Annotated in this window: 52 protein-coding genes (2 of these 52 cut by a window edge); 32 read left to right on the top strand and 20 right to left on the bottom strand. The window is 66.7% G+C overall.

The features are described 5' to 3' along the window. The 4 genes from API01S_RS07440 to API01S_RS07425 all read left to right on the top strand — a co-directional run. Positions 1-811 carry the final stretch of an acyl-CoA dehydrogenase family protein gene (locus API01S_RS07440; RefSeq protein WP_061304034.1) on the top strand. It extends 890 nt beyond the left edge of the window, so 811 of the gene's 1,701 nt are visible here — the last part of the coding sequence; its start codon lies beyond the left edge, outside the window; it ends in the stop codon at positions 809-811. Between the two features lie 50 nt (positions 812-861). Continuing rightward, entirely contained in the window at positions 862-1,845 is a 984-nt protein-coding gene (locus API01S_RS07435) for a Bug family tripartite tricarboxylate transporter substrate binding protein (RefSeq protein ID WP_006217601.1), read from the top strand. Between the two features lie 12 nt (positions 1,846-1,857). Continuing rightward, entirely contained in the window at positions 1,858-2,991 is a 1,134-nt protein-coding gene (locus API01S_RS07430) for a CaiB/BaiF CoA transferase family protein (protein ID WP_006217600.1), read from the top strand. A 94-nt stretch (positions 2,992-3,085) separates the two neighbouring features. Continuing rightward, entirely contained in the window at positions 3,086-4,492 is a 1,407-nt protein-coding gene (locus API01S_RS07425; protein ID WP_050728053.1) for an APC family permease, read from the top strand. A 70-nt stretch (positions 4,493-4,562) separates the two neighbouring features. On the opposite strand, the gene ggt is transcribed toward API01S_RS07425, so the two are convergent. Then, positions 4,563-6,320 (bottom strand): gamma-glutamyltransferase, encoded by a 1,758-nt coding sequence (gene ggt, locus API01S_RS07420; protein WP_061304618.1) that lies wholly within the window; start codon positions 6,318-6,320, stop codon positions 4,563-4,565. A 119-nt stretch (positions 6,321-6,439) separates the two neighbouring features. On the opposite strand from ggt, the gene API01S_RS07415 reads away from it, so the two are divergent. Then, positions 6,440-7,342, top strand: coding sequence for a LysR family transcriptional regulator (locus tag API01S_RS07415; RefSeq protein WP_061304032.1), 903 nt, complete (start codon positions 6,440-6,442; stop codon positions 7,340-7,342). 173 nt (positions 7,343-7,515) lie between these two features. Here the strand turns inward: API01S_RS07415 and API01S_RS07410 are convergent, their stop codons facing one another. Then, positions 7,516-8,508 (bottom strand): tripartite tricarboxylate transporter substrate binding protein BugE, encoded by a 993-nt coding sequence (locus API01S_RS07410; RefSeq protein ID WP_006217596.1) that lies wholly within the window; start codon positions 8,506-8,508, stop codon positions 7,516-7,518. A gap of 245 nt (positions 8,509-8,753) precedes the next feature. On the opposite strand from API01S_RS07410, the gene API01S_RS07405 reads away from it, so the two are divergent. Next, on the top strand, positions 8,754-9,653 hold the full coding sequence (locus API01S_RS07405) for an AEC family transporter (RefSeq protein ID WP_050728055.1): 900 nt from the start codon (positions 8,754-8,756) through the stop codon (positions 9,651-9,653). Between the two features lie 60 nt (positions 9,654-9,713). Here API01S_RS07405 and fumC read toward each other — a convergent pair whose 3' ends face one another. After that, positions 9,714-11,108: a class II fumarate hydratase gene (gene fumC, locus API01S_RS07400; protein ID WP_061304030.1), complete on the bottom strand. Its 1,395-nt coding sequence runs from the start codon at positions 11,106-11,108 to the stop codon at positions 9,714-9,716. Between the two features lie 162 nt (positions 11,109-11,270). Between fumC and API01S_RS07395 the strand changes: the two genes are divergently transcribed. Then, the gene (locus API01S_RS07395) at positions 11,271-11,810 is read left to right on the top strand and encodes a bifunctional alanine racemase/tRNA (adenosine(37)-N6)-threonylcarbamoyltransferase complex ATPase subunit type 1 TsaE (RefSeq protein ID WP_006217593.1); all 540 of its coding nucleotides are present in this window, start codon (positions 11,271-11,273) and stop codon (positions 11,808-11,810) included. Continuing rightward, positions 11,738-13,120: an N-acetylmuramoyl-L-alanine amidase gene (locus API01S_RS07390; RefSeq protein ID WP_006217592.1), complete on the top strand. Its 1,383-nt coding sequence runs from the start codon at positions 11,738-11,740 to the stop codon at positions 13,118-13,120. Before API01S_RS07395 ends, API01S_RS07390 begins: the two co-directional genes overlap by 73 nt. A 74-nt stretch (positions 13,121-13,194) precedes the next feature. Here the strand turns inward: API01S_RS07390 and API01S_RS07385 are convergent, their stop codons facing one another. Next, entirely contained in the window at positions 13,195-13,830 is a 636-nt protein-coding gene (locus API01S_RS07385) for a VTT domain-containing protein (protein ID WP_082305951.1), read from the bottom strand. 103 nt (positions 13,831-13,933) lie between these two features. On the opposite strand from API01S_RS07385, the gene mutL reads away from it, so the two are divergent. Together mutL and miaA are read left to right on the top strand one after the other, a co-directional pair. After that, a complete protein-coding gene (gene mutL, locus API01S_RS07380) occupies positions 13,934-15,946 on the top strand; it encodes a DNA mismatch repair endonuclease MutL (RefSeq protein WP_061304028.1) in 2,013 nt (670 codons plus the stop codon). 2 nt (positions 15,947-15,948) lie between these two features. Next, positions 15,949-16,914, top strand: a complete 966-nt coding sequence (miaA, locus tag API01S_RS07375; RefSeq protein ID WP_174544668.1) for a tRNA (adenosine(37)-N6)-dimethylallyltransferase MiaA — start codon at positions 15,949-15,951, stop codon at positions 16,912-16,914. Between the two features lie 66 nt (positions 16,915-16,980). Here miaA and bioD read toward each other — a convergent pair whose 3' ends face one another. From bioD to API01S_RS07360, 3 genes are read right to left on the bottom strand one after another with little or no spacing between them, the layout of a single operon-like run. Beyond that, positions 16,981-18,417, bottom strand: coding sequence for a dethiobiotin synthase (bioD, locus tag API01S_RS07370; RefSeq protein WP_061304027.1), 1,437 nt, complete (start codon positions 18,415-18,417; stop codon positions 16,981-16,983). Further along, positions 18,417-19,109: an alpha/beta fold hydrolase gene (locus API01S_RS07365; RefSeq protein WP_061304024.1), complete on the bottom strand. Its 693-nt coding sequence runs from the start codon at positions 19,107-19,109 to the stop codon at positions 18,417-18,419. Before API01S_RS07365 ends, bioD begins: the two co-directional genes overlap by 1 nt. Beyond that, entirely contained in the window at positions 19,106-20,293 is a 1,188-nt protein-coding gene (locus API01S_RS07360; RefSeq protein ID WP_061304022.1) for an aminotransferase class I/II-fold pyridoxal phosphate-dependent enzyme, read from the bottom strand. Before API01S_RS07360 ends, API01S_RS07365 begins: the two co-directional genes overlap by 4 nt. 149 nt (positions 20,294-20,442) lie before the next feature. Between API01S_RS07360 and API01S_RS07355 the strand changes: the two genes are divergently transcribed. Next, positions 20,443-21,711: an adenosylmethionine--8-amino-7-oxononanoate transaminase gene (locus tag API01S_RS07355; RefSeq protein WP_061304020.1), complete on the top strand. Its 1,269-nt coding sequence runs from the start codon at positions 20,443-20,445 to the stop codon at positions 21,709-21,711. 135 nt (positions 21,712-21,846) lie between these two features. Here the strand turns inward: API01S_RS07355 and purM are convergent, their stop codons facing one another. Further along, entirely contained in the window at positions 21,847-22,896 is a 1,050-nt protein-coding gene (purM, locus tag API01S_RS07350; protein WP_006217584.1) for a phosphoribosylformylglycinamidine cyclo-ligase, read from the bottom strand. Positions 22,897-23,289: 393 nt separating this feature from the next. Between purM and hda the strand changes: the two genes are divergently transcribed. Genes hda through API01S_RS07330 form a run of 4 tightly spaced genes read left to right on the top strand, consistent with a single transcriptional unit; the run spans position 23,290 to position 26,562 of the window. Next, complete coding sequence (hda, locus tag API01S_RS07345) at positions 23,290-23,991, top strand: DnaA regulatory inactivator Hda (protein WP_006217582.1); 702 nt, start codon at positions 23,290-23,292, stop codon at positions 23,989-23,991. Beyond that, a complete protein-coding gene (locus tag API01S_RS07340) occupies positions 23,988-24,686 on the top strand; it encodes an HAD family hydrolase (RefSeq protein ID WP_006217581.1) in 699 nt (232 codons plus the stop codon). Before hda ends, API01S_RS07340 begins: the two co-directional genes overlap by 4 nt. Further along, positions 24,687-26,069 carry a polynucleotide adenylyltransferase PcnB gene (gene pcnB / locus API01S_RS07335; RefSeq protein ID WP_006217580.1) on the top strand — a complete coding sequence of 461 codons (1,383 nt, stop codon included), beginning with the start codon at positions 24,687-24,689 and terminating at the stop codon, positions 26,067-26,069. Between the two features lie 4 nt (positions 26,070-26,073). After that, a complete protein-coding gene (locus API01S_RS07330) occupies positions 26,074-26,562 on the top strand; it encodes a 2-amino-4-hydroxy-6-hydroxymethyldihydropteridine diphosphokinase (RefSeq protein ID WP_061304018.1) in 489 nt (162 codons plus the stop codon). 20 nt (positions 26,563-26,582) lie between these two features. Here the strand turns inward: API01S_RS07330 and API01S_RS07325 are convergent, their stop codons facing one another. Genes API01S_RS07325 through API01S_RS07310 form a run of 4 tightly spaced genes read right to left on the bottom strand, consistent with a single transcriptional unit; the run spans position 26,583 to position 30,326 of the window. Beyond that, complete coding sequence (locus API01S_RS07325) at positions 26,583-27,479, bottom strand: sugar kinase (RefSeq protein WP_061304016.1); 897 nt, start codon at positions 27,477-27,479, stop codon at positions 26,583-26,585. After that, on the bottom strand, positions 27,476-28,309 hold the full coding sequence (locus API01S_RS07320; RefSeq protein ID WP_061304014.1) for an HpcH/HpaI aldolase/citrate lyase family protein: 834 nt from the start codon (positions 28,307-28,309) through the stop codon (positions 27,476-27,478). The genes API01S_RS07325 and API01S_RS07320 overlap by 4 nt, the downstream gene beginning before the upstream one ends. Beyond that, positions 28,306-29,499 carry a CaiB/BaiF CoA transferase family protein gene (locus API01S_RS07315; protein WP_061304012.1) on the bottom strand — a complete coding sequence of 398 codons (1,194 nt, stop codon included), beginning with the start codon at positions 29,497-29,499 and terminating at the stop codon, positions 28,306-28,308. The genes API01S_RS07320 and API01S_RS07315 overlap by 4 nt, the downstream gene beginning before the upstream one ends. Then, entirely contained in the window at positions 29,496-30,326 is an 831-nt protein-coding gene (locus tag API01S_RS07310; RefSeq protein ID WP_061304010.1) for an HTD2 family dehydratase, read from the bottom strand. The genes API01S_RS07315 and API01S_RS07310 overlap by 4 nt, the downstream gene beginning before the upstream one ends. Positions 30,327-30,479: 153 nt before the next feature. On the opposite strand from API01S_RS07310, the gene API01S_RS07305 reads away from it, so the two are divergent. Then, positions 30,480-31,373, top strand: coding sequence for a LysR family transcriptional regulator (locus tag API01S_RS07305; protein ID WP_050728066.1), 894 nt, complete (start codon positions 30,480-30,482; stop codon positions 31,371-31,373). Positions 31,374-31,497: 124 nt separating this feature from the next. Here API01S_RS07305 and paaG read toward each other — a convergent pair whose 3' ends face one another. Genes paaG through API01S_RS07290 form a run of 3 tightly spaced genes read right to left on the bottom strand, consistent with a single transcriptional unit; the run spans position 31,498 to position 34,650 of the window. After that, the gene (gene paaG / locus API01S_RS07300) at positions 31,498-32,301 is read right to left on the bottom strand and encodes a 2-(1,2-epoxy-1,2-dihydrophenyl)acetyl-CoA isomerase PaaG (RefSeq protein ID WP_061304009.1); all 804 of its coding nucleotides are present in this window, start codon (positions 32,299-32,301) and stop codon (positions 31,498-31,500) included. Further along, the gene (locus tag API01S_RS07295) at positions 32,298-33,428 is read right to left on the bottom strand and encodes an acyl-CoA dehydrogenase family protein (protein ID WP_061304007.1); all 1,131 of its coding nucleotides are present in this window, start codon (positions 33,426-33,428) and stop codon (positions 32,298-32,300) included. The genes paaG and API01S_RS07295 overlap by 4 nt, the downstream gene beginning before the upstream one ends. A gap of 31 nt (positions 33,429-33,459) precedes the next feature. After that, positions 33,460-34,650: an acyl-CoA dehydrogenase family protein gene (locus tag API01S_RS07290; protein WP_061304005.1), complete on the bottom strand. Its 1,191-nt coding sequence runs from the start codon at positions 34,648-34,650 to the stop codon at positions 33,460-33,462. 210 nt (positions 34,651-34,860) lie between these two features. Between API01S_RS07290 and API01S_RS07285 the strand changes: the two genes are divergently transcribed. From API01S_RS07285 to API01S_RS07265, 5 genes are read left to right on the top strand one after another with little or no spacing between them, the layout of a single operon-like run. Beyond that, complete coding sequence (locus tag API01S_RS07285; protein ID WP_061304003.1) at positions 34,861-35,265, top strand: Zn-ribbon domain-containing OB-fold protein; 405 nt, start codon at positions 34,861-34,863, stop codon at positions 35,263-35,265. Beyond that, the gene (locus API01S_RS07280) at positions 35,262-36,434 is read left to right on the top strand and encodes a thiolase (RefSeq protein WP_061304001.1); all 1,173 of its coding nucleotides are present in this window, start codon (positions 35,262-35,264) and stop codon (positions 36,432-36,434) included. The genes API01S_RS07285 and API01S_RS07280 overlap by 4 nt, the downstream gene beginning before the upstream one ends. Positions 36,435-36,451: 17 nt before the next feature. After that, positions 36,452-37,972 carry a class I adenylate-forming enzyme family protein gene (locus API01S_RS07275; RefSeq protein ID WP_061303999.1) on the top strand — a complete coding sequence of 507 codons (1,521 nt, stop codon included), beginning with the start codon at positions 36,452-36,454 and terminating at the stop codon, positions 37,970-37,972. A gap of 57 nt (positions 37,973-38,029) precedes the next feature. After that, positions 38,030-39,004: a Bug family tripartite tricarboxylate transporter substrate binding protein gene (locus API01S_RS07270; protein WP_061303997.1), complete on the top strand. Its 975-nt coding sequence runs from the start codon at positions 38,030-38,032 to the stop codon at positions 39,002-39,004. A gap of 19 nt (positions 39,005-39,023) precedes the next feature. Next, a complete protein-coding gene (locus API01S_RS07265) occupies positions 39,024-39,992 on the top strand; it encodes an NAD(P)H-dependent flavin oxidoreductase (protein ID WP_006217566.1) in 969 nt (322 codons plus the stop codon). 196 nt (positions 39,993-40,188) lie between these two features. On the opposite strand, the gene API01S_RS07260 is transcribed toward API01S_RS07265, so the two are convergent. Continuing rightward, complete coding sequence (locus API01S_RS07260; protein WP_061303995.1) at positions 40,189-41,184, bottom strand: Bug family tripartite tricarboxylate transporter substrate binding protein; 996 nt, start codon at positions 41,182-41,184, stop codon at positions 40,189-40,191. A 325-nt stretch (positions 41,185-41,509) separates the two neighbouring features. After that, positions 41,510-42,409, bottom strand: a complete 900-nt coding sequence (locus tag API01S_RS07255) for a LysR substrate-binding domain-containing protein (protein ID WP_006217564.1) — start codon at positions 42,407-42,409, stop codon at positions 41,510-41,512. Between the two features lie 150 nt (positions 42,410-42,559). Here API01S_RS07255 and API01S_RS07250 point away from each other — a divergent pair, with 150 nt between their 5' ends. Genes API01S_RS07250 through API01S_RS07240 form a run of 3 tightly spaced genes read left to right on the top strand, consistent with a single transcriptional unit; the run spans position 42,560 to position 45,562 of the window. Further along, positions 42,560-43,474, top strand: coding sequence for an SDR family NAD(P)-dependent oxidoreductase (locus API01S_RS07250; protein ID WP_006217563.1), 915 nt, complete (start codon positions 42,560-42,562; stop codon positions 43,472-43,474). A gap of 7 nt (positions 43,475-43,481) precedes the next feature. Further along, complete coding sequence (locus tag API01S_RS07245; protein WP_006217562.1) at positions 43,482-44,342, top strand: MaoC/PaaZ C-terminal domain-containing protein; 861 nt, start codon at positions 43,482-43,484, stop codon at positions 44,340-44,342. Continuing rightward, on the top strand, positions 44,339-45,562 hold the full coding sequence (locus API01S_RS07240; protein ID WP_061303993.1) for a CaiB/BaiF CoA transferase family protein: 1,224 nt from the start codon (positions 44,339-44,341) through the stop codon (positions 45,560-45,562). Before API01S_RS07245 ends, API01S_RS07240 begins: the two co-directional genes overlap by 4 nt. A gap of 68 nt (positions 45,563-45,630) precedes the next feature. Here API01S_RS07240 and API01S_RS07235 read toward each other — a convergent pair whose 3' ends face one another. Then, on the bottom strand, positions 45,631-47,154 hold the full coding sequence (locus API01S_RS07235; RefSeq protein ID WP_006217560.1) for a fumarate hydratase: 1,524 nt from the start codon (positions 47,152-47,154) through the stop codon (positions 45,631-45,633). A gap of 76 nt (positions 47,155-47,230) precedes the next feature. Continuing rightward, on the bottom strand, positions 47,231-47,998 hold the full coding sequence (locus API01S_RS07230) for a crotonase/enoyl-CoA hydratase family protein (protein ID WP_061303991.1): 768 nt from the start codon (positions 47,996-47,998) through the stop codon (positions 47,231-47,233). Between the two features lie 277 nt (positions 47,999-48,275). Between API01S_RS07230 and glyQ the strand changes: the two genes are divergently transcribed. Genes glyQ through def form a run of 8 tightly spaced genes read left to right on the top strand, consistent with a single transcriptional unit; the run spans position 48,276 to position 55,808 of the window. Then, positions 48,276-49,187 (top strand): glycine--tRNA ligase subunit alpha, encoded by a 912-nt coding sequence (gene glyQ / locus API01S_RS07225; RefSeq protein WP_006217557.1) that lies wholly within the window; start codon positions 48,276-48,278, stop codon positions 49,185-49,187. Continuing rightward, on the top strand, positions 49,188-51,326 hold the full coding sequence (glyS, locus tag API01S_RS07220) for a glycine--tRNA ligase subunit beta (RefSeq protein ID WP_061303989.1): 2,139 nt from the start codon (positions 49,188-49,190) through the stop codon (positions 51,324-51,326). Next, entirely contained in the window at positions 51,323-51,862 is a 540-nt protein-coding gene (gene gmhB / locus API01S_RS07215; protein ID WP_006217555.1) for a D-glycero-beta-D-manno-heptose 1,7-bisphosphate 7-phosphatase, read from the top strand. Before glyS ends, gmhB begins: the two co-directional genes overlap by 4 nt. A gap of 4 nt (positions 51,863-51,866) precedes the next feature. Next, positions 51,867-52,595, top strand: a complete 729-nt coding sequence (locus tag API01S_RS07210; protein WP_006217554.1) for a lysophospholipid acyltransferase family protein — start codon at positions 51,867-51,869, stop codon at positions 52,593-52,595. Then, positions 52,582-53,694: a M48 family metallopeptidase gene (locus tag API01S_RS07205; protein WP_156487088.1), complete on the top strand. Its 1,113-nt coding sequence runs from the start codon at positions 52,582-52,584 to the stop codon at positions 53,692-53,694. The genes API01S_RS07210 and API01S_RS07205 overlap by 14 nt, the downstream gene beginning before the upstream one ends. A gap of 19 nt (positions 53,695-53,713) precedes the next feature. Beyond that, positions 53,714-54,856: a 2-aminoethylphosphonate--pyruvate transaminase gene (locus API01S_RS07200; RefSeq protein WP_006217552.1), complete on the top strand. Its 1,143-nt coding sequence runs from the start codon at positions 53,714-53,716 to the stop codon at positions 54,854-54,856. Positions 54,857-54,867: 11 nt separating this feature from the next. Next, positions 54,868-55,263, top strand: a complete 396-nt coding sequence (gene gloA / locus API01S_RS07195) for a lactoylglutathione lyase (RefSeq protein WP_006217551.1) — start codon at positions 54,868-54,870, stop codon at positions 55,261-55,263. Positions 55,264-55,274: 11 nt separating this feature from the next. Further along, positions 55,275-55,808, top strand: coding sequence for a peptide deformylase (def, locus tag API01S_RS07190; RefSeq protein WP_050728078.1), 534 nt, complete (start codon positions 55,275-55,277; stop codon positions 55,806-55,808). On the opposite strand, the gene API01S_RS07185 is transcribed toward def, so the two are convergent. Continuing rightward, positions 55,805-56,171 carry the 3' end of an acyl-CoA dehydrogenase gene (locus API01S_RS07185; RefSeq protein WP_061303987.1) on the bottom strand. Its footprint extends 1,979 nt past the window's final position, so only the last 367 of its 2,346 coding nucleotides appear in the window; the start codon falls outside the window, past its right edge; the stop codon is at positions 55,805-55,807. The two genes, def and API01S_RS07185, sit on opposite strands and share 4 nt — an antisense overlap.

Genomic DNA, 56,171 nt, shown 5'->3' with positions numbered 1-56,171 from the left:
GCACATGGCCGACATGATCAACAATTCGCGCCTGTCCAACGGCATGCGGGCGGCCGGTCTGATGCGCCGCGCGGTGACCGAGGCGGTCTTCGTATCGCAGCATCGCCGCGCCTTTGGCAAGCGCCTGATCGACATGCCGCTGATGCAGCGCCAGCTGGTGAAGATGACGGTGTGGGCCGAGCAGGCGCGCACCCTCATGTTCCAGACGGCGCGTGCTCTGGCCGACGCCGACCAGGGCGTGGCCGACCCGGCGCTGGCGCGCATCCTGACCCCGCTGATCAAGTTCCGCGCCTGCCGCGACGCGCGCAAGGTGACGGGCGATGCGATGGAAGTGCGCGGCGGCTGCGGCTACATCGAAGAGTGGACCGAACCGCGCCTGGTGCGCGATGCGCATCTGGGCTCCATCTGGGAAGGCACCAGCAACATCGTCGCGCTGGACGTCCTGCGCGCCATCAAGAAGGAAAATTCGCTGCCCGCATTGCGCGCCCACATCGACCGCCTGCTGGCCGACGGAGTCCCCTGCCCGCCCGCGCTGGCCGCCTTGCAGGCCGAGGCGCTGGACAAGAGTTTCGCGCTGGCCGAGCACGCCGCCATGGGCGACCACGCCGAACTGGCGCGCCAGGCGGCATCGCTGCTGTACCACGCCGTGTCCATGGCCGCGCTGCGCTGGGAAGCCGCCAGCGCCGGCCTGGAAACGCGCGCGCAACTGGCCGACCAGGTCTTGCTGCATCGCCTGGCCGCGCGTGACCCCTACGCCATTCCCCCCAACGAAAGCGCGGCCTGCCAGGCCATCCTGCAATACGCGCTGTAATCCGACGCCGGCGGCACAGCCGGCGCGCCCCCTTCACAGGAGACACCACCATGAAACGCCTATTCGCCCCCTTGCTGCTGGCCGTAGCCACCGCCGTGGCCCCGTCCAGCGCGGCGCTGGCGGCCGACGCCTATCCCAGCGCCCGCCCCATCACGCTGATCGTGCCGTTCCCGCCTGGCGGCCCCACCGACGCCATGGCGCGCCGTCTGGCCGAGAAGTTGCGCGAACCGCTCAAGCAGAACGTCATCGTCGAAAACCGCAGCGGTGCGGGCGGCAACATCGGCTCGGAATATGTGGCCTCGGCCAAGCCCGATGGCTACACGATCCTGTTCGGCACGTCGGGGCCGCTGGCCATCAACGTCAGCCTGTATAAAAAGCAGGGCTACAACCCCGAGACCAGCTTCGCGCCGATCATCCGCCTGGGCCATCTGCCCAACATCCTGGTCGTGAATCCGTCCGTGCCCGCTAACAACGCGCAGGAGCTCATCGCCTACGCCAAGCAGAATCCGGACAAACTCAGCTACGCCTCGTCGGGCAACGGCGCGTCCTCGCATCTGGCCGGCATCCTGTTCAACCAGATGGCCGGCACCAAGATCATGCACATCCCGTACAAAGGCACGGGACCGGCGCTGAACGATCTGCTGGGCGGCCAGGTCTCGATGTCGTTCACCGACATCCTGACAGCGCTGCCCTACATCAAGGCCGGCAAGCTGCGCGCCATCGGCCTGGCCAGCGCGCAGCGCTCCGACGCGCTGCCGGACCTGCCCACCCTGTCCGAGCAAGGGCTCAAGGGCTATGACGTCAGCGTCTTCTTCGGCATCGTTGCACCCAAGGGCACGCCGGCCGACGTGGTCGACACGCTGAACAGCGCGTTCAAGACCGCGCTGTCGGACCCCGCGATCGAACAGACTCTGCGTTCGCAAGGCATCGTCGCGGCAAAGGACCAGACGCCGCAAGGGCTGGCCACCTTCATCACCTCCGAAGTCCCCAAGTGGCGCGAGCTCATCAAGAGCGCCAACGTTTCCATCGACTGAAGCAGGCATTCCATGGCCCCTACCCTACCGAACGCCGGCGCGCTTGCCGGTTGCAAAGTGATCGACCTGTCGCGCGTGCTGGGCGGTCCGTACTGCACGCAGATCCTGGCCGATCATGGCGCCGACGTACTGAAGATCGAACCGCCCGGCGGCGATGAAACGCGCGGCTGGGGGCCGCCCTTCCTGGGCGATACGGCGTCCTACTTCATCGGCGTGAACCGCAACAAGGAAGGCATGACGCTGGACCTGTCGCAGCCAGCGGGCCAGGAACTGCTGCGTCATCTGTTGGCGGACGCCGACGTGCTGGTCGAGAACTTCAAGCCCGGCACGCTGGAGAAGTGGGGCCTGGGCTTCGAGTCCTTGAGCCAGCAGTTTCCCCGCCTGGTGCATTGCCGCGTCAGCGGCTTCGGCGCCGACGGCCCCTTGGGCGGGCTGCCCGGCTATGACGCCTGCGCGCAGGCGATGTGCGGCCTGATGAGCGTGAACGGTGAAGCCAGCGGCGAGGCCACGCGCGTGGGCCTGCCGGTGGTGGACATGGTGACCGGCTTGAACGCGGCGGTGGCGATCCTGCTGGCGCTCAACGAACGCCATCGCAGCGGCCTGGGCCAGTTCCTGGACATCACACTGTACGACTGCGCCTTGTCGCTGCTGCACCCGCACGCCGCCAACTACTTCTACAGCGGCAACGTGCCCAAGCGCAGCGGCAACGCGCATCCGAACATCGCGCCCTACGAAACGCTGCCCACCGCCAGCGGCCCGATCTTCCTGGCCGTGGGCAACAACCGCCAATTCGCGTTGATGGCGCAGGTGCTGGAAGCGCCCGGGCTGGCCGCCGATGCGCGCTACGCCACCAACGCCGACCGTTTGCAAAACCGGCAGGCGCTGCGCGATGAACTGTCTGTCTTGCTGGCCGATCAGAACGCCGCGCAACTGGCTGACCGCCTGCTGCGCGCCGGCGTGCCGGCCGCTGCGGTGCAGACGGTCGACGAGGCCCTTGCGCATCCGCACACGCGCCATCGCGGCATGGTGATGGAACACGGCGACTACAAGGGAGTGGGCTCGCCGATCAAACTGTCGCGCACGCCAGCCACGTTGCGCAAGCTGCCGCCCGCGCTTGCGCCGCTGCCAACGAATCCCAACAACTAAGACATTTCGTTGCACCGCTGTAGCATCGGCTGCTACTTCCTCCCCTTAGACTTTTCGGGTCGCCTTGCCGCGAGTCCAAGAGGAGAAAAAGAAGATGGCTACGAATGATGTGAAGGCCCCAACCGCCCAAGAAAACGCGCCGCTCAAGCGCGTGATGGGCCCCAAGCTGCTGTTGCTGTTCATTGTTGGCGACATCCTGGGTACGGGCGTATATGCGTTGACGGGCCAGGTGGCCGCCGAAGTTGGCGGCGCCGCCTGGCTACCGTTTCTGGTGGCCTTCGCGGTGGCCTTGCTGACCGCGCTGTCCTACCTGGAACTGGTCACCAAGTACCCCAAGGCCGCGGGCGCCGCGCTCTACGTGCATAAAGCCTTCGGCGTGCACTTCCTGACGTTCATCGTCTGCTTCACCGTCATGTGTTCGGGCCTGACATCGGCCGCCACGGCGTCGCAGGCCTTCGCCGCCAACCTGTTCGCGGCGTTCGGCATCCAGGCCGAAAAGTCGTGGATCACCTTTGGCGCGCTGGGCTTCATGCTGCTGGTGATGCTGGTGAACCTGCGCGGCGCGGCCGAAAGCGTGAAGGCCAACGTGGTCCTCACGCTGATCGAACTCACGGGCCTGCTGATGGTGATCCTGCTGGGCTTTTACGCCATCGCAGGCGGACAGGCGGACTTCTCGCGCGTGATCGCGTTCGACACGCCCGAGGACAAAAGCGTATTCCTGGCGGTGACCTCGGCCACCGCGCTGGCCTTCTTCGCGATGGTCGGCTTCGAGGACTCGGTCAACATGGCCGAAGAGACGCACGAGCCCAGCCGCATCTTCCCCAAGGTGATGTTGACGGGGCTGGGCATCACCGCCGTCATCTACGTGCTGGTGTCGATCTGCGCGGTGGCGCTGGTGCCGGTGGGCGAACTGGCCAAGAGCTCGACGCCGCTGGTGCTGGTGGTCAAGCGCGCCGCGCCCGGCCTGCCGGTGGAATACATCATGCCCATCATCTCGATGTTCGCGGTCGCGAACTCGGCGCTGATCAACATGATGATGGCCAGCCGCCTCTTGTACGGCATGTCGCGCCAGGGCGTGCTGCCTGCCTTCCTGGCGCACGTGCATCGCAAGAACCAGACGCCGTGGACGGCCATCCTGTTCACCACCGTGCTGGCCTTCGGCCTGATCATCCTGGTGGCGCTGGCCGACTCCGAAGCGATCCGCGCGCTGGGCGGCACGACGGCGCTGCTGCTGCTGGGCGTCTTCGCCTTCGTCAATATCGCCGTGCTGGTCCTGCGCCGCGACAAGGTCAAGCACGAACACTTCACCATCAATCGCTTCGTGCCGTGGCTGGGCGCGGCAGTCTGCCTGTTCATGGTCACGCCGCTGACGGGCCGCGACGTCATCCAGTATCAAGTGGCCGGCTGGCTGCTGCTCTTGGGCGTGGTGATGTGGGGCGTGACCTATCTGGCGCATCGCAAGGAAGCGCGCATGGAGCTGGATCCGTCCACGCTGGATTGAAGGGGCGGACAGCGCAAGGGCGCTCATGCAGAGCGCCCTTGCGAATTTTCCCTTCGGGAGCGCGTTGCGATCAGCCCCCCTTGGCCAGCCCTTCACGGCGCGGGTCCGCGCCGCCTTGCAAACCGTTGGCGTCGATCACGATGCCGTGGATGCCGCTGGGAAATTCGGTGATGCGCACCGGGTGCCCCATCGCTTCCAGGGCGGGCACCAGCGCTTCCAGCGCGGTGCCTTTTTCCAATTCGGTTTCCTTGTTGCGGCTGCCCATGTTGGGCAGCGCGATGGCGGCCTGCATGTCCAGGCCCCAATCGATCACGCCGACGATCGTCTTGGCCACGTAGTTGATGATGGCGCTGCCGCCTGGCGAACCCACCAGCATCACGGGCTTGCCGTCGCGCAGCACGATCATCGGCGCCATCGAACTGCGCGGACGCTTGCCGGCCTCGACGCGGTTGGCGACGAGCCGGCCTTCGGGGTCCTTGAACGACGAGGAAAAATCCGTCATTTCGTTGTTCAGCAGAAAACCGCGCACGAAGATCTTGCTGCCGAACTCGCTCTCGATGGTGGTCGTCATGGACAGCGCGTTGCCCTTGGCGTCCACGGCCACCAGATGGCTGGTGGACGGCACTTCCAGCGCGTTGTCGCGGCCCAGCGTCAGCAGCTTGCCTTCGGGGTCGCCGGGCAGCGCGACCTTCATGCTGCGGTCGGGCTGGATGAGCGCGCCGCGCGCGCGCAGGTAGGCCGGGTCCAGCAAGGCGCGCACCGGCACGCTGACGAAGTCGGGGTCGGCCACGTAGAAGTCGCGGTCGGCGAAGGCCAGCCGCCCCGCTTCGGAAAAATAATGCACGGCCTGCACGGAGCCAGGCGCGTAGGTTGCCATCGGATACTGTTCAAGCTCGCCCAGCATCTGCAACACCGCGATGCCGCCGCTGCTGGGCGGGGCCATGCCGCACAGTTGATAGCCGCGATAGTTGCCGCACACCGGGTCGCGCGTCTTGGCGCGGTAGTTGGCCAGGTCGGCCAGCGTCAGGTCGCCGGGCTTGGGGTGGCCGTGCACGGCGGCCACGATGTCGCGCGCGATGTCGCCTTGGTAGAACGCATCGGCGCCTTGCTCGGCGACCGCTCGCAAGGTGCGCGCGAATTCGGGATTCTTCAACACATGGCCCACCGGCCAGGGCGTGCCGTCGGGCGCGTAAAAGTACGCGGCGGCGGCGGCCTGCGCGGGCAAAGCCTTGTTGCCCGCCAGCAGCGTATGCAGGCGCGGCGACACGGCAAAGCCCTGCTCGGCCAGGTCGATCGCGGGTTGGAAGAGATCGGCCCACGGCAGCACGCCCGCTTCCTTGTGCGCCAGTTCCAGGCCGCGCAGCAAGCCCGGCACGCCCACCGACATGCCGTTGTTGACGGACTGTGCAAAGGGCAGCGGCTTGCCGTCGGCGTCCAGGAAGCGATCGGGGCGGGCGGCCGCTGGCGCGGTTTCGCGGCTGTCGACGGTCTGGATCTTGCCGGTCTTGGCCGAGTACAGCACCATGAAGGCGCCGCCACCGATGCCCGAGGATTGCGGCTCGACCAGGTTCAGCACCAGTTGCGTTGCGATGGCGGCGTCCACCACCGACCCGCCTTTGCGCAGCATGGCGTCGCCGGCCTGCGTGGCCAAGGGGTTGGCGGACACCATCATGTAGTGCTGCGCGCGGACCAGCTCGCGCGCCTGGGCGCCGCTGGCGGCTTCGGGGTTGCGGTCTTCGGTGGCCAGCGGGGTCCGCGCCCAGGCGGCCGGAACGGCGGCCATCGAGGCGGCAATCAGGATGGCGGCAACGTGGCGGCAAGCGCGCATGGTCAGCTCCAGGGTGGCGCCGGGGATCCGGCAGGCGTCCATGATGATCTGCCAGGGCGTCGGCCCCCGTCAACCGCTTAGAATCGCGGTTTCGGCCCTTGCCCCCTACCCATCCTGACATGCGCCTGCGCCATATCGAAATTTTCGAAGCGATCCGCCGCACCGGCTCGCTGACCGAGGCGGCCGCCGCGCTGCACATCTCGCAGCCGGCCGCCAGCAAGTTGCTGGCGCACGCCGAGGCCCAGCTGGGTTTCAAGCTGTTCGATCGCGTGAAGGGCCGGCTGGTCGCCACGCGCGAAGCCGAGATCCTGACGCCCGAGGTCGCGCGGCTGAACCAGGATCTAAACAGCGTGCGACGGTTAGTGGCGAACCTGCGCGACCGGCCGCACGGACACCTGCGGCTGGGCTGCGCGCCGGCGCTGGGCCTGGGGCTGCTGCCCGGCGTCGTGCGCGACAGCCGCGACGCGCAGCCCGGCATCACCTTCGACATCCACACGCATCACAGCGCAGAGCTTGTGCAGGGGCTGCTGGCGCGCGAGCTGGACCTGGCGATCACCTTCGACACCAATGACTATCCGGGCCTGACACGCATGGGCCTGGGCCACACCGAGCTGGTGCATCTGAGCCGCCGCACCGACGTCGGCCCGATGCGCCTGTCCGAGCTGGCCGACCCGGCGGGCGAAACCTTGATCGTGCTGGATGCCGGCGATGCGTCGGGCGCGTTGCTGCAAATGGCGCTGGACGCACAGGGCCTGGCGCCGCAGGTGTCGATTCAGGTGCAGACGCATTACGTGGCCTGCGCGCTGGTGGATGCGGGATGCGGCGACGCCATCGTCGATGCGATCACCGCGCAGGCGATGCTGCGTCCGGGCATGAACCTGCGCCGCCTGGAACCGGCGCTGCGCGTGCCGATCAGCATCATGGTGCGCAACCAGGATCCGCTGTCCGCCTTGCACCACGACCTGATCGAACGCCTGCGCGCGGCCTGCGCCGCACGCATGGCGAAGTTGGACACGCCGTGAACGGGATGAGTGACAAGCGCTGCGGTGTGGCGGATCGTTGATGGATGCGTGGGCGCCGCGCCCTTAATGCACGACCACGGCGCGCGATCTCACAAAAAAAACGGGCGCCCCATCAGGAGCGCCCGCCTTGTTTCAGCATCGGGAGCCGGCCTTGCGGCCAGCGCCCTGCTGCATCAATCCAGCTTGATGTTCTGCTTCTTCACCACGTCTTGAGCCCAGTCGAACTGCTCTTTGATTTCCTTGGCGAATTCTTCCGGCGTGTTGCCCGACGGCGCAGAGCCCTGGTCGTCCAGCGCCTTGATGACCTTGGGATCCTTCAGGGCCACGACAGCGGCGTCACGCAGCTTGTTCACGACTTCCATCGGCGTGCCCTTGGGCGCCAGCAGGCCGTACCAGACCGGCTGGTTCAGCACCGGAAAACCGGCGTCCTTGAAGGTCGGCACGCCCTTGACGGCGGGAATCTGCTCGGGCCACGCGATAGCCATGGCGTTCAGCTTGCCCGCCTGGATCTGCGGCATCGAGGACGGCAGGTTGTCGAACAGGATTTCGATCTGGCCGCCGACGGCATCGGCCACGGCCGGGCCCGAACCCTTGTACGGCACGTGCACGATGTCGGTGCCCGTGGCCATCTTGAAGGACTCGCCCATCAAGTGCAGCACGCCGCAGGTGCCCGAGCTGCCATACGAATACTTGCCGGGATTCTTCTTCAGTTCTTCGATGAAGCCCTTGAAGTCCTTGGCGGGGAACTTCGGATTCACAGCAACCACGTTCGCGGTGTTGGCGAAGTTGGTGACCGGCTGGAAATCCTTGATCGGGTCGTACGGCAGGTCCTTCGGACGGCAGGCCGGGTTGACGGCCATGGTCGAGACCGTGGCGATCGACAGCGTGTAGCCATCGGCGTCGGCGCGCGCGGCTTCGGAGGCACCGATGGCGCCACCCGCGCCACCCTTGTTTTCCACGACCATGGGCTGGCCCAGTTCCTGGCTCATGCGCTGCGTCACGAGGCGCGCGATGATGTCGGTGGAACCGCCGGGCGCGAACGGAACGATCACGCGGATGGGCTTGCTGGGGTACTTGTCGGCAGCATGTGCAACGGTGACGCCAAGCGTGCCGGCGGCGCCAGTAGCCAAAGCGATAGCCACGGCCAGGGAGCGAACTTTATTCATAGGTGTGTTTCCTCCAAGAGTGCGAGCCCGTATGTAAACGGACCGTTTTGAGATGGTCTCCGCCTGTGGGCGGGCCAGCAGATAACGGTGGGAGCGCATTGCGTCTGTGCAGCGTGTGTGGCGCTGCTTTTATAAGGTGCTTGTGGCAGACGCGCCCGCCAGAATGACGGAGAATAGCAGCAAATGCTTACACCCGCATAGTGCGCCGATCCCCGGCCAACGCGCTGTAAAAACACCATCGCCTCATGTCAGTTGCCTTGCTGGTTTTCCCTGATTTCATGCTGGTTGCGCTCGGATGGGCGCTGCGTCACAAGCTCGGATTTTCGCGGGAATTCTTCGCGGGCACCGAACGCCTGGTCTACTTCGTGCTGTTCCCCGCATTGCTGTTCCAGTCGATCCTGCGCACGCCGATCACGGCCGGCAACGCGGTCATGTTGCTGCAAGCCACGGCGGCGGTCGTCGTGGCGGGCGTGGCGATGGCCTGGCTGGCCGGCTGGGTGTTGCGGCCGTCGTCAATCGGGCTGGCGTCGTCGGCGCAATGCGGCTATCGCTTCAACACCTACATCGGCCTGGCGCTGTCGGCCAGCCTGGCGGGCTCGCAGGGGCAGACGGTGATGGCGCTGATCATCGGCTTTGCGGTGCCGATGGCCAACGTGGCCGCCGTCTACGGCCTGGCGCGTCACAACGGCGGCAATCTGCTGCGCGAGCTGGCGCGCAACCCGCTGGTCGTCTCGACGCTGCTGGGGCTGGCTTGCAACCTTGCCGGGCTGCACCTGCCCGGCCCCGTCGACACCGTCTTTGCGCGCCTGGGCGCAGCCGCGCTGGCGCTGGGCATTCTCTGCGTGGGCGCCAGCCTGGCGTGGGAAGGCGGCAAGGGCTACGGCACGTTGATCGCGTGGATGCTGGCGGTGAAACTTGTCGCCCTGCCCGCCGTGGCGGTGGGCGTGGCGCTGCTGCTTGGCCTGCCGCCGCTGGAAGCGCGCATGCTGCTGCTGTTCGCGGCCTTGCCGACGGCCTCCGCCGCTTATGTGCTGGCCATGCGCATGGGCGGCGATGGCCGCATGGTGGCCGTGCTGATTTCGCTGGGCACGCTGTTCTCGGCCGTCACGATTCCGATGTGGCTGCTGCTGGCCGGCCCGGCCTGATCCTGAAAAAAAGGCTGCCCTGAATCGGGCAGCCTTCGCATGCATCGCGGTGTATAGACCTTAGGCCTTGTGCGCGTTGGTCATCGACGCCGGCACCACCCATTCAGCAAATTGCGCTTCGGTCACGTAGCCCAGCGCCAGCGCCGATTCCTTCAGCGACAGCCCTTCCTTGTGCGCCTTCTTGGCAATCTGCGCGGCCTTGTCGTAGCCGATGTGCGGATTCAACGCCGTCACCAGCATCAGGGAACGATCGACCAGCTCGGCAATGCGTTCGTGATTCGGCTCGATGCCGGCCGCGCAATGCGCGTTGAAGCTGGCCATGCCGTCCGTCAACAGGCGCACGGATTGCAGGAAGTTGTGGATCACCAGCGGCTTGAACACGTTCAGTTCGAAGTTGCCGCTGGCGCCGCCGATGTTGATGGCGACGTCATTGCCCAGCACCTGCGCGGCCAGCATCGTGATGGCTTCGCACTGCGTCGGGTTGACCTTGCCCGGCATGATCGAGCTGCCCGGTTCGTTTTCGGGAATGCTGATTTCGCCCAGTCCCGAACGCGGGCCGCTGGACAGCCAGCGCACGTCGTTGGCGATCTTCATCAGGCCGGCGGCCAGCGACTTCAACGCGCCGTGCGCGAACAGCAGCGCTTCGTGCGAGGCCAGCGCCTGGAATTTGTTGGGAGCCGACACGAACGCCGTGCCCGTGGCATGCGCCAGGTCGGCAGACACCTTGGCGCTGAATTGCGGATGCGCGTTCAGGCCCGTGCCCACCGCCGTACCGCCGATGGCCAGCTGATGCAGGCCGGGCAGCGTGGCGCGGATCTGTTGTTCGGCCAGGTCCAACTGCGCCACGTAGCCCGACAATTCCTGGCCCAGCGTCAGCGGCGTCGCATCCTGAAGGTGCGTGCGGCCGATCTTGACGATGTCGTAGAAGGCGGCGCTTTTCTCGGCCAAGGTGGCGCGCAGTTGTTTCAGCGAAGGCAGCAGATGATGTTCGACTTCAACGGCGGCGGCCACGTGCATGGCGGTCGGGAAAGTGTCGTTGGACGACTGGCCGCGATTGACGTGATCGTTCGGGTGCACCTTGCGCTCTTCGCCGCGCACGCCGCCCAGCAGCTCGGAGGCGCGGTTGGCCAGCACCTCGTTCATGTTCATGTTGCTTTGCGTGCCCGATCCCGTCTGCCAGACGGACAGCGGAAATTCATTGGGCCACTTGCCGGCGATGACTTCGTCGGCGGCGCGGATGATGCCGTCGGCGATCTTGGGGTCCAGCTCGCCCAGTTCGGCGTTGACCTTGGCGGCCGCGCGCTTTAAGCGCGCCATGGCGTTGACCAGCGGCACGGGCATCTTCTCGGTGGAAATCGCGAAAAAATGCAGCGACCGTTGCGTTTGGGCGCCCCAGAGGTGATCCTCGGGGACCTCGATGGGCCCAAACGTGTCTTTTTCGATGCGGGTCTTCATGGCGCGTACAACTCCGTGGCGGCTGACAGTCGCAAGTGGCGGCGTCCGCCGGAAGCGACATATTGAGAATAGCAATCAGTTCGTAGATTAGCAGAAACCCGCATTCCTATAATTGCGGAAATCCGTAATCCCTTCACCGTTTTTTACCACTCGCCCCGCGCCATGTCCGCCCCTCTTTGCAGCCTGACCTTGCACCTGCCCGACGAAGCCGCCACGGAATCGCTGGCGCGGCAGCTTGCCCCTTTGGTTTCCGAGGGAAAAACGGGGCCGGCTGGCGCCTGCATCCACCTGCAAGGCGACCTGGGCGCGGGCAAAACGGCGTTCACACGGGCCCTGTTGCGGGAATGTGGCATCACCGGTCGAATCAAAAGTCCCAGCTACGCGCTGCTTGAATCCTATAAAGTTTCTAACTTATACTTCTATCATCTTGATTTTTATAGATTTAGTGATTCGCGCGAATGGTTGGACGCAGGATTTCGGGATTTACTGCGTGAAGACGCGGTGGTTTTGATCGAATGGCCGGAGCGGGCCGAGGGCCTTTTGCCCCCGCCCGACTTGCTGATTTCCCTGGCTTATGCCGATGAGGGCCGCGACGCCACCCTGACCGCGTACACCGCACGAGGACAAACATGGTTGAACGCGATTGTCCCCCCGCCCAAGACGGCGCCCTTCCCTCGGCAGGCGCCACCCGGCGCCGCCTGATCAGCGTAGCCGCCACTCTGCTCGTCTTGCCGGTCCTGCCGCGCCTGGCGCAGGCGGCAACGATCCTGGCCGTACGTACCTGGCCGGCTGATGAATACACCCGCGTCACACTGGAACTGGACAGCGAACTCAAAGCGGAACAATTCACGCTTGAAAATCCCCATCGCCTGGTGGTCGATATCGAAGGCCTGACGATCAGTGCAGCCCTGAACGACCTGGTCTCGAAAGTCCGCCCCGACGACCCCTATATCCAAAGCCTGCGCGTCGCGCAGAACCGCCCCAACGTGGTGCGGCTGGTGTTCGACCTGAAGCAGCCCGTGGCGCCGCAGGTGTTCACCCTCAAGCCCGTCGCCGATTATCAGTACCGGCTGGTGCTGGACCTGTATCCGAAGATCGCCCAGGATCCGCTGATTGCGATCCTGAACAAAAGCGGTCCCGACGTGGACGATCCGCTGGCGCGCATCCTGGAAGACATCCAGCGCAACCCCGTCACCCGCGCCGACCCGCCCGAAGCGCCTCGCGTGCGCGGCCAGCAGCCCGCGCCGCCGCTGCCCACCGCACCCAAGCCGCCCCCGGCCACTGCCGGACGGGGTAAACAGCGCATGCTGACCATCGCGCTGGATCCGGGCCATGGCGGCGAAGATCCCGGCGCCATCGGCAGCAGCGGCCTGCGCGAAAAAGACGTGGTGCTGCGCATCGCCCGGCGTCTGAAGGCGCTGATCGACAGCCAGCCCTACATGCGCGCCTACCTGACCCGCGACGACGATTACTTCGTGCCGCTGCACGTGCGCGTACAGAAGGCCCGCCGCGTGCATGCCGACCTGTTCATCTCGATCCATGCCGACGCCTGGGTCAAGCCGTCGGCCAACGGATCCTCGGTTTTCGCGCTGTCGCAACGCGGCGCCAGCAGCGCGCAGGCGCGCTGGATGGCCGACAAGGAAAACGCGGCCGACTTGATCGGTGGCGTCAACCTGGGCAGCCACGACCGCCAGGTGGCCAAGGTGCTGCTCGACCTGTCCACCACCGCGCAGATCAACGATTCGCTCAAGGTCGGCAATGCCTTCCTGGACGAGATCAAGAAAATCAACCGCCTGCACAAGAACAGCGTCGAACAGGCCGGCTTCGCCGTCTTGAAGGCGCCGGACATTCCGTCCGTGCTGGTCGAAACCGCCTTCATCAGCAACCCGCAGGAAGAAGCCCTGCTGCGCAGCAATTCGCATCAGGACAAGCTGGCGCAAGCCATGATGACCGGCATCCAGCGTTACTTCACGGCCAACCCGCCTCTGGCGCGGCTGGGCGACGTCAGCTGAACCTGCTGACGTAAAAAGGGGCGATGCGCTTCACAGCGCATCGCCCCTTTTTTATCCGGCGCGCAAGCGGTTCTCTACGCCCGCCGCGATTTGATCAGCTTGAACACGCCGGCGCCCACCACGGGTACGATGGCGGCGGCCAGGCCCAACAACACGATGGTGTTCAGGTGTTCGCGCACCAGCGGGATGTTGCCGAAGAAATAACCCGCCGCCACCAGGCTGACCACCCAGAGCAGCGCGCCCAGGATGTTGAACAGCTGGAAGCGCGACATCGACATATCTGCCACGCCCGCCACGAAGGGCGCGAACGTGCGCACGACCGGAATGAAGCGCGACATGACAATCGTCTTGCCGCCATGCTTTTCGTAGAACGCGTGAGTGCGCATCAACGCGCCCCGATCCAGGAAGCGCAGGTTCATGGAGAACACGCGCGGGCCGATGTAGCGCCCTATCATGTAGTTCAGCGTGTTCCCGGAAATGGCCGCGACGATCAGCAGCACCGCCATCAAGACCGGATCGATATGGCCCGTGGCGCCAAACGCGCCCGCGATGAACAAAAGGGAATCGCCCGGCAGGAACGGCAGCACGACCAAGCCGGTTTCGGCGAATACGATCAGGAACAGCACCAGGTACACCCACACGCCGTATTGCGCGACCCAGACGCCCAGCGTCTTGTCGATGTGGAGCACCATATTGAAAAATTCGAGCATTCAGCGGCCTGGAAGTCGGGGAGGAAGATTAAACCTCCGCGACTATAGCCCACCCGCCCATGACGCTAAAATCGTCCACACAGCACCACCAGACTTAAGCCTAATGACAGAACGCCGTTCCATTCTTGCGCTTCCCGACCTGTTGATCAGCCAGATCGCCGCTGGCGAGGTCATCGAGCGGCCCGCCTCCGTGCTCAAGGAAATCCTTGAGAACGCCATCGACGCCGGCGGCCGCGCCATCGAAGTGCGCCTGGAGGGCGGAGGCATCCGCCGCATCGCCGTGACGGATGATGGCGGCGGCATCCCGCCCGACGAATTGCCGCTGGCGCTGGCGCGCCACGCCACCAGCAAGATCCGGTCGCTGAACGAACTGGAATCGGTGGCGTCCATGGGGTTCCGGGGCGAAGCGCTGGCTTCGATCGCGTCGGTGGCGCAGGTGACCATCATTTCACGCACGCGCGACGGCGAGCACGCTTGGCAGATCGACGCGGGCAGCATGCAGGTCAGCCCCGCGTCCGGCCCGCCCGGCACCACCGTCGATGTGCGCCAACTGTTCGACGCGGTGCCCGCCCGGCGCAAATTCCTGCGCTCCGAAGCCACGGAATTCGGCCATTGCGTGGATGCCATGGAGCGCATCGCGCTGGCGCATCCGCAGATCGCCTTCCGCCTGTTCCACCATGATCGCGCACAGCGCCAATGGCTGCCGGCCGAACCGCCCCAACGCATCCGCGACGTGCTGGGCGCGGAATTCGCCGAACACGGCCTGCTGCTGTCGCATTCCGTGGGCACCGTCAGCCTGGCCGGCATGATCACCCGCCCGACCGCCGCGCGCGCCCGGGCCGACCGCCAATATCTCTACGTGAACGGGCGTTACGTGCGCGACCGCACGGTCAGCCACGCGCTGCGCGCGGCCTACGCCGACGTGCTGCATGGCGACCGCCAGCCCGCCTACGTGCTGTTCCTGGACATCGACCCCGCCGCCGTGGACGTGAACGTGCACCCGGCCAAGCACGAGGTCCGCTTCCGCGACAGCGGCGCCGTGCACCGCTTCGTCTCGCATGCCGTCGGCCAGACGCTGGCGCAGACGGGCGGCTCGTCCGCCGTCGCGCCCGCGCAGCAAGAGGCCGCAGCACAAGCCGATGCCGGCACGGGCGGCCAGGCGAACGCCGACGAAGACGGCGGCTTTGAAACCGTCGCACGCACAACCGTGGCCTCCCACGGTGGCGCGTCCTTGAGTAATGGCGGCACATCCTTAAGCTCGGGCGGCGCGTCGCCAAGCACCGGTGGCGCGGCCTCGGCGTCCGGCGCGGCCCGCCCAGGCTACAGCGGCCAGAACGCCGCCTACGGCCTGCGCCCCTCGCCGCCCGCACAGCGCGCCCACACGCAGGTGCCGTTCCGTCTGCATGCCGAACCCGCGGGCATTCCCGCCGCCGACTGGCAATCGCTGTACCGCCCGCTGAACGACGACACGGCCCCCAAGGTCACCCCCGTCAGCGAGCCCCGCCCCGCCCCCACGCTGCCCGCCGACGAAGAGCATCCGCTGGGCATGGCGCTGGCGCAGTTGCACGGCATCTACATCCTGGCGCAGAACCGCCGGGGCATGGTGCTGGTGGACATGCACGCCGCCCACGAGCGCGTCGTCTACGAACAGCTCAAGCAGGCGCTGGACGCCCGCAGCCTGCCGCGCCAGGACCTGCTGGTGCCCGTGGTGTTCCACGCGCAGGAAAAGGACGTGGCACTGATCGAGGAATTCGAAGAGCAGCTGGGCGAGCTGGGTTTTGAAATGCGGCCGTCTGGCCCCACCTCGATCGCCGTGCGCTCCGTGCCGGCAATCCTGGCGCGTGGCGACATCGAAACGCTGGCGCGCGCCGTGCTGCGCGACCTGGGCGCGGTGGGCGTGTCGCGCCTGTTGACCGAACAACGCAACGAACTGCTCTCGACCATGGCTTGCCATGGTTCGGTGCGCGCCAACCGCAAGCTGACCGTCGAAGAAATGAACGGGTTGCTGCGGCAGATGGAAGCGACTGAACGCGCCGACCGGTGCAACCATGGCCGCCCCACCTGGGTGCAGTGGTCCGTGTCCGACCTGGACAAGCTCTTTCTGCGCGGACAATAAGCTTGCCCTCTTCCCTGCCCTCCGATCTGCCGCCGGTCATCTGCCTGGCCGGCCCCACGGCCGCTGGCAAAAGCGCGTCCACGCTGGCGCTTGCCGAGCGCTGGCCCATGGAGATCGTCAACGTCGATTCGGCCACCATCTACCGGGGCATGGACATCGGCACCGCCAAGCCCTCGCCCGAGGAACAGGCGCGCGTGCCCCAGCATCTGCTGGACATCCTGGACCCCGCGCAATCGTATTCGGCCGCTGAGTTCCGCGCCGATGCGCTGCGCCTGATCGACGAGATCCGCGCGCGCGGGCGTGTGCCGCTGTTGGCTGGCGGCACGATGATGTATTACAAGGCGCTGCGCGAGGGTCTGGACGATCTGCCCCAGGCCGACCCCGCGCTGCGCGCCGAGATCGAAGCGCGCGCCGCCATCCAGGGCTGGCCCGCGCTGCATGCCGAGCTGGCGCTGCTGGACCCCATCACGGCCGCGCGCCTCGCGCCCAATGACAGCCAGCGTATCCAGCGCGCACTGGAAATCTGCCAGCTGACGGGCCAGCCCATGTCCGCGCTGCTGTCGCGCGGCCAGCAAAAGCCGGTCGACGACGCCAACCATTACCTGACCATCAGCCTCGAACCCTCGGACCGCGCCGCGCTGCATGCGCGCATCGAACAACGCTTTGACGCCATGCTGGCCAATGGCCTGCTGGACGAGGTGCGCGCGCTGCGCACCCGGCCCGACCTGCATCCGGGCCTGCCGTCGGTGCGTTGCGTGGGCTATCGGCAGATGTGGGCGCATCTGGATGGCGAGGTCGATCTTGCCACCGCCCGCGAACAGGGCATCGCGGCCACGCGCCAGTTGGCCAAGCGCCAGATCACCTGGCTGCGCGCCCAGCCCGACCGCGTCATCGTTGATTGCCTGGCAAGCGATGCCGTCGCGCAGACCATCGACGCGGTGGCCTTGGCGCTGTCAGCGCCGCGCTAGCCCGCCATCAAACGTACGAAAGCCCGGCAAATCGCGCCGCGCTATTCCGCGTGAAGCTTATTTACCCTACGTTGCCGACTGCGGTTCAAGGCCCGCTACCGCCAGGCATTCCGCTAGTGGCGGAATTGCCTGCGCCAGCGTTGCGACCGTTGCGGCGTCAATGTGCGCCAGCGACGGGATTTCGGCCAGCACCCGAACGTCGCCGAAGCGTTCGATGGCTTCCTTGTTGCCGGGGGACAGCGGGCCGCTCATGACCACGCCCAGAATCGGGATGCCACGGCGCTTGAGCGCTTCCAGACTAAGCAGCGTGTGGTTGATGGTGCCCAGGCCGCTGCGCGCCGCCAGCACCACGGGCATGTCCAGGCGCGCGATCAGGTCGATCATCATGTGCGTGTCGTCGATGGGCACGTATAGGCCGCCTGCGCCTTCCACGATCAGCGGCGCCGTGGTGCTCGGGGGCACGATGCTGGTTGCGTCGACGACGGTGTCTTCCAGCGTGGCCGCGGCCCAGGGCGACAGGGGCGCTTGCAGCACGTACGCCGGCAGATGCAGGCGTTCGGGCGGCAGTTGCGCCAGTTGCGCCACGGTGTCGGTGTCGCCGGGCTCTGCGGATACGCCGGTCTGCACCGGCTTCCAGTAGTCGGCGTTCCAGGCGCGCGCGAGGATGGCGGACACCAGCGTCTTGCCGATGCCGGTGTCAGTGCCGGTCACGAAAACCCCGGCGGGGCGTTGCGTCGATTTTTTCCACATACCGTAGGCCAGGTGATACGTCACCGTGGCTCCTTGTTCGTCAAACGCCGCCAGCACACGACGCAGCGCCGCCGCTGATAGCGGCGGGCGTCCGGGCGCGGGCGTGGTGGCGCCGATGCCTTTCAGGCCTTTCAGGAAAGTCAGGCCATCAGGATGATTTTGTATCAGCCGTTCGCCGCGCACGCCACCGGCCAGATTGCTCATGGCGGGACGGATGAGCTCGCACGGCGGGTAGGACGGCGTGGCAGCCACAAAACCCACCGCCCGATGCGCGTCCTGCCATTCGGCGAAGGTACTGGCGGCCAGCGTCGCCACGGCCAGATGCCCGCCCGGCGCCAGCAGCGCGGCCAGCCGGCCCAGACCGGCGTTCAGGTCGTTGAACCACTGCACGGCCAGGCTGGAGCAGATCAGGTCGTACTCGCCATCCAGCGCTTGAGGGTGTTCGCCGTCCAGTAACTGGAAGCGCGCCGTGCCGGGTAGCGCGGGGCCACTCCGGGCGGCGGCGAGCATGGCGGGAGAGATGTCGGTGATGGTCCAGTCCGCCTCGCCCAGCCGGCGCGCCAGGGCCTGGGTCAGCAAACCGGTGCCGCAGCCGATCTCCAGAATGCGAGGACGCGCGGGCAAGCGCAGGCTAGCGATGTCGCTGGCGAGCCGCTCGGCGGTGATGCGCTGGATGGGCGCGTGGTGTTCATAGCGGTGGGCGGCAGCGCCGAAGCGGGCGCCGACCTGGGCGTTGCGGGGCAAAGCTTGCATCAGGCCGCACGCCCCACGCGTTCGATGAAACCGGCGATGTGGCGCGCGCACCAGGGCGCGGCCGACACCGGCAACAAATGTCCGCCGTGTTCCAGATCGTGCCGTTCGTCACCGGGGCGGCCGCCGAACGCGGCTTGTGTCATGGCGGCGGGAACGATGGGGTCGTCCCGTCCGGCCAGTATCAGCAAGGGAACGGGCAGCGCCGCCAAGGCGTCGCGCTGGTCTTCGTCGCGCAAGGCTTCCAGGTCGCGGGCCAGCGGTTCCAGGCGGGGTTCGCCGAAGGCGGACGCGTCGCCGCAACGCTCGCGAAAGTCTTGCACGACGGCGGCGGGGTCGGCAGACAGCCGCTTGATCATGCGATCCAGCATGCGACGCGGCACGCCGGCGTCAAAGTCCGGCGCGGCGCCAAAGCGCGGGAACCCGTTGATCGACACCAGGCCCACACAGCCAGCCGGCAGATCCTGCAACAAGCGCAGCACGCCCAGCGAATGGCCGATGGCGATGACGGGGCGGCTGGCGGGATCGATGGCCGGGTGATTGCCCCGGCTGAGGGCTGCGGCCGGCGATTGCGCGGCGCCGAAGTAACCGGCATCGGCAACGGCTTGCGGCCAGGCGCCAAGTTCGGCGCGCAGCGGCGTCCAGACCGACGCATCAAACGCCCAACCATGTACAAAGAGCAGCGTGGGGGTCATGCCAGCACCGCCTTGATGCCATCGATCAGTTGCGCAACGTCGGCGTCGCTATGCGCGGCGCTGAGGGTCAGGCGCAGGCGGCTGGTGCCAGCGGGCACGGTGGGCGGGCGGATGGCCACGGCCAGCAGGCCAAGGCGTTCCAGCTTGGCCGCCATGTCCAGCGCGCGCGCTTCGTCGCCCACCAGGGCGGGCACGATCTGCGTGGAGGAATCGCCCGTGTCCAAACCCATGTCTCGCAACGCGGCGCGCAGTTGGTCACCGCTTGCGGCAAGCCTGGCGCGCTCGGCGTCCAAGGTGGGCACCAGGTCCAGCGCAGCATCCATCGCGCCCAGCACGGCGGGCGGCAGCGCCGTCGTGTAGATAAAGCCGGAGCAGGTGTTGATCAGGTAGTCGCACAGCGCGCGCGACCCGGCCACATAGGCGCCGAATCCGCCCAGCGCCTTGCTGAACGTGCCCATCGCCAAGTCGATACGCCCAGGAGCCAAGCCCGCCAACCCCATGCCGCCCGGACCCAGCACGCCGGTGGCATGCGCTTCGTCCAGGTAGACAAAGGCTTGATAGCGGTCGGCCAGCTCGGCCAGCCGGACTACGTCGGTTCGGTCGCCGTCCATGCTGAAGACGCTTTCCGTGACGATGAAGCGGGACACGGGCTTGCCCGCGCCGAGCTCTGCGCGAGCGGCGAGCAGGCTTTGCAGGTGATCCAGGTCGTTGTGCCGGAACCGGATCTGCTTGACCCCGGCCGCTTGGCAACCCTGGTGCAGGCTGGCGTGATTGAGCTTGTCGGCGTACAGCTCGATGTCGCCCAGATTCGCGGCGGCGCGAAGCAGGGCCGGCAGCACGGCAGCGTTGGCCTGCCAGCCCGAGGCCAGCAGCAACGCGGCCTCGGTGCCTTTCAGGCGAGCCAGCTTGGCCTCCACCTGTTCGTGCAAGTCCAGATTGCCGCATACCAGCCGCGACGCTTGCGCGCCCGCGCCATGGCGGGCCGCCCATTGCCCAGCGCGTTCGATCAGCAGCGGGTGCTTGGACAGGCCCAGGTAATCATTGCTGGAAAAGTTCAGCACGGGGGCCCCGTTGACCACAATGCGCCCGGGCGGCGCGGCCGTGGCGGTACGCAGGCGGCGGCGTACGCGGCGGGTGTCGGCGGCGGCCAACTCGGAGAAAAACAGCGAATCCAGCTTAGACATCGATCGTTCCGGCAGCGGCCGGGCAAGGGGAATGCCCGTGCCAAGCCGTAGAATGCGGGCCATTGTAGTGGAGGCGCGCACGGCGTTTTCCGGCGTCCGGGACGCCAGGAATGCCATGAGACGGCGCCGGTTTTTTCGGAGTTTCAACCATGCACACGCCTGACTGGGTGGCCCAGGGCCAACCTCATATCTGGCTTCCCTATGCCCAAATGAAAACAGTGACGCCGCCGTTGCCCGTCGTGCGCAGCCACGGCAGCCGGCTGGAACTGGCGGACGGGCGCAGCCTGATCGATGGCGTGGCATCCTGGTGGACGGCCTGCCATGGGTACAACCATCCGCACATCGCCCAGGCGGTGCGCGCGCAATTGGACGCCATGCCGCACGTGATGTTCGGCGGCCTGACCCACGAGCCCGCACTGACCCTCGCGCGCCGCCTGGCCGGCCTGCTGGGGCCGGGCCTGGACCGCGTCTTCTACACCGACTCCGGGTCGGTGGCGGTAGAGGTCGCCATGAAAATGGCGGTGCAGTTCTGGCTGAACCAGGGCGAGCGTGGCCGCAGCCGCTTCCTGGCATTCCGGGGCGGCTACCACGGCGATACCTTCGGCACAATGGCCGTGTGCGACCCCGAGGACGGCATGCACAGCCTGTACCGTGGCATGCTGGCCGAGCACGACATCGTGGACCTGCCGCGTGACGACGCCTCCTACGCCGCGCTGGATCACTACCTGCAAGCGCGCGCGCCGCAACTGGCGGGCATTCTCGTCGAGCCACTGGTGCAGGGCGCGGGCGGGATGCTGCTGCATGAGCCCGACGTGCTGCGCCGCTTGCGCAAGCTGGCCGACCGCCACGGCCTGCTGCTGATCTTCGACGAGATCTTCACCGGCTTCGGGCGCACCGGCACCCTGTTTGCCTTTGAGCAGGCCGGCATCAAGCCGGACATCATCACCTTGTCCAAGGCGTTGACGGGCGGCACGCTGCCGCTGGCCGCCACGGTGGCCAGCAATCGCGTGTTCGACGCCTTCTGGTCCGACAACCCGGCGCACGCGCTGATGCACGGCCCCACGTTCATGGGCAATGCGCTGGCCTGCGCGGCCGCCAATGCCTCGCTGGACCTGTTCGAGTCCGAACCCCGGCTGGCGCAGGCGCAAGCCTTGTCCGTGGCCTTGGCGGCCGGCCTGGAACCCTGCCGCGAGCTGCCCTGGGTGCGCGACGTGCGTGTGCTGGGCGCAATCGGTGTGGTGGAGCTGGACAACATCATCGACCGCGAAGCCTTGAAGCGCCGGCTGGTCGATGCGGGCGTGTGGGTGCGCCCCTTCGGCAACGTCGTGTACCTGACGCCGGCGCTGACGATCGATGGCGACGACTTGGCCACGTTGATCCGCGCGGTGGTCGCCGTGCTGCGCCAGCAACGTCCCTGATCCGGCGTGGCGCACCGCAGGTCTCATGCACCTGAAGGCACCGCCATAGCCCGATCAACCAAGAAAAAACCCGCCAGCGGCGGGTTCATTCATACGCAGAACAAGCCCGGGACGGCGTCCCGGGCGCGGCGGGCATCAGACCACGAAGGTCTGCGCCATGCCTTCGGTCTGTTCGACGATTTCGCCGATCTTGTTGACCGTTTCGCCCTGCTCGCGCAAGGTCGCGGCGATAGCGTCGGCCTGGGCCGCATCCACCACCAGCACCATGCCGATGCCGCAGTTGAAGACGCGGTGCATTTCGGTGTCTTCCACGCCGCCCTGCTCTTGCAGCCACTGGAACAGCTTGGGCATTTCCCAGCCGTCGCGGGACAGCTTGGCCGACAGGCCGGCTTGCAGGATGCGCGGCACGTTGTCCAGCAGACCGCCGCCGGTGATGTGGGCCAGGCCCTTGATGGCGGTGCCATGCTTGGCCAGCGCGGCCAGCACCTGCTTGACGTAGATGCGGGTCGGAGCCATCACCACGTCAACCAGCGGCTGGCCGTGGAAGTCGTCGGTGGGCTTGGCGCCCGCGCGTTCGATGATCTTGCGCACCAGCGAAAAACCGTTGGAATGCACGCCGCTGGAGGCCAGGCCCAGCACCACGTCGCCCGGCTTGATCGACTTGCCGTCGATGATCGCGGACTTTTCCACCGCGCCCACCGCGAAGCCGGCCAGGTCGTATTCGCCGTCCGGGTACATGCCCGGCATTTCGGCGGTTTCACCGCCGATCAGTGCGCAACCCGACAATTCGCAGCCCTTGGCAATGCCGCCCACCACCGACGCCGCCGTGTCCACCGAAAGCTTGCCGCAGGCGAAGTAGTCCAGGAAGAACAGGGGCTCGGCGCCCTGCACCAGGATGTCGTTGACGCTCATGGCGACCAGGTCGATGCCGACGGTGTCGTGGCGGTTCCACTCGAACGCCAGGCGCAGCTTGGTGCCCACGCCGTCGGTGCCCGACACCAGCACGGGCTCGTTGTACTTCTTGGGCACTTCGAACAGCGCGCCAAAGCCGCCGATACCGGCCAGCACCCCGGGACGCATGGTGCGCGCGGCGAGGGGTTTGATACGGTCGACCAGGGCGTCGCCTGCGTCGATGTCGACACCGGCATCGCGGTAGGTCAAGGGGGCTTTAGGTTGATTCGTCATGAGAAATGCCGTGGGGTATGTAACAATTGCTGGGAATTTGGTGGAACGCCCCGCATTTTACGATGTTGCGGGCCTGTGCAGGGTTCGGACTGGCCGGGCGCCGCGAAAGCGGCTGGGGCGGGCCGGGCTGGCCGGGGGGGCAAAAAGGGCGCAAACCCAAGCCTGGCAAAGCCCTTGAGCGCGACACCATCCCCCCAGGTGGTTTAAAGTGTTGGGTTGGCCGGTATGGATTTTGCCAGTTTCTGGCGGGCAATACCCGAATCGGCCCCGTGTATCACCGTTTTTTGGCTTTTCTGGCAACACCGGCATGCCCATCGCGCCGCAGCGAGCCTTGCGTGGCCCCTACCGCGCAGGCCTTTGGAAGTACCGAACAAGCCTGATTGATAACCTCTCATGAACCGCCAGCTGCTGCTCGACGTTCTTCCCGCGCCAGCGCCATCGCTGAACAACTATATCGCCGGCCCCAACGGGGAAGCGCTGGCGGCCGTGCGCGCGCTCAATCCGGGCCGCGCGCTGTATATATGGGGCGCTGCGGGTTGCGGCCGCACCCATTTGCTGCGCGCCCTGACCGCGCGCCCCGACGCCGTTTTCATCGACCCCGCCAAGGGCGAAACGATGCTGCGCCGTCTGGCCGAAGCCGATTCGAAGTCGCCCATGCCCAAGTTCGTGGCCGTTGATGACGTGCACCGCATGGACGACAGCCGGCAGGCCGCGCTGTTCGCGCTGTACAACCGCTGGCGTGAATCCGCCGCCACCGGCCGCGCCTTCGCGCTGGCGCTGGCCGGCGACCGCGCCCCGCTTTCCATGCCGCTGCGCGAAGACCTGCGCACGCGCCTGGGCTGGGACCTGGTGTTCCGCCTGGACCCGCTGTCCGACGCCGACAAGCTGGCCGCGCTGGCCGCGCAGGCCGCCGAACGCGGCATGCACCTGGCGCCTGAAATCATCAACTGGATGCTGATTCACCACGAACGCGACATCCGCAAGCTGGCCGCGTTGATCGACGCGCTAGACCGCTATTCCCTGGCCACCGGCCGTCCCATCACCCTGCCATTGCTGCGCGCCATGCTCGCAGATCCTGATTCGCAACGCACATGACATCCCGACGTCTCGCCCTGTTCGACCTGGACCACACCCTGCTGCCGCTGGATAGCGACTATCAATGGGCCGACTATCTGGCCCGCACGGGCCGGGCAGGCGACCCCGAACAGGCCCGCCGCCAGAACGACGACCTGATGGACCGCTACAACCGCGGCGAACTCACCGCCGAACAGGCCGCTGAATTCATGCTGGGCCTGCTGGCGGCGCATTCGCCGTTCGACCTGGCCGACTGGCACGAGGAATTCATGCGCGAAGTGATCCGCCCGTCCATCACGGACGACGCACGCGCGCTGGTCCAGTCCCACCTGGACGCCGGCGACCTGTGCGCCATCGTCACCGCCACCAACAGCTTCGTCACCGCCCCCATCGCGCGCGCCTTCGGCGTGCCGCATCTGGTGGCCACCGACGCCGAATACCTGCGCGGCCGCTACACCGGCCGCATCCTGGGCACCCCCAGCTTCAAGGAAGGCAAGGTTGTACGCGTGAACGATTGGCTGTCCAATATGGGATTGGCGCTTACGGATTTCCCCGAATCGTTTTTCTATAGCGATTCGGTCAATGATGTGCCTCTGCTCGAAAAGGTGACCCGTCCGATCGCCGCCAACCCCAGCCCGACCCTGCGCACCATCGCACAGGACCGTGGCTGGCAAGTGATCGACTTGTTCGACCACATGGAAGACTCGAAGTCCTAAATGATCACTGAAACCATAAAAAAATTCGTCGGCCGCTTGTTCGCGCCGGCACCCCGGGGGCCGTTGCGCATTCCGCGCGACAAGCACGGCATTGACCGCCGCAACGTATCTCGCCACGCCATCAAGGTCTGCGAAGTCCTGCGCCAGCACGGCTACGAAGGCTATATCGTGGGCGGCGCGGTGCGCGACCTGATCGTCGGACTGGAACCGAAGGACTTCGACGTGGCCACCAACGCCACGCCCGAACAGATCCGCCCGCTGTTTCGCCGCGCGCGCATCATCGGCCGCCGCTTCCAGCTGGTGCACGTGGTGTTCGGCCAGGAAATCATCGAAACCTCGACCTTCCGCGCCCCGGCGTCCGAAGACCAGGAAACCGATGAGCACGGCCGCATCCTGCGCGACAACGTATTCGGCTCGCAGGAAGAAGACGCCAAGCGCCGCGACTTCACCATGAACGCGCTGTACTACGACCCGCACAACGAGGAAGTCATCGACTACCACAACGGCGTGGCCGACTTGAAAAAGCGCCAGGTCCGCATCATCGGCGACCCGGTCAAGCGTTACCGCGAAGATCCGGTGCGCATGCTGCGCGCGGTGCGTTTCGCGGCCAAGCTGAACGGCACGATCGACCCGGCCACCCGCGAGCCCATCAGCACGATGGCCGAGCTCATCGAAAACGTGCCGGCCTCGCGCCTGTTCGACGAAATGCTCAAGCTGCTGACCTGCGGCCACGCGATGGACTGCCTGCGCCAACTGCGCGCCGATGGCCTGCACAATGGCCTGCTGCCCTTGCTGGACGTGGTGCTGGAACAGCCGGGCGGCGAACACTTCGTCGAACTGGCGCTGGAACGCACCGACGCGCGCGTGCGCGCCGGCAAGACGATCAGCCCCAGCTTCCTGTTTGCGGCGTTGCTGTGGCAGCAGGTGGACCTGCGCTGGAAGCAGTTGCGCGCGCAAGGCGAACACACTATTCCGGCGCTGTCGCAAGCCGCCGATTCGGTGCTGGACGAACAGACCGAAAAGCTGGCCATCCAGCGCCGCTTCTCGTCGGACATGCGCGAGATCTGGTTCATGCAGCCGCGTTTCGAGCGCCGCATGGGCAAGACGATTTTCCGCATGATCGAACAACCGCGCTTTCGCGCCGCCTGCGATTTCCTGCAACTGCGCGCCGCTGCCGGCGAGTTCGACAGCGTGCTGGCGCAATGGTGGATGGACCTGGCCAACGCCGATGACGTCACCCGCGCCGAGATGATCGAAGAAGTCTCGCGCCTGCCGCGCGAAGCTGGCGACGTCGGCGGTGTCGGCCCTGCCGCGTCGACGTCCCCGCGCAAGCGTCGGCGCCCGCGCCGTTCGCCCTCGCGCGGCCCGTCCAACGCCGAGTAAGCCCGTGTCGCCTTCCCCGGTCCGCGCCTATATCGGCCTGGGCGCCAACCTGGGCGACAGCGCGGCCACCTTGCGCGACGTGCTGGCCGAACTGCAAACCACGGACGGCATCGACGCGGTGACGGCGTCGCCGTTCTACCGCAGCGCGCCAGTCGATGCCACCGGCCCCGATTTCATCAATGCCGTGGCGGCGCTGGACACGCGCCTGCCGCCCCTGGCCCTGCTGGATGCGCTGCAAGCGCTGGAAAACCGGCATGGCCGTGTGCGTCCGTACAGGAACGCACCACGCACGCTGGATCTGGATCTGCTGACCTACAGCGATGTGGCGATGGATCACGAACGCTTGATCCTGCCGCATCCGCGCATGCACCAGCGCGCGTTCGTGCTGCTGCCGCTGCGCGATCTGGCGCCGGACATGATCGTGCAGGGCCGGCCGATTTCTACGTGGATCTCGCTGATCCAGGATCAGCCGATCGAACGCCTGCCGGGCTGAAGCCCCGGCGCCCCTTGCCTCTACCCCTTGGCCGCGAACGCCATCATCGCCCGCTCCACGTCTTCGACATGGGGCAGGCCCGCCTCGTTGCCCAGATATTGAATCTTGTGCGCGGAAGCGGCGCGCGCGAAGGTGAAATGCTCCAGCCAGGGCAGCTCGGGCCGGTTCAGGTATGACCACACATAGGCGCCGTGGAACACGTCGCCCGCGCCCGAGGTATCGACGATGCGATGGCTTGGCACGTCCAGCGACGGCAAAGTATCTACGCGGCCCGTCTCGTCATACCAGAGCATGCCGCGTTCGCCCATCGTGACCGCGCCGATGCGGCAACCGCGCGCTTTCAGCAAATCCAGCAAACCGGCGGGACTCAAGCCTAGTTGTTCGCACATGCGCTCCGCGCACACCGCGACATCGATATGGCGCAGCAGCTCGTCGGTGTTCTCGCGCACGCCGCCGCCATCCAGCGAGGTCAGCACGCCCGCCTGGCGGCATGCGCGGGCGTAGTGCAGCGCGGCGTCGGGCTGGTGCCCGTCCAGATGCAGCGCCCGATAGCCGCTGATATCCAGCCGGGGAAAATCATTCAGGTATTGCACGTCGCGGGCGCGCACGATGGCGCGCTTGCCGTGATTCGGCATGATGAACGACAGCGACGACCGGCGCACATGCCGCGCGTGCAGCGTGATGCCGTGTGCCGCCGCCATGTCCGTGTACATATGGCCCAGCCAGTCGGGCGCCAACGAGCAGACCAGGTCGGGCGGTGTACCCAGCCGGCCGCAGGCGAACGCGGCCGTGACCGCGTTGCCGCCGAAGGAGACGGCGTAATCCCGCGCCACGCTTTTTTCGTCGCCGGTGGGCCATTCGTCGGCCAGCACGGTGACGTCGATGTAGGTGTGCCCGATAAAGAGCGCATCGCTCATGCGGGCGCCTGCTCGCCGGCCTGCGCAAGCACCAGGCGCGCGCGCGCGATAACCGGCGCATCGACCATCCTGCCGTCCAGCATGAAGGTGCCTGCCGCCGTATCTCGATGCGCGGCGATCACGCGCCGCGCCCACTCCAGCTCTTCACGCGCCGGCACGAAGGCGGCGTGGATAACGGGCACCTGCGCGGGATGAATGCACAACATGCCGCCAAAGCCCATCTGCTGCGCGCGGCTGGCCGCCTCAGCCAGCCCGGCCGTGTCCTGCACGCCAGCGAATACGCCGTCCAGCGCGGGCGCGAGGCTGGCCGCGCGGCTATGCAGCAGCACCTGCACGCGCGCGTGGTCCAGCACCGTGTCGGCGCCGGGCGTGTCGGGCGTCAGGCCCATGTCCAGTGCATAGTCCAGGCTGCCGAAAGCCAGTCGCGCCACGCCGGGCGTGGCGGCGACCTCGGACGCATTCAACAGCCCGCGCGCGGTTTCGATGATGGGAATGACGGGCAGCCCGGTCTGGGCCACGTGCCGTACCTGCGCCAGGCTTTCGGCCTTGGGCAGCAGGATGCCGGCGATGTTGGGCCGGCCACGGCAGGCTTTCAGGTCGTCGTCGTGCCACGAGGTGGACGCGTCGTTGATGCGTACCCACAAATGGGCGTCGCGGTGCGTCCCCAGGAAATCGCACAGGGCTTCGCGGGCGGACGACTTGGCCAGATGCTCGACGGCGTCTTCCAGGTCGACGATAACGGTGTCGGCGCCCGCGGCCAGCGCTTTGGGAATGCGCTCGGGGCGCGAGGCCGGCACGAACAGGGCGCTACGAACGACGGAATGCGTCACACGGCCTCCGAGGCATGCAGTTGCGCGATTTGATCTGGTGCATATCCCAGCGATGCTAGCACCGCATCCGTGTTTTCGCCCACTTTGGGCACGGCGGCCATGCGCGGCGCAAACGCGTTGCTGCTGGCCGGCGGCAGCAGCGCGGGCAACGTGCCGGCCGGGCTGTCGACCTGGCTCCAGCGGCCACGCGCCTGCAATTGCGGATGCGCCCAGACGCCGGCCATGTCGTTGACGCGGGCGTTGGCGATCTGGGCGTCTTCCAGGCGCTGCGTGACCTGTTCGATCGACAGGTCGGCGAAGGCCGCCACGATCAAATCGCGCAAGGCGTCGCGATTGGCGGTGCGCTGCGAATTCGAGATAAAGCGCGCATCTTCGGCCAGCGTGGGCTGGCGCAGCACCTGCGCGCAGAACACGCGCCATTCGCGTTCGTTTTGCAGGCCCAGCATGATGGTCGAGCCATCGCCCACCGGGAACGGCCCATAGGGGTAGATCGACGCGTGCGCCGCGCCCGCGCGCACGGGCGGCTTGGCACCCTCGAACGCGTAGTACATCGGAAAGCCCATCCACTCGACCATGCTTTCCAGCATGGAGACATCCAGGCGGCTGCCCAGGCCGGTCTTCTGGCGCAGCAGCAAGGCGTTCAGGATGGCGGAATACGCATACATGCCGGCAGCGATGTCGGCGATGGAACAGCCAGCCTTGACCGGGTCGTCCTGCGTGCCCGTGACCGACAGGAAGCCGCTTTCGCTCTGGATCAACAGGTCATACGCCTTCTTGTCCTGATAGGGACCGCCTTCGCCGTAGCCGGAAATATCGCAGACGATCAGGCGCGGATAGCGCGCGTGCAAGGCGTCGAACGACAGGCCCAGCCGCGCTGCCGCGCCCGGCGCCAGGTTTTGCACCAGCACGTCGGCCGACTCCAGCAGGCGCTGCATGACGTCGTCGGCCTCTTCGCGCTTGAGGTCCAGCGTCAGGCTTTCCTTGGAACGGTTGGTCCAGACGAAATGCGAGGACAGGCCGCGCACGCGTTCGTCGTAACCGCGCGCGAAGTCGCCGCTGCCAGGCCGTTCGATCTTGATGACGCGCGCGCCCATGTCCGCCAGTTGGCGGGTGCAGAAAGGCGCGGCGATGGCGTGTTCCAGGCTGACGACGGTAATGCCGTCCAACGGGCGGGATGCCTGTGTGCTCATTCGGTAAACCTCAGTTCGGCTTGATGGGCCAGCGTGCCGTCCTGCTCGGCCCAGAGCTGGGCGACACCCGGCTCGGTCAAGCGGCCGGCTACCTGGAAGGGCGTGGGCGAAATCAGCGGACGCAGGCCGCGGTAGCTCAGGTGCGTGGGACGCGCCTTGGGATGGGCGCGCGTAAAGGCCGCGACCATTTCGGTGGCGATCAGCGGGCCGTGTACGACCAGGCCCGGATAGCCTTCGACGTCCGTCACATAGGGATGGTCGTAATGGATGCGATGGCCGTTGAACGTCACCGCCGAATAGCGGAACAGCAGCACGGACGTGGGGTTGACGGTATCGCGCCATTGCCCGGCCGGCGCGGGCTCGCTGCCCACGAGCTTGGGCGGCGAGGGCTGGCGATAGACGATGTCCTGCTCTTCCTCGATGACGATCTCGCCGGCCTGATGGTATTGATGGTTCACGGTGACGAACAGCAGCGCGCCGGTGCGGCCGGCCTTTTCCTCGACCTTGACCACGCGGGAGACACGCTCGGCCGGCACGCCCACTTTCAAGGGCTGGCGCCATTGGACGCGGCCGCCCGCCCACATGCGGTTGCGGTCCTGCGCGGGCGGCAAAAAGCCGCCGCGTGCGGGGTGGCCATCCGTCCCCAATCCGTCCATACCCACCGTGCTGATGAAAAACGCCCATTGCCACAAGGGCGGCAAGGCATCGCCGACGCCGGGCGCCTGGCCGCCCAGGGTGGCGGCGATGCGCGCGGCGTGGCCGGGATCCATGGCGTCGGGCTTGCGTTCGCCACTGCCGATCCAGGCTGCCGGATCTGTAGAAGTCATGCCTTATATCCTTTGCTGGGGTTTTTCATAAGCGCCAAGCATGCCCGCAAGCCGTCCCCGTTGTGAATTCGTTTTTCCTCAAGGCGGGGTTTGCGGCGCCTGAATCGGCAAGCCAGCACCAGTCCCGGCGCGGCGCGCCGTAATATATGGCCCATGCACTTCGACCTAGCCGACCTACGCCTTTTCATCCACATCGCCGAATCGCCCAGCCTGACCCAGGCCGCGAAACGGGCGCATCTGTCCCTGGCCGCCGTCAGCGTGCGGATCAAGGCGCTGGAAAACCAGCTCAATTCCCGTTTGCTGTACCGCGACAGCCGGGGCGTGGAAATCACGCCCGCCGGCCAGAAACTGCTGCAACACGCCCGCGTCATCATGCGTCAGGTGGACCACCTGAAACACGACTTCCAGGAGCAATCCGACGGCGACGCGGGCCACATCCGCATCTTCGCCAACACCACGGCCGTGACCGAATTCATGCCGGACATCCTGGCGCAATTCCTGTCGGTGCACCCGGGCGTCACGGTGGACCTGCAAGAGCGGCTGACGCGCGACATCGTGCGCGGCGTGCTGGACGGCACCACCGATCTGGGCATCGTGGCCGGCCCGGTCGACGCCCCCGAGCTGCAAGCCATCCACTTCAGCACCGACCGGCTGGTGCTGGTGGTGCCTAACGGCCATCCGTTGCAAGACCAGGACAAGGTCAAGCTGGTCGATGCCGTGCGCTACCCGTTCATCACCATGCACGAAGGCTCCACGCTGGTCGCCTTCCTGCGCGACCAGTTGGAACGCAGCGGCCAACGCTTGCCGCAGCGCATCCAGCTGTACAGCTTCGATTCCATTTGCCGCATGGTGCAGGCGGGCGTGGGCATCGGCGTGATTCCCGATTCCGCCGCGCGCCGCTACGGCGCCGACACCAAGTTGCGCGTGGTGGAGCTTGATGAACCCTGGGTGGTGCGCGAACGCAAGCTGCTGGTGCGCGACATCGATGCCCTGCCCGGCTGCGCCCGCGACCTCATCGAACAGATCCAGGTGCCGCAGGCGCATTGAACGCAGGCGCGAGGCGCGGTCGCCGAAGCGGGGGTCTTAGAGGTCGCCTCGGCGGGCATCGAAACGAACGCCCCCGCGCTCACCGCAAAACACCTTTCGACGCGCTCCGGCTGCACGCCACGCCTCAGGTTCCAGTGAACGCGGGCGGCCGCTTTTCGGCGAAGGCGCGCATGCCTTCCACGTAATCGTCCGTGTAGCCCAGCTCGCGCTGCAACTGGCATTCCAGGTCGAACTGCTGCGCCAGCGTATTGCCGCTGGACGCGTGCAACGCGGCCTTGGTCGCTGCGTAGGCACGCGTGGGGCCAGCGGCCAGGGTGGCGGTGATATCCGACAAGGTGGCATCCAGCGCATCATCCGGCACGACGCGCCAGATCAGCCCCCAGGCCTGCGCGTCTGTTGCGCTGACCGATTCGCCGAACAGCGCCGCGCCCATCGCGCGCGCCGACCCGACCAACCGGGGCAGAAACCACGTGCCACCTGCGTCTGGCAACAGGCCAATCTTGCTGAACGCCTGCACGAAACGCGCCGACTGCACGGCGAAGACCACGTCGCACGCCAGCACCAGGCTGGCTCCCGCGCCCGCCGCCACGCCGTTCATCACGCACACCACCGGCACCGGCAGCGCGCGCAATCGGGTGATCAGCGGCCGATAGCATTTCTCCAGCATCAGGCTCAGGTCACGCCGCGAACCATCGTCGGCAGGCTTGCGTTCGCTGAGATCCTGCCCCGCGCAAAAGCCCCGGCCCGCGCCGGTGATGACCAACCCACGCAGGCCCGCATGCGCTTGCAGGGTATCGAGCGCGCGCGCCAGTTCGGTGTGCATGACCTCGGTAAAGCTGTTGAGCCGGTCCGGCCGGTTCAGCGTGATGACGCCTACGCCGTCCGTCAGCGTGAAGCGGATCTGCGTGTAGCTTTCGCCCGTCGTCATGCCTGCTCCTCAAGTATCGCCAAACCTTCCAGCACCGCCAGTTGTTCAGCCGTATCGCCCAGCAGTTGATCCACCATGGTCAACCGCTTGAAGTAGTCGCCCACCTCCAGCTCGTCCGTCATGCCCATGCCGCCATGCAGCTGCACCGCCATCTGCGCCACCTGCCGCCCGGCGCGGGCCGCCTCCAGCTTGGCCGACGCGATCATGCGGCGGCGCTGCGCGGCATCGGGTTCGGTCAGCGCGGCGACCGCTACATAAGCCATCGACAGGGCCAGTTCCTTGGCCACCAGCATCTCGGCCAGGCGGTGTTGCAGCGCCTGGAACGCGGCCAGCGGCTGGCCGAACTGCTTTCGTGTCTTCAGATAGTCGACGGTGATTTCCAACAGCCGGTCCATCGCGCCGGCCGCATGCGCGCAGAGCGCCGCCGTGCCCCATTGCAGCGCCAGGGCCAGCGCAGCATCGGCATCGGCGCCCTCGGCCAGCAAGGCATCGGCGGGCAGGCCCACGGCGTTCAGATCCAGCCGGGCGCAGCGCGCGCCATCCAGCGTGGGCGTGTCGGTGACGCGAACGCCCTCGGCATTCGCAGGCACCGCCAGCAGGACGGTCTGGCCTTCGGCCCCCTTCGCGCTGACCAGCCAGGCCGTGGCCGCCGCCCCGTGCCACACCAGATGCTTGGCGCCATCCAGCCGCCACCCCTGCCCCGTCCTGGCGGCGCGGCAATCCTGGGGCTGGGTGTCATAGCGCCGACCCGGCTCTTGATACGCCACGCTGACGATCGCCTCGCCCGAGGCAATTGCCGGCAGCCAGCGACCGCGCGCCGCATCGCCGCACGCATCCAGCAGCGCCGCGCCCATGACCGCACTGGGGATGACGGGTTCGGACACCAGGCCGCGGCCCAGCTCCACATGCACGGGCAAGAGGCTGGCGGGCACTTCTCCAAAGCCGCCGTAGTCCTGCGAAATGGTCAGGCCCAGCACGCCCAGCTCGGCCAGCGCGGCCCAGGCCCGAGGGTCCAGCGTTCCGGCTGCCTGCCGGGCGCGGCGCTGGGGAAACGTCCATGCCTGGTCCACCAGGCGGCGCAGGCTATCGGCCAGCATGCGCTGTTCTTCGGTATAGATGAAATCCATGCGTGTCTTCCTGTCGGATGGCGCGGCGGGCCTACAGGCCCAGCACCAGGCGGGCGATGATGCCCTTCTGCACTTCGGTCGTGCCGCCGTAGATGGACGTCTTGCGCATATCGGCATAGCCCGCGCCGGCGGCTGCCGCCATCGCGGGGCCCGGTCCGTGGTCATCGCTGTCGGCCAGCAGCCAGTCGGGGTCGTAGGGCCAGGCGTCCGGCCCCGCCACCTCCATCTGCAACATGGCCAGGTCCTGCTGGATCTCGGAGCCGCGGATCTTCAACACCGAGGCCTCGGGCCCGGGCGTGCCGTCATTGCTGGAGGCCACGCGCAGCAGCAGCATTTCCAGCGCCATGATGTCCACTTCGATGCGCGAGATGCGGTCACGGAAGCGGCTGTCGGCCAGCAGGGGCTTGCCATGCGAGCGCGCCTGCGCCGCCATGTGTTTCAGGATGCCCAGTTCACGATGGCAATGGCCCAGCCCGGCAATACCGGTGCGTTCGTGGCCCAGCAGGTATTTGGCGTAGGTCCAGCCCTGGTTCTCTTCGCCCACCAGGTTTTGCACTGGCACGCGCACGTCTTCCAGCCAGACCTCATTGACGTCGTGGCCGCCGTCCAGCGTGCGGATCGGGCGCACCGTCACGCCGGGTGCGCGCATGTCCAGCAACAGCATCGAAATGCCGCGCTGCGCGCGCGCGTCGGGGTCGGTGCGCGCCAGGCAGAACATCCAGTCGGCATATTGCGCCAGCGTGGTCCACGTCTTCTGGCCGTTGACGACATAGTGGTCGCCATCGCGCACGGCGCGCGTTTTCAGCGAGGCCAGATCGGACCCGGAACCCGGCTCGGAATAGCCCTGGCACCACCAGTCCTGCACGCGCGGAATGCGCGGGAGGAAATGCGCCTGCTGTTCCGCGCTGCCGTATTTCATCAGGACGGGGCCGATCATCGACAGGCCGAACGGCAGCAGGCGCGGCGCGCCGGCCTTGAAGCATTCCACTTCGAAGATCAGGCGCTGCAAGGCGTTCCATCCGGTGCCGCCGTGCTCGGCGGGCCAGTTCGGCGCGCCCCAGCCCTGGTCCGCCAGGATGTTGTGCCAACGCACGTAATCGTCGCGCTCCAGGCGCTGATGACGCAACACCTTGTCGCGGATGTCGGCCGGCAGCCGGGTGGCCGCGAACGTACGCACCTCGTCGCGGAATTGGCGCTCTTGCGGCGTCCAGGTCAGGTTCATGGTCTACCTCCTTTGCCCGGTATCTAGCCATGGCCCGCATGGCCTTCACAATCTGCCTCTTCCGAAGACCGGCTTCGCGCTGGATGTAGGGCCGCCGCCCGCCCTGCCCACTACCGATACGCAAAAGGCCTGCTTCAGCAATGAAGAATGGCCGAACCTTGCCGCTGTACCGACACTAGCAGCCGTCATCCACTGGAATCCCATCGCACCATGACTGTTTCCGATCACAAGGAAAGCGTGTCGCAGGGCGTCGAGGCGCAGTACCGCCAGGCGCTCGACCAGGGCCGCTTTCTTATCCAGCACTGTGGCGGTTGCGACCGCGCGGTGTTCTATCCCCGCATGATCTGCCCGCACTGCGGCGCCGACAAACTCAGCTTCACGCCCGCCGACGGGCGCGGCGAGGTCTATTCCACCACCGTCGTGCGCCGCAAGCCCGAAGCGGGCGGCGACTACAACGTGGCGCTGATCGACCTGCAAGAAGGCGTGCGGCTGATGAGCCGCGTCGAAGGCGTCGCCCCCGCCGACGTGCGCATCGGCATGGCCGTGCGCGCCCGCGTGGTCCAACAGGATGGCCACGGCCTCGTGGTCTTCGACCCTTGCCAGGAGGCGACATGACGCTCAACGATTTGCGCGGCGCGGTGGCCGTCGCCGGCGTGGGCCATGCAGGCCTGGGCCAAGCCAACGGCTACACCGAAATGGAAATCCTGGTGCAGGCGGCGCATCGCGCCGTGACCGACGCCGGCCTGACCATGCAGGACATCGACGGCCTGTGCACCGCCAGCGTCGCTGCGCCGATGTGGGCCATGCCGGTGATCGAACACCTGGGCATCCGCCCCACCTTCATCGACAGCACCATGCTGGGCGGCTCTAGCTTCGTGGCGCACCTGCTGCCGGCATTGCATGCGCTGGCCTCCGGTCAGTGCAACGCCGTGCTGGTCTGCTACGGCAGCACGCAGCGCACCTCCACCTTGAGCCGCGCCGAGATCGGCCGCGTGCGCAAGCAGTTCGACCCGCAGCCTTATGAGACGCCCTACGACCCGTTGAGCCCGCTGTCCTCGTATGCGCTGGCGGCGGCGCGCCACATGCACCAGTACGGCACGCGCCGCGAGCATCTGGCGCAGGTAGCGCTGGCGGCCAATCAATGGGCGCAACTGAACCCGGAAGCGCAACTGCGCGAACCGACCACGCTGGACCAGATCCTGTCCGCGCGCATGGTGTCCGACCCCTTGAGCGTGCGCGACTGCTGCCTGGTTACCGACGGCGCGGGGGCCTTCGTGCTGGTGCGCGCAGATCGCGCCCGCGACCTGCCGCGCCCGCCCGTCTACGTGCTGGGCAACGCCACGGCGGTCTGGAATCGGCAGATCTCCTCCATGCACGACCTGACCGTCACCGCCGCCGCGCAATCGGGCAAGCACGCGTTCGACATGGCCGGCGTTGCGCCGCGCGACATCGACGTGGTCGAACTCTACGACGCCTTCACCATCAACACCCTGCTGTTCCTTGAAGACCTGGGCTTCTGCGAAAAAGGCGAAGCCAAGGACTTCATCGCCGACGGCGCCATCGCACCGGGCGGCCGGCTGCCCGTCAACACCAACGGCGGCGGCTTGTGCTGCGTGCATCCCGGCATGTATGGCGTCTTCATCATGATCGAAGCCGTGCGCCAACTGCGCGGCGAATGCGGCGCCCGCCAGGTCGCCAGCGCGAACCTGGCGCTGGTGCACGGCAACGGCGGCACCTTGTCCAGCCAGTCCACCGCCATCCTGGGCACCCAGGCCACCCTTTGATCCTCACGGCAACATCGATGTCCCAAGCAGAACCCATCACCCGCATTCATGAGGTCCTTGCGCTTCAGGCGCGCCAGCAGCCCGACGCCGTCGTGCTTTACGAGGAAGGCGGCGGCACGCTGACCTATGCGCAGCTATGGCAGCGCGTGCAGGCCGTGGCCGGCTGGTTGCGCGAGCAAGGGGTGCAGCCCGGCCACCGCGTGCTGATGGTGGGCGAGAACTGCGCGGCGATGATCGCGGCGCTGTTCGGCTGCGGCGTGGCGGGCGCCTGGCCGGTCGGCGTGAACGCGCGGCTGTCCGCCCGTGAAGTGGACAACATCCGCCAGCATGCCCAGCCCGAACTGATGCTCTACACGACAGGCGTGTCGCCCGCCGCCGCCGCCCATGCCGCCGCCTCGGGCGCGGTGAATGCCGACCCCGCTGTATGGGGACCGGGTGTGCAGGCCGCGCGCGCCGCCGCGCCCACACGCGCAGAAACCGGCGCGCAGGCCGCGGAAGTGGCCACCGTCATCTACACCTCGGGCACCACGGGCGCGCCCAAGGGCGTGATGGTGCCGCATCGCGGACTGCTGCATTTCGCGCGTGTGTCGGCGGCGTCGCGGCGACTGACGCCGCACGACATCGGTTACGCGGCGCTGCCCATGTCGCACATCTTCGGCATCGCCACCGTGCTGATGGCGACCGTGCACGCCGGCGCCAGCCTGGTGCTGCGCAGCCGCTTCGACGCCGAGGACGCCTTCAAGGCCCTGGCGCATCCCGGCGTCAGCATCCTGCAAGGCGTGCCCACCATGTTCAGCCGCATGATGGCCGTGGCGCCGCCCCGCGCCGAGCTGCGCGCGCCCGCCTTGCGCTACCTGTACACGGGCGGCGCGGCGCTGGATCCCACGCTCAAGCGCGACGCCGAACGCTACTTCGGGGTCGCCATGCACCACGGCTACGGCATCACCGAATACGCGGGCTCGATGTTCATCACGCGCATCGACGAACCCCGCGACGATTGTTCGGCGGGCTACGCGGTGGACGGCGTCGAATTGCGGCTGGGCAGCCCCGAGGCCGGCGCGCCCACGCCCGGCGAACGCGGCGACATCCTGATCCGGGGCCCAGGCGTCATGCTGGGCTACTACCGCAACCCCGAACAGACCGCCGAGGCCCTGCTGCCGGGCGGCTGGCTCAACACGGGCGATATCGGCTATGTCGAAGACGACGGCGCGCTGTTCATCGCCGGCCGCTCCAAGGACCTGATCATCCGCTCGGGCTTCAACGTCTACCCGATCGAAGTCGAGTCGGTCATCAATGCCTTTCCCGGCGTGCGTCTGTCCGCCGTGGTGGGCCGCGACACCGCCGACCAGAACGAAGAGGTCATCGCCTTCGTCGAGCCCCTGCCCGGCGCCAGGATCGACACCGAGCTTTTGATGCGGCATCTGCGCGCGCAGCTGGCGCCCTACAAGCGGCCCGCACGGATCATTTCCATCGACACGATTCCCACGACCGTCAGCGGAAAGATCCTCAAGCAACCGCTGAAAGAAAGGTTGGCGTAGGCGCGGACTCGCTGTTCCGCTCCACGACCAGCCCCTTAACCACAAGGAGACAACAGCGTGAAACTCAAGACCCTCATTGCCACGGCCACCGCCACGGTGGCGCTTTCCATGGCGGCCTCGGCCCACGCGGAAGGCTACCCCGACCGCCCCATCCGCCTGTTGGTAGGTTATGCGCCGGGCGGCCCCGTCGACACCACGGCGCGCGTCTTCGCCAAGTACCTGGGCGACAAGCTGGGCCAGACCGTCGTGGTCGAGAACCGCGCGGGCGCCAGCGGCATGATCGCCTCGGACGCCACCGCCAAGGCCACGCCCGATGGCTACATGCTGGGCTTTGCCGCCAGCCCCACGCTGACCATGTCGCCGCTGGTCCAGCGCAGCACGCTGTTCGATCCGCGCCGCGACTTCTCGCTGATCGGGCTGGTCGTCGATTACGCCAACGTGCTGCTGATCGGCCCGCAGATTCCCGCCAAGAACGTGAGCGAACTGGTCAGCTATGCGCGCTCGCACCCCGACGCCGTGTCGTTCGGATCGGCCGGCATCGGCGCGTCCAACCACCTGTCGGCCGAGCTGCTGAAAAAGCAAGCCGACGCTTCCATGCTGCACGTGCCGTATCGCGGCAACTCGCCCGCCATGATGGATGTGATCAGCGGCAAGGTGACGTTCATGTTCGACATCACCAGCACCGCGATTCCTTTCATCAAGAGCGGCAAGGCGCGCGCGCTGGCCGTCACGTCCAAGACCCGCAACCCCGAACTGCCGGACGTGCCCACCATGATCGAGGCCGGCATGAAGGACTACGAAGTCGTGGGGTGGTACGCACTGGTCGGGCCCAAGAAGCTGCCCGATGCGGTATCGACGCGCCTGACCCGCGCGCTGCAAGACGTGTCCAAAGACCCGGCTTTCCGCCAGGCCATGACCGAAGGCGGCTACACCATCAACGCGGGTGACGCCAAGGCGCTGCAATCGCGCATCGACCGCGAATACGCCTTGTGGTCGGACGTCATCCAAAGCGCCAACATCCAGGCCAATTGACCCTAACCGGAGCCCTCTGATGCATCCTCCGCTTGCGCTACGCGCCCAGACCCGCCTGCCGATCATCGGCGCCCCCATGTTCCTCGTCTCCGGGCCCGAGCTGGTCGTGGCGCAGTGCGCGGCGGGGATCATCGGCACCTTTCCGTCGCTGAACGCCCGTCCGCAGGAACAGTTGCAGGACTGGATCACGCGCATCGAAGACGGCCTGGCCGCCGCGCGCCGCGCCAACCCTGCCGCCAAAGTCGCGCCCTACGGCGTGAACCTCATCATCCACCCCAGCAACCCGCGCTGGCAGGGCGACCTGGCCATCTGCGCCGAGCGTCGCGTGCCGCTCATCATCACCTCATTGCACGCACCCGAAGCCGTGGTGCAGGCCGTCCACCCCTATGGTGGGCAGGTCTATCACGACGTCACCAATGTGCGTCACGCCAAGCGCGCGCTGGAGGCCGGCGTGGATGGACTGATCCTGGTGGCGGCGGGCGCGGGGGGACACGCCGGCCAGATCAATCCGATCGCGCTCATCAACGAAATCCGCGCCTTCTACGATGGCCCGCTGGCGTTGTCGGGCTGCATCAGCCATGGCAAGGACGTGCTGGCCGCGCAGGTCCTGGGCTGCGACTTCGCCTACATGGGCACGCGCTTCATCGCCACGCAGGAATCGCTGGCCGGAGACGCCTATCGCGAAATGGTGCTGCAAGCACAAGCTGCGGACGTGACCTACACGCCGTACTTCTCCGGCGTACCCGCCAACTACCTGTCTGCCAGCATCCAGGCGGCGGGGCTGGACCCCGTCGCGTTGTCGCGCAGCGGCGATGCGCCCCCCGCGAACATGGACAAGCATTCGCGGCCCAAGGCCTGGAAAGATGTCTGGAGCGCCGGACAAGGCGTAGGCGCGGCGCAGGAGGTATTGTCGATCGGGACGCTGGTGGATCAGTTGGAAGCGGAGTATCGAAGCGCGCGGGCGGCGATGGTGGCGGCGGCAGGCTAGGTTGTGATGAAACGATGGCGGGCGCGAAGTCCGAGCTGGCCGCCCATCGCTGCGGCAAGCCCATGCCCGATCCCTGCCTGGTGCTTTCATGCGGATGGCGCAAGACGTAGTCCTGCGTCGGCGGGACCACAATCCGAATTCCGTGGCCCGCGTTATTCGACTCAGCTCGATCTGGTCTGACCTATTCCATCACCCGTCACTCCAGCTTGATGTTCGCCGTCTTGATCAGGTCGCGCCATTTGACGATCTCATCGCGCACGAACGTACCAAACTGCTCGGGCGTGCCGGGCTTGGGTTCGGCGCCCGCCGCGATCAATGCCTTGGCGGTGGCCGGGTCCGACAGCACCTTCACCATGTCGGCGTTCATGCGTTTGACGATGTCGGGCGGCGTGCCCTTGGGCGCCATCACGCCGCTCCAGGAATAGGCCTCGTAGCCGGGCAGGCCCGACTCGGCAATGGTGGGCACGTCGGGCAGCATGCTCGAGCGCGTGGGGTTGCCCACGCCCAGCGCGCGCACCTTGCCGCCCTTCAGATGCGGCACGGCGGACGGGCCGTCGGCGAACATCACCTGCACCTGTCCGCCCAGCAGGTCCTGCATGGCCGGCGCGCTGCCGCGATACGGCACGTGCTGGATGCGGACCCCGGCCATGGCGTTGAACAGTTCGCCGGCCAGATGCGTGCCGCCGCCCGTGCCGGACGAGCCGAACGACAGCTTGCCCGGGTTCTTCTTGGCGTAGGCGATCAATTCACTGACGGTATTCACGGGCAGCGCGGCGTTGACCACCAGCACGATGGGGAACACGGCCGCCATGCCGACCGGCACGAAATCGGTGGTGATGTCGTAGGTCAGGTTGTTGCGCAGGCTGGGCAGCACCGCGTGGTGGATGGAAGCGAAAAAGAAGTTGTAGCCGTCGGGCTCGGCCTTGGCCGCGAACTGCGCGCCGACGATGCCGCCCGCGCCCGACTTGTTGTCCACGACGGTGGGCACCGACCACATCTGGCCCAGCGGCTGCGTGGTGAAGCGGGCGGTGGTGTCCACGGGGCCGCCGGCCGGAAACGGCACGATGAATGTCACGGCATGGCCGGGCCACGTCGCGGCGCGGGCCAAGGTCGGGAACAACGTGGGCAGCACGGCCGAGGCGCATGCGGCGCCCAGCCCCGCGATGACGCGGCGGCGTTGAGGATCTATCACTGCAGTCTCCTGAGTCTCGGTGTTATTCGCGATCAGGCCAATGCAACCTCCGCCCGCCGCATTTTTTCTCAGCGTGTTCTGTTCACGCTTTTTTATTATTTTCCGAGCGCCGCGATTCGCCGCTACACATTTTCAAAAGCCCCTCTTTCGCGTGCGCTGAATGTTCGGTGAGCGGACACAATTTTTGGCGCGGCGAGCGGCTACCGCATCTGGCCGACCGCCAAAGGGACGAGGACAAGGGGGACTTCCACGCTTGTTCTATGCGCTTGCGGGTGGAGCGTTGGAGCTGCGCAGAGGGTCGGCCAGGCCGCCCGGTGTCTGACGTTCACTGTCCGCGCGCCGCGCGTTGCACGTGTTCGATAAAGCATTCGGCAAAGCTGGGCAGGTCTCGGCCACGTTGGCGGCATAGCAGCCGGTCGCGCAAGGCCCAGGAGTCTTCCAGTTTCAGCACGTGCAGCGCATTGGGGCGGCTGTAGCGCGCGGCGCAGGCGCGCGGCACGACGGCGATGCCCGCGCCCGCCTCGACCATGCGGCACACCGCTTCGAAGCTGCCCACGTGCACGCGCTGGCACAGGCGCTTGCCCAGACCGCTGGCGATGTCTTCCAGAAAGGTCTGGATGGCGCTGTCGGGGTGGATGCCCACGAATTGGTAGGCGTCGACCAGGTCCACGAAGTGCGCGGACTTCGACGCCGCCAGAGGATGGTCCAGCGCCGTCACCACGGTAAGCTCGTCGCGGAACAAAGGCGTGACGTCCAGCCCTTCGACGTCGATGTTGCCGGCCACCAGCCCCAGGTCGCCCGCGCCCGCGCGGATGGCGATGACAATGTCGCCAGAAATTTTCTCTTCAAGCTCGACGTCCACGTCAGGGTTTTCCGCCAGGAAGGTGGACAGCGCATCGGCCAGGAACGAATTGGTGGCGGTGGTGTTGGCCAGCAAACGCAAGCGCCCTTTCAGGCCGCTGGCGTAGGGTTGCAGATCGGCGTTCAGGCATTCCAGTTGGCGGAACACGGCGTTGGCGTGCTTGAGCAGCACTTCGCCCGCCGGCGTCAGCGCCACGCCCGTAGCCAGGCGCACCAGCAGGCGCGCCTTGAAGGCTTCTTCCATGTGCTTGACCCGGGCGCTTGCCGCCGGCAAGGACAGGAACGTGCGTTCCGCGGCCCGGGTCAGGTTGAGGGTTTCGCCCACGTTCAAGAACAAACGCAGGTCCGTCAGATCATGTCTCATGTTCCACCACGCAGAAGGGGGGCATTTCTAATTTTGAATTCTTCGAATGCCGCCACGAATCTACCATGGGCTATTCCCATGAACCAGACCGGTTGATACGGAACTGTTTTCCATCGGCGGCGCGTGCGCCGCAGCAAAGGAGTGAATTCAATGAGCGGCATCGTTTCCGGAAAGGTAGTGGTTGTCACCGGCGCGGGCGGCGGCATCGGGCGCAGCATTGCGCTGGCGATGGCCGAGGCTGGCGCGAAGGTAGTGGTGAACGACATCGGCGTGTCGCTGACGGGCGAAGGCGGGGCAGAAGGCCCGGCGCAGGCCGTCGTGAAAGAAATCACGGCAGCGGGCGGACAAGCGGTGGCCAACACCGACAGCGTGGCCGCCTACGACAGCGCCAGCCGTGTCGTGCAGACCGCCATCGACGCCTACGGCCGTATCGACGCCGTCATCAACAACGCCGGCAATCTGCGCGACCGCGTTTTCCACAAGATGAGCGAAGAGGAATGGCGTCAGGTGATCGACGTGCATCTGAACGGCTCGTTCTTCATGAGCCGCGCGGCCGCGCCGTATTTCCGCGAACAGGAATCGGGCGCCTTCGTACACATGACGTCGACGTCGGGCCTGATCGGCAACTTCGGACAGGCCAACTACGCCGCCGCAAAACTGGGCATCGTCGCACTGTCCAAGTCCATCGCGCTGGACATGGCGCGCTACAACGTGCGCTCGAACTGCATCGCGCCCTTTGCCTGGAGCCGCATGACCAGCTCGATTCCGGCCGAGACCGACGAAGAAAAAGCGCGCGTGGAAAAGTTGAAGAAGATGGAGGCAGGCAAGGTTGCGCCGATGGCGGTGTACCTGGCCAGCGATGCGGCCAGCGAAATCACCGCACAGATCTTCGCGGTGCGCGCCAACGAGATCATGCTGATCAGCCAGCCGCGCCCGCTGCGCACGGTGCATCACAGCGAAGGCTGGACGCCCGAACGCATCGCCGACATTGCCGTGCCCGCCATGCGCAAGCACTTCTACGCGTTGGAGCGCTCGCCCGACGTGATCGACTGGGACCCTATCTGAGACCGCCATGCCGCTGGATTACACCACCGTGAAAGACTGGCGCTTTGACGAGGTCCGTCAGCGTTACGACCAGAAAGACACCATGCTGTACGCGCTGGGCATCGGCCTGGGCCAGGACCCCGAAGACACGCGCCAACTGCGCTACGTGTACGAAGAGGGCTTGCAGGCGTTTCCCACGATGGGCGTGGTGCTGGCCTATCCCGGCTTCTGGGTGCGGGACCCGCGCTCCAGCATCGATTGGGTCAAGGTGGTGCATGGCGAGCAACGGCTCACCGTGCACGCGCCGTTGCCGCCCGCAGGGCAGATCAGCAGCCGCAGCCGCAACACGCACGTGATCGACAAGGGCGCGGACAAAGGCGCCATTGTCGTCACGGAACGCACGCTGCACGGCGAGGACGGCGCGTGCCTGGCCACCTTGCAGCAAAGCACGTTCTGCCGGGGCGATGGCGGCTTTGGACAGGGCGACGCCAGCCCCGATCCCTTACCCCCCACGCCCACGCGCGAGCCGGACCTGCGCTGCGAATTGGCCGTCGCGCCCAACGCCGCGCTGCTATATCGCTTGAACGCAGATCCCAACCCGCTGCACGTCGACCCCGAGGTCGCGCGTAAGGCCGGCTACCCCAAACCCATCCTGCATGGGCTGTGCTCGTACGGCGTCGCCGCGCATGCCATCGTGAAAAGCTGCTGCGACTACGACGCCTCGCGCCTGACCAGCCTGAACACGCGATTTTCCGCGCCGGTGTATCCCGGCGAAACGCTGCAATGCGACATCTGGCGCGGGCCGCAGGGGCAGATCCAGTTCCTGGCGCGCTCGCGCGAGCGCGACGTGGTGGTCATGAGCCACGGCACCGCGACGGTGCAATCATGACGCGGCCGCCTGCGCTTGACGGCATACGCGTGCTGGACCTGTCGCGCATCCTGGCCGGCCCGTGGTGCACGCAAAACCTGGCCGACCTGGGCGCCGACGTCATCAAGATCGAACGCCCGCTGGTGGGCGACGACACGCGCGCCTGGGGCCCGCCGTACCTGAAGGATGGCGACGGGCAGGACACCAGCGAATCCGCCTACTACCTCAGCGCCAACCGCAACAAGCGCTCGGTGGAAGCCGACATGGCCACGCCCGAGGGAGCCGCGCTGATCCGCGAGCTGGCGGCGGTCAGCGACATCCTGGTCGAGAATTTCAAGGTGGGTGGGCTGGCCAAGTACGGGCTGGACTACGACAGCCTCAAAGCGATCAACCCGCGCCTGATCTACTGCTCGGTCACGGGCTTCGGGCAGGACGGCCCCTACGCGCAGCGCCCCGGCTACGACTTCATGATCCAGGGCATGGGCGGGCTGATGAGCATTACCGGCGAACGCGACGACCTGCCAGGCGGCGGTCCGCAGAAGGCGGGCGTGGCAGTCACGGACATCGTGACGGGCATGTACGCCACCGTGGCGATCCTGGCGGCGCTGCAAGAGCGCCACCGCAGCGGCTTGGGACAGCATCTGGACATCGCCCTGCTGGACAGCCACGTGGCGCTGCTGGCGAACCAGAATTCCAATTACTTCAACTCGGGCGTGGCGCCGTCGCGAGCGGGCAATGCGCATCAGAACGTGGTGCCCTACCAGGTCTTCGCCGCCAGCGACGGCCATCTGATCGTGGCCACGGGCAACGAATCGCAGTACCGCGCCTATTGCCGCGCGATCGGCGCGCCCGAGCTGGGCGACGATCCACGTTTTGCGACCAACCGGCTGCGTGTCACGAACCGCGAAGTACTGATCGAGTTGCTGACGACGATCATGCTGCAAGGCCGCCGCGACGACTGGATCGACAAGCTGGAAGCGGTGGGCGTGCCCTGCGGTCCCATCAACGACATCGCGCAATCCTTCGCGCATCCGCAGTCGCAGGCGCGGCAGTTGCGCCGCGAGATCCCGCACCCCTTGGGCGTCACCGCGCCGGTCACGGCCAGTCCGCTGCGGTTTTCGGATTCGCCGGTGGTGTACCGGCGCGCGCCGCCGCTGCTGGGGGAACACACCGAGCAAGTGCTGCGCGAGGTGCTGGGCAAGTCACCGGAAGCAATCGAGGCGTTCAAGCGGCCGCGTTAGGGTGCGATCGCCTGCCTTCAAAAAAAACGGCCGCTGACTATCAGCGGCCGTTCTGTCGTCAACGAGGCTTAGGCGACGGCGACGGGGATCTTGCCGATCTTGGCTTGCCATTCCTTCGGACCGGTCGTGTGGACCGAGGTGCCCTTGGCGTCCACCGCCACGGTCACCGGCATATCCTTCACGTCGAATTCGTAGATGGCTTCCATGCCCAGGTCGGCAAAGCCCAGCACCTTGGCGCCACGAATGGCCTTGGACACGAGGTAAGCCGCGCCGCCCACGGCCATCAGGTAGGCCGAGCCGTGCTTCTTGATGGCTTCGATGGCGACGGGGCCGCGTTCGGACTTGCCGATCATCGAGATCAGGCCCGTCTTCTCAAGCATCATGTCGGTGAACTTGTCCATGCGCGTGGCGGTGGTGGGGCCGGCGGGGCCGACCACTTCGTCACCCACCGGATCCACCGGGCCCACGTAATAGATCACGCGGTTGGTGAAGTCCACGGGCAGCGGTTCGCCCTTGGCCAGCATGTCCTGGATGCGCTTGTGCGCGGCGTCGCGGCCGGTCAGCATCTTGCCCGACAGCAGCAGCGTCTGGCCCGGCTTCCAGCTGGCCACTTCTTCCTTGGTCAGCGTGTTCAGGTCGACCTGCTTGGACTTGTTGTAGTCCGGCGCCCAGTGCACTTCCGGCCACTCGGACAGCGACGGCGGATCCAGGCGCGCGGGGCCCGTGCCGTCCAGTTCGAAGTGAGCGTGGCGCGTAGCGGCGCAGTTCGGGATCATGGCGACGGGCTTGGAGGCCGCGTGCGTCGGGAAGGTGCTGATCTTGACGTCCAGCACGGTCGTCAGGCCGCCCAGGCCCTGCGCGCCGATACCCAGCGCGTTGACCTTTTCGTACAGCTCGATGCGCAGTTCTTCCAGCTTGTTCTGCGGGCCGCGAGCCAGCAGTTCGTACATGTCGATGTCTTCCATCAACGACTGCTTGGCCATCAGCATGGCTTTTTCAGCGGTGCCGCCCACGCCGATGCCGAGCATGCCCGGCGGGCACCAGCCGGCGCCCATCGTCGGGACGGTCTTGAGCACCCAGTCCACCAGCGAATCGCTGGGGTTGAGCATGGCGAACTTGGATTTGTTTTCCGAACCGCCGCCCTTGGATGCGATTTGCACGTCGACCTTGTCGCCCTGGACCAGTTCGACGTGCAGGATACAGGGCGTGTTGTCGCGCGTGTTCTTGCGCGCGAACAGCGGGTCGTCCAGCACGGAGGCGCGCAGCGGATTATCCGGATTCAGGTAGCCACGGCGCACGCCTTCATCGCACAGTTCCTGCAGGGTGCGCTTGGTGTCGAAGCGCACGCTCATGCCGATCTTCAGGAAGACGTTGACGATGCCGGTGTCCTGGCAAAGCGGACGCTTGCCTTCGGCGCACATGCGCGAGTTGGTGAGGATCTGCGCCATCGCATCGCGCGCGGCGGGGCTTTCCTCGCGCTCGTAGGCGCGCGCCAGGTGACGGATGTAGTCGACGGGGTGGTAGTAGCTGATGAACTGAATGCCATCGGCAATCGACTGGATGAAGTCTTCTTCTTTAATGATGACGGACATGGCGAATGACTAAGTCGGAAAAAACGTGAAAAAACGGCTGGCCGAGCCAGCCGCACATGATGGGATACAGCTTATTTTATTTGCCTTGCCATACGGGCTTGCGCTTTTCCGCGAAAGCGGTCGCGCCTTCCTTGGCGTCGGCGGACGTGAAAATGTGCGCGATCAGCGGGCGCTGGCGGTCGAACATGCCTTCCTGGTCCCAGTCGCCCGACTGCGCCACGATGCTCTTGGCGGTCTGCACGGCCAGCGGGCCGTTCTCGACGATGGCGCGCGCCAGTTCCAGCGCGCCGGCCAGCGCGCCGCCCGGTTCGGTCAGGCGGTTGACCAGACCGAACGAATGAGCGCGTTCTGCACTCAGCATTTCACCCGTCAGGATCACTTCCATGGCGATGTGGTACGGCAAGCGGCGCGGCAGGCGCAGCAGGCCGCCCGCGCCGGCCACCAGGCCGCGCTTGACTTCCGGCAGGCCGAACTTGGCGTTGTTGGCGGCCACGATCAGGTCAGACGCCAAGGCCATTTCGCAGCCACCGGCCAGCGCGTAACCTTCCACGGCGGCGATCAGCGGCTTCTTGGGCGGACGCTCGTTCAGGCCAGCAAAACCCCGGCCGTCCACGTAGGGACGCTGCCCCGACTTGGCGAAGGCCTTCAGATCCATGCCCGACGAGAAGGTGCCGCCACCGCCCGTCAAGATGCCGATGCGCACGTCGTCGCGGCTGTCCAGCTGGTCGAGCGCGGCGGCCATGGCCTGCGCGGTTTCCAGGTTGATGGCGTTCTTGGCTTCGGGGCGGTTGATCGTGATGATCTGGATGCCGTCGGTGACTTCCACCGTGATCAGGTCTGACATAGGACTGCTCCTTCCGGGATTTCTCGGAATCGGGTTCCGGGTTTTATATAAGACTTGGGACGTAACCCGGAATCATACGACCATTGGTTTCGAGGCGCAGCCGGACCCCGCCGCAGCGTCCGCCAGGGGCACACCCGCCCTGCCTGGGGATGCGGTTCGGGCATAGATGTAACCGCACGGCGGCGCTCGCCAAACAGGACAGCCCCGGGCCAGTTAAAATGCCCGGTTTCCCACGCCCACGGCAGGCCTTGCCCGGCGGTCGAATTCCAAGAATCCTATGCTCACCTTTCAGCAAATCATCCTTACGCTCCAGGAATACTGGGACAAGCAGGGTTGCGCCCTGCTGCAGCCCTACGACATGGAAGTCGGCGCCGGCACCTCGCACACGGCCACGTTCCTGCGCGCGATCGGCCCGGAGCCGTGGCGCGCCGCCTACGTGCAGCCCTCGCGCCGCCCGAAGGATGGCCGCTATGGCGAAAACCCCAACCGCCTGCAGCACTATTACCAGTACCAGGTCGTGCTCAAGCCCGCGCCGCCTGACATCCTGGACCTGTACATCGGTTCGCTCAAGGCGCTGGGCATCGACCCGACGCAACACGACATCCGCTTTGTCGAAGACGACTGGGAAAACCCGACGCTGGGCGCCTGGGGCCTGGGCTGGGAAGTGTGGCTGAACGGCATGGAAGTCACGCAATTCACGTACTTCCAGCAAGTCGGCGGCCTGGACTGCACGCCGACCACGGGCGAAATCACCTACGGCCTGGAACGCCTGGCCATGTACCTGCAGGACGTGCAAAGCGTGTACGACCTGGTCTGGACCGAAGGCGCCAACGGCAACCGCGTGCTGTACCGCGACGTGTTCCACCAGAACGAGGTCGAACAGTCCACCTACAACTTCGAGCACTCGTCGGCGGACATGCTGTTCGCGCACTTCAACGACTACGAAGCCGAGGCCAAGCGCCTGATGGACGTGCCGCTGGCGCTGCCGGCCTACGAGGCCGCGCTGAAAGCCGCGCACACCTTCAACATGCTGGATGCGCGCGGCGCGATCAGCGTGACCGAGCGCGCCGCCTACATCGGCCGCATCCGCAACCTGTCGCGCGCCGTCGCACAGGCTTATTTCGATTCCCGCGAACGACTGGGCTTTCCCATGCTGCGCCGCAATCAGGCCGCCGGGGAGGCTGCATAAATGACGACGAACATCCGCCCGCTGCTGGTCGAACTGCTGACCGAAGAACTCCCGCCCAAGGCCCTGCAAAAGCTGGGCCAGGCCTTTGCCGAAGGCGTGCGCGCCACGCTGGAACGCCACGGCCTGCTGGCCGAGGGCTGCGCCGTGACCGCGTATTCCACGCCGCGCCGCCTGGCCGTGCACCTGTCCGCCGTGCTGGCGCAGGCGCCCGACCAGCCCTATGCCGAAAAGCTGATGCCCGCCAAGATCGGCCTGACCGAAGACGGCAAGGCCACCCCGGCGCTGCAAAAGAAGCTGGCCGCCAAGGGCCTGGAAAACATCGATCTGGCCACGCTGGACCGTGAGTCCGACGGCAAGCAGGACTACCTGATCGCTCGCGGCACCGCCGCCGGTTCCTCGCTGGCCACGGGCTTGCAGGAAGGCATCGACAACGCCTTGAACGGCCTGCCGATCCCCAAGGTGATGCGTTACCAATTGGCCGACGGCGTCACGACCGTCAAGTTCGTGCGCCCGGCGCATGGCCTGGTCGCCCTGTTCGGGGCCGACGTGGTGCCGGTCTCGGCGCTGGGCATGCAGGCCGGCCGCGACACGCTGGGCCATCGCTTCATGTGCGAAGGCCCGGTGTCGTTCGCCGACGCGGATTCCTACGCCGCCACGCTGGCCGAGAAGGGCCGCGTCGTGGCGTCCTTCGAAGGCCGCCGCGACGACATCCAGCGCCAATTGCTGGACCACGCCGGCCGCCTGTCGGCCACGCTGGGCGACGACCCGGAAGTAGCCGCGCTGCTGGATGAAGTGACGGCGCTGGTCGAACATCCCACCGTATACGTGGGCCAGTTCGAAGAGCAGTTCCTGCAAGTGCCGCAGGAATGCCTGATTCTGACCATGCGGCTGAACCAGAAGTATTTCCCGCTGTTCGACCCGGCCACCGGCCGCCTGACGCACCGGTTCCTGATCGTGAGCAACATGCACACGGACAACCCGGTCAACATCGTCGAAGGCAACCAGCGCGTGGTGCGCCCGCGCCTGGCCGACGCCCAGTTCTTCTTTGAAACCGACCGCAAGACCCCGCTGGCCGCGCGCGTCGAGCAGCTGGGCTCCATCGTTTATCACAACAAGCTGGGCACCCAGCTTGAACGCGTCGAACGCGTGCGCGCCATCGCGCGCGGCGTGGCTGAACAGCTGGGCGGCGACGTCACCGCCGCGGATCGCGCCGCCATGCTGGCCAAGGCCGACCTGGGTTCGAACATGGTGGGCGAATTCCCCGAGCTGCAAGGCATCATGGGCGCGTACTACGCGGCCGGCGACGGCGAAGCGGCCAGCGTGGTCGAGGCGCTGCGCACGCAGTACCGCAACCGCTATGACGCGCCCGTCACGCAAGACACGCTGACCGCCGCCACGCTGTTCATCGCCGAGCGCGTGGAAACGCTGGTGGGCATCTGGGCCATCGGCCTGGCGCCCACGGGCGAACGCGATCCCTTCGGCCTGCGCCGCGCGGCGCTGGGCCTGATCAGCGCGTTCGAACAACTGGCGGCCGGTGGCTGGTTGAAGGTCAGCCAGGACGGCCCGCTGTCGCTGGACGGCCTGCTGACCTTGGCCGCGGGCACCTTCCCGGCCGGCAAGATCCCGGCCGATACGCTGGCCGAGGTCCGCACGTTCATTTATGAGCGCTACCGCAACCAGCTCATCAACGATTTCGACCGCAACGCGGTGGAAGCCGTGATCGCGCTGACCCCGCCGCTGCATCAGGTGGCCGAACGCGTGCGCGCCGCCGCCGCCTTCGCGCAACTGCCCGAAGCCGCCAGCCTGGCTGCCGCCAACAAGCGCATCGGCAACCTGCTGAAGAAGGCCGAAGGCGAGATCGGCGCGGTCAACGACGCGGCGCTGGTCGAACCGGCCGAACGCGCGCTGGCCGCCACGGTCGCCGCGCTGCGGCCGCAGGCCGAAGCCCAACTGGCCGCGGGCGATTTCGCCGGCAGCCTGTCCACGCTGGCGCAGGCGCGCGAGCCCGTGGACGCGTTCTTTGCGGACGTCATGGTCATGGCCGAAGACCCGGCCGTGCGCGCCAACCGGCTGGCGTTGTTGAGCCAGCTGCATGGCCTGATGAACCAGGTGGCCGACATTTCCAGGCTGGCACAGTGAAACTCATCATCCTCGACCGCGACGGCGTCATCAATCAGGACAGCGATGCGTTCGTCAAGAATCCCGACGAATGGATCGCCCTGCCCGGCAGCCTGCAAGCCATTGCTCGGCTGACGCAGGCCGATTGGAAAGTGGTGGTGGCCAGCAACCAGTCCGGCCTGGCGCGCGGCCTGTTCGACATGGACACGCTGACTGCGATCCACACCAAGATGCGGCGCGAGCTGGCCGCCGTGGGCGGCGCGATCGATGCGGTGTTCCTGTGCCCGCACGGGCCGGACGACAACTGCACCTGCCGCAAGCCGCGCCCGGGCCTGTTCGAACAGATCGGGCACCGCTACGACATCAGCCTGGCCGGCGTGCCGGCCGTCGGCGATTCGTTGCGCGACCTGCAAGCGTCCGCCTCCGTGGGTTGCTCGCCCTGGCTCGTGCAGACGGGCAATGGCCAGAAGACGCTGGCCAAGGGCGGCCTGCCCGACAACACCCGCGTGTGTGAAGACCTGTCGGCCGTGGTCGATATTCTGCTTCAGGACAATTGATTCAATGGCCCGGCTACGTTCGCTGCTGTATTTCCTGTTCCTGGCCATCACGGTCATCCCCTACGCGTTTGCCTGCATCCTGTGGGCGCCGCTGCCGCTGCACTGGCGCTATCGCCTGACGGTGGGCTGGCCGCGTCTGGCGGTCTGGGGCGCCAAGGTGTTCTGCGGGATCCGCTGGCAGGTCAAGGGCTGGGAAAACCTGCCCGACGGCCCGGCCGTGATCCTGTCCAAGCACCAATCCGCCTGGGAAACCCTGTTCTTCCCGGCCTACATGCCGCGCGAAGTCTGCTTCGTCTACAAGAAAGAACTGCACATGGTGCCGTTCTTCGGTTGGGGACTGGCGCTGTTGCGCATGATCGCCATTGACCGCTCGAAAGGCCGCGACGCCTTCGATCAGGTGGTCAAGCAAGGCCAGACCCGCATGGACGAAGGCCGCTGGCCGCTGCTGTTTCCCGAGGGCACGCGCGTGCCGCCCGGCAAGACCGCGCGCTTCAAGATGGGCGGGGCGCTGTTGGCCTCGCGCACTGGCGCCGTTGTGATTCCCGTAGCGCACAACGCCGGCGAGTGCTGGCGGCGCAACGCTTTCGTCAAATATCCCGGCCTGGTCACCCTGTCGATCGGTCCCGCGATAGAATCCAAGGGACTCTCCCCCGACGAACTGAATCAGAAGGTTCAGGAATGGATCGAAGGGGAAATGCGGCGTCTCAATCCTGAAAGGTATGCCCAGCACTGATCAGCTCGAACTCCTGTTCGACACGCAAGAACACGACGCGCCCCACGGCGCGTCGCCGCTGATCGCCACGCCTCAGCCGACAGCGCCCAAGCCGGCCGCGCCTAATCAGCCGGCCGTGCCTAAGCCGGCCGCGCCTGAACCGGCCGTGCCGCGCAGCAACACGGCTGCCCCCGGCGCGCAAGCCTCGCCCTCTGGCGCTGGCGTGCCGTCTCAGCCTCACCCCCAGCCCGTCACGCCCTCGAACCTTTTTCCCAATGCGCCCAAGGGCGATGCCGGCAAGGGCGAACCGCTGCTGACGCTGTCCCCCAATGCCGCATCGCGCGTGCCCACGCCCTGCCCCGACCCGCTGCCGCCCGGCGCGCGCTGGCGCGAGGTGCAGACCGACGAGCAAGCCATCGGCTTCGTGCTGCTGCGTTCGCGCCGCCGCAGCATCGGGTTCGTCATCACCGATGATGGCCTTCGGGTCACCGCGCCTAGCTGGGTCACGCTGACGCAAATCGACGACGCGGTGCGCGAGAAGGCGCGTTGGATCGTCACCAAGTTGCGCGAATGGCACGCCCGCAAACAGCAGTTGGCCATGGCGCACACGCGCTGGCAGGCAGGCGGCGAACTGCCTTACCTGGGCAAGCGCATCCTGATCGGCGTGGGTGGCGACAGCCGTCAGTCTCGCTTGTCCGGCGATGCCGACGCGCCGCTGGACGGCGACACCCTGATGCTGGCGCTGCCGTCCACGGCCGATCAAGGCCGTATCCGCGACGCCGCGCAAGCCTGGTTGCAGCAGCGCGCAGGCGCATGGATGGGCGCGCGGCTGGCGCATTTCCTGCAGATCAGCGGCTTGAAGATCCGTCGCTGGCGGCTGTCATCCGCCGCCACACGCTGGGGCTCTTGCACCAGCGACGGCAACATCATGTTGAACTGGCGCCTGATCCATTTCGCGCCCGGCATTATTGATTACGTCATTGCGCACGAGCTTGCGCATCTGCGCGAGATGAACCACAGTCAGGACTTCTGGCGCGAGGTCGGCCAGATCCTGCCCGACTTCGAAGACGCCAAGAACATCCTGCGGCGCCACGACCCCGCTTCGCTGCCTCAATTCTGAGGCGCACTGGAGACAAGAAATGTTGCTGCTGATTCCCGGCCCGGTCACGACCGACGCAAGGGTGAAGGCCGCCATGGCGCAAGACTATGCGCCGTGGGACAACGATTTTCGGGAAGGCTACCGCCAGGTCTGCGATGGCGTCCTGCAAGTGGCGCAGGGGTCGCCTGACGAACATGTGGCGCTGGCGTTGCCCGGCTGCGGACACTTCGCGGTGGAAGCGGCCATCCGCAGCTTCGTGCCGCCGGGCGGCCGCCTGCTGGCCCCGTCCACCGGCGCATACGCGGCGCGCTTGCAGAAGCTGGCGGGCGAAGCGGGACGCGTCGCCGTGCCGCTGGCCGTGGGCGCTACCGAACGCCTGGACCCGGCCGCCATGGCCGCCGCGCTGGAACGAGACCCCACGCTGACCCATGTGGCGCTGGTCTACAGCGAGACGGGCAGCGGCATCTGCCACGACGTGCCGGAGCTGGCCCGCATCGCCCACGCGCTGGGCCGGCGCGTCATCGTCGACGCCGTGTCGGCCTTCGGCGCGCTGCCGCTGGACGTGTCGGCGCTGCCCGCCATCGACGCCGTGGTGCTGACCGCCAACAAATGCCTGGAAGGGCTGCCGGGCGCCGCGTTCGTCGTGGCGCGCCGCGACCGCCTGGAGGCCGCGCGCGGCAACGCTGGCAGCTGGTCGCTGGACCTGGCCGATATCTATCAACACACGCTGGCGCCCAATGCCGGTCCGCGCTTCACCCCGCCCGCGCCCACGCTGGCCGCGCTGGCCGTGGCGCTGGACCTGTATCGCCAGGAAGGCCGCGAAGGGCGGCTGGCGCGTTACACCGCGAACATGCGCGCGCTCTATGATGGCGTGAGCGAGCTGGGCCTGTCGCCCTATCTGTCGCGCGAGCTGCAAGGCCCCATCGTCGTCAACGTGCATGCCCCGGATGCGCCGACCTGGCATCTGCAATTGTTCGTGGACGCCCTGAAGGCGCGCGGCTACGTGATCAGCAATTTCACCAACACCGAACAACCCACGTTCCGGGTCGGCTGCATCGGGGCCTTTGGCCCGGACCAGATGCGGCAGGCAGTCACCGCCATGGGCGGCGCGCTGCGCGACCTCGGCATTACACGCGAAAGCGCGGGCGTGGCCCCGTTTTTGCCTCAACCCCTCATCGCCTAAGGAAGATCTCCATGCGTATGCTCCACACCATGCTGCGAGTCGGCAACCTCGACAAATCCATCGATTTCTACACCAACGTGCTTGGCATGCGCGTCCTGCGCCGCAACGACTATCCCGACGGCAAGTTCACGCTGGCCTTCGTGGGCTATCAAGACGAGTCCGAAGGCGCGGTCATCGAGCTGACCCACAACTGGGACACCGACAAGTACGACCTGGGCAACGGTTACGGCCACATCGCTTTGGAAGTGGACAACGCCTACGAAGCCTGTGACAAGGTCAAGGAACGCGGCGGCAAGGTCACCCGCGAAGCCGGCCCGATGAAGCACGGCAAGACCGTGATCGCCTTCGTGGAAGATCCTGACGGCTACAAGATCGAATTCATCCAGAAGAAAGGCCGCCAGGACTGAGTCTCGCCGCCATGATCCATCCCATCCTGAAAATGGGCGACCCGCGCCTGCTGCGCGTGGCCCCGCCCGTGGAGCAGTTCGACACGCCCGAGTTGCACGCCCTGATCGCTGACATGTTTGAAACCATGGCAGCCGCGCAGGGCGTGGGCCTGGCGGCGCCGCAGATCGGCGTGGACCTGCAACTGGTGATCTTCGGCTTTGACCGCAACGAGCGCTACCCCGACGCGCCCGCCGTGCCGCAGACCATCCTTTGCAACCCGGTCATCACGCCGCTGTCGGACGAGATGGAAGACGGCTGGGAAGGTTGCCTGTCGGTGCCCGGCCTGCGCGGCCAGGTGCCACGTTATCGCCACATCCGATACAGCGGGTTCGATCCGTATGGCAAGCCGATCGAGCGCGAAGCCGAAGGCTTTCACGCTCGCGTGGTGCAGCACGAATGCGACCACTTGATCGGCCGCCTGTATCCGTCGCGGATCCAGGATTTCTCGAAGTTCGGCTTCACTGAAATCCTGTTTCCGGGCATGGACCCGAACTCGGACGATTAAGTCGTCGCGTCCGGCGTCGGAGCTGGCGTCGATGCTGACGTCGGCGCTGGCGTCGGATCTGACGGGGTCTGCGCCCTATTGCTTGCCGCCTGCGGCGACAGTTCCTCGGGCGCAAAATCATCCACCTGCAAGACCTTGGACACCATCGCGTCGGCCGCTTCCAGTTGCGCGGCCTGCGCGTCGGTGATGGCGCCCAGCTGATGCGCCTCGCGCCAATTCTTTACGTTCGATTGGCGCAGGCGGTCGCGGATGGGCTGTACCGCCTCGACCAGCGCAAAGGCGCGGGTCAGGTCGGCCAGCGGGTCGCCGCCCGCGCGGCCGCCCCCCAGCAGCACGCCGGCTGATGCGCTGGCAGCGGGTTCC

The organism is Achromobacter piechaudii NBRC 102461 (genome assembly GCF_001571245.1).
Classification (GTDB): Bacteria; Pseudomonadota; Gammaproteobacteria; order Burkholderiales; family Burkholderiaceae_B; genus Achromobacter; species Achromobacter piechaudii.
This window is presented reverse-complemented; position numbering and strand designations above follow the sequence as displayed.

Excerpts from the sequence above, each read along its gene's own strand:
- hda (WP_006217582.1), top strand. The coding sequence starts at position 23,290 with ATGAACCGCCAGCTGCTGCTCGACGTTCTTCCCGCGCCAGCGCCATCG.
- API01S_RS07315 (WP_061304012.1), bottom strand. The coding sequence starts at position 29,499 with ATGAGCACACAGGCATCCCGCCCGTTGGACGGCATTACCGTCGTCAGC.
- API01S_RS07340 (WP_006217581.1), top strand. The coding sequence starts at position 23,988 with ATGACATCCCGACGTCTCGCCCTGTTCGACCTGGACCACACCCTGCTG.
- API01S_RS07355 (WP_061304020.1), top strand. The coding sequence starts at position 20,443 with ATGCACACGCCTGACTGGGTGGCCCAGGGCCAACCTCATATCTGGCTT.
- mutL (WP_061304028.1), top strand. The coding sequence starts at position 13,934 with ATGACAGAACGCCGTTCCATTCTTGCGCTTCCCGACCTGTTGATCAGC.
- API01S_RS07435 (WP_006217601.1), top strand. The coding sequence starts at position 862 with ATGAAACGCCTATTCGCCCCCTTGCTGCTGGCCGTAGCCACCGCCGTG.
- API01S_RS07235 (WP_006217560.1), bottom strand. The coding sequence starts at position 47,154 with ATGTCCGTCATCATTAAAGAAGAAGACTTCATCCAGTCGATTGCCGAT.
- API01S_RS07240 (WP_061303993.1), top strand. The coding sequence starts at position 44,339 with ATGACGCGGCCGCCTGCGCTTGACGGCATACGCGTGCTGGACCTGTCG.
- bioD (WP_061304027.1), bottom strand. The coding sequence starts at position 18,417 with ATGCAAGCTTTGCCCCGCAACGCCCAGGTCGGCGCCCGCTTCGGCGCT.
- API01S_RS07395 (WP_006217593.1), top strand. The coding sequence starts at position 11,271 with ATGTCCGCCCCTCTTTGCAGCCTGACCTTGCACCTGCCCGACGAAGCC.
- API01S_RS07290 (WP_061304005.1), bottom strand. The coding sequence starts at position 34,650 with ATGAACCTGACCTGGACGCCGCAAGAGCGCCAATTCCGCGACGAGGTG.
- API01S_RS07230 (WP_061303991.1), bottom strand. The coding sequence starts at position 47,998 with ATGTCAGACCTGATCACGGTGGAAGTCACCGACGGCATCCAGATCATC.
- API01S_RS07385 (WP_082305951.1), bottom strand. The coding sequence starts at position 13,830 with ATGCTCGAATTTTTCAATATGGTGCTCCACATCGACAAGACGCTGGGC.
- API01S_RS07275 (WP_061303999.1), top strand. The coding sequence starts at position 36,452 with ATGTCCCAAGCAGAACCCATCACCCGCATTCATGAGGTCCTTGCGCTT.
- API01S_RS07250 (WP_006217563.1), top strand. The coding sequence starts at position 42,560 with ATGAGCGGCATCGTTTCCGGAAAGGTAGTGGTTGTCACCGGCGCGGGC.
- API01S_RS07430 (WP_006217600.1), top strand. The coding sequence starts at position 1,858 with ATGGCCCCTACCCTACCGAACGCCGGCGCGCTTGCCGGTTGCAAAGTG.
- API01S_RS07280 (WP_061304001.1), top strand. The coding sequence starts at position 35,262 with ATGACGCTCAACGATTTGCGCGGCGCGGTGGCCGTCGCCGGCGTGGGC.
- glyS (WP_061303989.1), top strand. The coding sequence starts at position 49,188 with ATGACGACGAACATCCGCCCGCTGCTGGTCGAACTGCTGACCGAAGAA.
- API01S_RS07265 (WP_006217566.1), top strand. The coding sequence starts at position 39,024 with ATGCATCCTCCGCTTGCGCTACGCGCCCAGACCCGCCTGCCGATCATC.
- API01S_RS07415 (WP_061304032.1), top strand. The coding sequence starts at position 6,440 with ATGCGCCTGCGCCATATCGAAATTTTCGAAGCGATCCGCCGCACCGGC.
- API01S_RS07285 (WP_061304003.1), top strand. The coding sequence starts at position 34,861 with ATGACTGTTTCCGATCACAAGGAAAGCGTGTCGCAGGGCGTCGAGGCG.
- def (WP_050728078.1), top strand. The coding sequence starts at position 55,275 with ATGATCCATCCCATCCTGAAAATGGGCGACCCGCGCCTGCTGCGCGTG.
- gloA (WP_006217551.1), top strand. The coding sequence starts at position 54,868 with ATGCGTATGCTCCACACCATGCTGCGAGTCGGCAACCTCGACAAATCC.
- API01S_RS07305 (WP_050728066.1), top strand. The coding sequence starts at position 30,480 with ATGCACTTCGACCTAGCCGACCTACGCCTTTTCATCCACATCGCCGAA.
- API01S_RS07295 (WP_061304007.1), bottom strand. The coding sequence starts at position 33,428 with ATGGATTTCATCTATACCGAAGAACAGCGCATGCTGGCCGATAGCCTG.
- API01S_RS07200 (WP_006217552.1), top strand. The coding sequence starts at position 53,714 with ATGTTGCTGCTGATTCCCGGCCCGGTCACGACCGACGCAAGGGTGAAG.
- API01S_RS07245 (WP_006217562.1), top strand. The coding sequence starts at position 43,482 with ATGCCGCTGGATTACACCACCGTGAAAGACTGGCGCTTTGACGAGGTC.
- glyQ (WP_006217557.1), top strand. The coding sequence starts at position 48,276 with ATGCTCACCTTTCAGCAAATCATCCTTACGCTCCAGGAATACTGGGAC.
- pcnB (WP_006217580.1), top strand. The coding sequence starts at position 24,687 with ATGATCACTGAAACCATAAAAAAATTCGTCGGCCGCTTGTTCGCGCCG.
- API01S_RS07360 (WP_061304022.1), bottom strand. The coding sequence starts at position 20,293 with ATGTCTAAGCTGGATTCGCTGTTTTTCTCCGAGTTGGCCGCCGCCGAC.
- ggt (WP_061304618.1), bottom strand. The coding sequence starts at position 6,320 with ATGCGCGCTTGCCGCCACGTTGCCGCCATCCTGATTGCCGCCTCGATG.
- API01S_RS07365 (WP_061304024.1), bottom strand. The coding sequence starts at position 19,109 with ATGACCCCCACGCTGCTCTTTGTACATGGTTGGGCGTTTGATGCGTCG.
- API01S_RS07205 (WP_156487088.1), top strand. The coding sequence starts at position 52,582 with ATGCCCAGCACTGATCAGCTCGAACTCCTGTTCGACACGCAAGAACAC.
- API01S_RS07255 (WP_006217564.1), bottom strand. The coding sequence starts at position 42,409 with ATGAGACATGATCTGACGGACCTGCGTTTGTTCTTGAACGTGGGCGAA.
- API01S_RS07325 (WP_061304016.1), bottom strand. The coding sequence starts at position 27,479 with ATGAGCGATGCGCTCTTTATCGGGCACACCTACATCGACGTCACCGTG.
- fumC (WP_061304030.1), bottom strand. The coding sequence starts at position 11,108 with ATGAAGACCCGCATCGAAAAAGACACGTTTGGGCCCATCGAGGTCCCC.
- API01S_RS07390 (WP_006217592.1), top strand. The coding sequence starts at position 11,738 with ATGGTTGAACGCGATTGTCCCCCCGCCCAAGACGGCGCCCTTCCCTCG.
- API01S_RS07210 (WP_006217554.1), top strand. The coding sequence starts at position 51,867 with ATGGCCCGGCTACGTTCGCTGCTGTATTTCCTGTTCCTGGCCATCACG.
- purM (WP_006217584.1), bottom strand. The coding sequence starts at position 22,896 with ATGACGAATCAACCTAAAGCCCCCTTGACCTACCGCGATGCCGGTGTC.
- API01S_RS07310 (WP_061304010.1), bottom strand. The coding sequence starts at position 30,326 with ATGACTTCTACAGATCCGGCAGCCTGGATCGGCAGTGGCGAACGCAAG.
- API01S_RS07425 (WP_050728053.1), top strand. The coding sequence starts at position 3,086 with ATGGCTACGAATGATGTGAAGGCCCCAACCGCCCAAGAAAACGCGCCG.
- API01S_RS07405 (WP_050728055.1), top strand. The coding sequence starts at position 8,754 with ATGTCAGTTGCCTTGCTGGTTTTCCCTGATTTCATGCTGGTTGCGCTC.
- API01S_RS07410 (WP_006217596.1), bottom strand. The coding sequence starts at position 8,508 with ATGAATAAAGTTCGCTCCCTGGCCGTGGCTATCGCTTTGGCTACTGGC.
- paaG (WP_061304009.1), bottom strand. The coding sequence starts at position 32,301 with ATGACGACGGGCGAAAGCTACACGCAGATCCGCTTCACGCTGACGGAC.